This window comes from Streptomyces sp. bgisy130, from assembly GCF_057708345.1.
Genome location: NZ_JBYISA010000019.1, coordinates 56,637 through 112,671, shown reverse-complemented (window position 1 = coordinate 112,671; position 56,035 = coordinate 56,637). Strand labels below are relative to the sequence as shown.

Sequence of the window (56,035 nt, the reverse complement as noted above, 5' to 3'; positions counted from 1 at the left end):
TCGTTTCCGGTGAACGCGGCGATCAGGTCGTGGGCTGTGTAGTTGTCGGAGTCGAGCCCGTGGGCCTCGGCGCCTTCGAAAGTGACAGCCTCGGCGCTGCGGGTGAACATGGCCTGCTCGTACTCGGCGAGCGCGGCGTCGATGTCGTCGGGGCGCGCGGCAAGGGTCTTGCCGAGTTCGGCGCCATCGAGCATGGCCAGGTTGGCGCCTTCGCCGTTCGGGGCCGTGAGGTGGGCGGCGTCGCCGAGCAGGGTCACCCCCGGCACCCGGTCCCACCGGTGCCCGGTCGGCAGAGCGTGGAGGCGGCGCAGGACCGGCGCGATGTCGCCGTCTGTGATCAGCGCGGTGAGTTCCGGCGCCCAGCCGTCGAACTCCTCCGCGATCCGCGCGGTGGCCGCGGCGGGAGCGCCGATCCCGTAAGCCGGGACGATGCGGTGCTGGCGGCCGGCGCCCACCAGCTCCAATGTCCCGGCAGCCCCCGACAGCTCACCGACAGGTGACCTTCCACGGCCGACAACCGGCCGAAACCGGCCCGGTCCCTGTCCAACGATCTGTGCGTGCGGAGCCAGGCTGCCAAGGGATCGGCTTCGGTACGGTTCCGGGCATGTCTGCTCCCTGTGACAGCTACGACTCGACCCGTCATCCCGATCTCCTGGCGTGGCTGACCGAACGACAGACCGGCTTCGGACGCTGGGCCCACGAAGCCGGCGGCGTCGCCCTGTTCGACTACTCCAACGCCTCCCTGGACGCGCTGGAAGACCTGGTGAGGGAGGCGTACACCGAGACGGAGGAGATCACTCAGCAGCGCCGCAGCCTCTTCGTCCAAGGCGCCGTGTGGTACCTCGGCGAAGTCTTGTGCCGCCGCAAGGGGTGGGTTTGGAAGTTCGAGCCGGACTTCGACACAGGCGAAGTACCGCCGTTCTACGGCGAGACGGAAGCGCCGGGACTCCTGGACGCTCCCTGCGTGGGCGCGCCCGGGGCCGGTCCCGGTGAGCACTGGTACCCGCTGAACGCGCTGCGCCGCTTGTTCACCGAGGACGACGAGGTGGGCAATCCGGTTGATGAACGGCTCGTCGGGATGGTCGAAGGCTGGTACGACGACGAAGGCGATGAGGACGATGAGGACGATGAGGACGATGAGGACCAGGAAGGCGAGGAAGAGTACGAGGGCTGATGCACCAGTGAACCTGCCTCCTCCCCCGGCCCACCGGGCCCGTGGCGCCCTTGCAGGGCAGGGATGTTAAGGACACTGTGGTCGCACTAGGTCAGGTGGCCTGCGCGGTCGGCAGGTTCCGTCACACGGTTGGAGTGAGCGTGGCTTCCTTCGTACTGCCCCATGCCTTGCACGGCTCGGGATCGCACAAGGTCATCGCCGTGCACGGGTGGTTCGCCGACCGGTCGGCCTTCGACCCGGTCCGGCCGGATCTGGACCAGGACGCGTTCCAGTACGCGCTGGTCGACCTCCGTGGCTATGGCGAGGCGAAGGACGCGGCCGGGGCGTACACCACCGGTGAGGGGGCGGCCGATGTGCTGGCGCTCGCCAACCGGCTGGGCTGGGAGCGGTTCTCGGTGATCGGCCATTCGATGGGGGCGAGCGTCGTCCAGCGGGTGCTGGCCGCGGCGCCGCGCCGGGTGCGCCGGATGGTCGGCATCTCTCCGGTGCCCGCCTCCGGTCTGCCGCTGCCGCCGGAGCAGTGGGAGCTGTTCTCCTCCGCTGCCCACACCCCGGGGAACCGGCGGGCCATCCTCGACCTCACCACGGGCGGGCAGCGGCCCGCCGCCTGGCTGGACCGGATGGTGCGGCGGTCGCTGGAGTGCAGCGATCCGAAGGCGTTCCGTTCCTGGCTGGACTCCTGGTCCGGGGAGGGGTTCGTCGCGGAGGTCGAGGGGTCGGCGGTGCCCGCGCTGGCGGTGACCGGCACGCTGGATCCCGCGCTCAACGCGGAGCTGACCCGGCAGACCTGGCTGCGGTGGTACACCCGCAGTGAGCTGGTCGAGCTGCCCTCGGCAGGGCACTACGCCATGGACGAGACCCCGCTCGAACTGATCCGGGCCGTGGAGGACTTCCTGCGCGCCGACGATGACGGAGCGGCGGCGGGATGACCGTGTCCGCAGCCGACGCCGCGGACCGGGAGGTGCCGGACGTCTTCGATCCGCGCGGCTATGCCGACGGGCTGCCGCACGCGGCGTTTCGGCTCTTGCGCGACCGGTATCCGGTGGCCTGGCAGGAGGAGCCCGAGGTGCTCGGCTGGCCCGCCGGGCCGGGCTTCTGGGCCGTCACCCGCCACCAGGACGTGGTACGGGTCCTGAAGGACGCCCGCACCTTCTCCTCGCACCTGGGCGCCACCCAGATCCGCGATCCCGATCCTGCCGACCTGCCGTTCATTCGCCGCATGATGCTCAATCAGGATCCCCCGGACCACGGTCGGCTGCGCCGTTCGGTCAGCCGGGCCTTCACCCCTCGTCAGGTCGACCGCTTCGGCGCCGTCATCCGTGAACGGGCCCGTGCCCTGCTTTCGGAAGCGGTCGCCACGGCACGTGCCGGGGACGGGGTGGGTGACCTCGTCACCGCCGTCACCGATGACTTCGCGCTGCTCAACCTCGCGGATCTGCTCGGGGTGCCGGCCGCCGATCGCGGGCTGCTCCTGGACTGGACCCGGCGCGTCATCGGCTACCAGGACCCGGACGAGGCCGGCCCGGCCACCACAGGACCGGACGGGCGGCCCGCCAACCCGCGCTCCCCCGCGCTGCTCCAGGACATGTTCGGCTTCGCGCGGGAACTGGCCGCCCACAAGCGGCGGCATCCGGGCGACGATGTGATGACGGTGCTCGCCTCGGACCCGGAACTGGCCACGCCCGAGCTGGAGATGTTCTTCTTTCTGCTGACCATCGCGGGCAATGACACCGTGCGCAGCGCGGCCCCCGGCGGACTGCTGGCACTGGCCCACCACCCGGACGCCTACCGCCGGCTGCGCGCGGGCGCCGTGGGGATGGCGACAGCTGTGGAGGAGCTGCTGCGCTGGCATCCGCCGGTGCTCAGCTTCCGCCGTACCGCGGCCCATGACACCGACCTGGCCGGGCGCACCGTTCGCGCCGGAGACAAGGTGGTGGTCTTCCACGGTTCGGCGAATTACGACGAGCGGGTGTTCGCCGACCCGCACGGCCTGGACCTGGCCCGGTCCGCCAATCCCCATGTCTCTTTCGGCGACGGGCCGCATGTCTGCCTGGGCGCCCATCTCGCCCGGCTGCAATTGCGGGTGCTGTACGAGGAGACCTGCCGTCTGCTGCCCGCCCTGGCGGTCGCCGGTCCGCCGAAGCGGCTCGTGTCGAACTTCATCAACGGTCTGAAGTCGCTGCCGTTGCGGCTGGTGGACACTCCCGGCGAGGTGTAGGCCGGGAAGGGAGTCGGTGGTGTGGCTCCCTCGGCGGCTCCCCGGGCGTGGGGTGGCGCGATCCGTCAGCGCCTCATGGAGACCGTGACACCGACTTCGGGTGCCGGTTGCAGCAGGGCGGCTGTGAGGGGGTGTTGGGGGGCGGTGAGCAGTTGGGCGGCCGGGCCCTGTTCGATGAGGTGGCCGTCGTCGAGTACGGCGATGCGGGTGGCCAGGGTCGCGGTGTCGCGGTCATGGGTGATCAGGACCAGGGACAGGTCCGGGTGGGTCCGTACGAGGTCGGCGAGGAGCGTGCACAGGCTGCGGCGGGTGACGGCGTCCTGGCCGGAGGTGATCTCATCGCAGATCAGGACCCGGGGGCGGGCCAGCAGGGCGCGGGCCAGGGCGGCGCGCTGGAGTTCACCGCCGGAGAGCTCCGTGGGCCGGCGGCGTATGAGGTCGCCGGGCAGCCCCAGGGTGCTCAAGGTGCGCTCGGCCTCGGTGAGGGCTTCGGTCCGCGGGACCGCGCGCAGCCGGACGGCGGTGCGCGCCACCTGGTCGAGGACCGGGCGGTGTTCGTCGAAGGCGGCGCGGGCGTCCTGGAAGACGTACTGGACGGCGGCCAGTTGCTCGCGGGTGCGGTCGCGGAGGCTGCGGGGCAGCGCGACGCCGTCCAGCAGGATCTCCCCGTCGTAGCTGCGGTGGAGACCGGCGAGACAGCGGGCGAGGGTGGTCTTGCCGCTGCCGGAGCGGCCCACGACGGCCGAACAGCCGGGCGGGAGCAGCAGTTCGGGGGTGCGCAGGACGGTGGACCCGCCGTGGTGGGCGGTGAGGTTCCGCACCTGGAGCACCGCCTCGGCGGCGGCCGGGCGGGAGGGGGTGTCGTCGGCCGGTGTCTCCGCGTCCGTGCTCTGGACGAGTGGGCTCTCCGGCGGCTCGGTGGAGGCAGCGGGGGTGAGGAGTGCCCGGGTCCAGGAGTGCTGAGGGTGGCTCCAGAGCTGTTCCGGGGTGCCGGATTCGACGATGCGGCCGGTGCGCAGGACATGGACGTGGTCGGCCAGGGTGCGGACGACCTCCAAGTCGTGGCTCAGGAGCAGTACCGCGATGCCCTCCCGGGCCACCGCGGCCAGCTGCTCGGCGACCTGCTGCTTCGTCACAGCGTCCTGGCCGGTGGTCGGTTCGTCCGCAACGAGGATGCCGGCGCCGGTCAGCAGGGCCTGGGCCAGGACGACGCGCTGTTGTTGGCCGCCGGAGAGCTGGTGGGGGTAGCGGTGCAGCAGGGCTTCGCCGTCGTGGAGCCGGGCCTGTGCGAGGGCGCGCAGGATGCGGTGCCGGATCTCGGACCGGCGGGCGCGGCGGGGCAGATGGCGTACCTGGGTGCGCGCGATGTCCTGGAGGAGGGCGGCGACCGGCCGGGCGGGGTTGAGAACGGTGGCGGGGTGCTGCGGTACGTAGCCGACGAGGGTGTGCGGGACGCGGACCTCGCCGGTCACCCTGGCGCCGGGCGGGTACTCGTGCAGCAGGGCGAGCCCGGTGGTGGTCTTGCCGCTGCCGGAGGCGCCGATCAGGGCGGTGATTTGGCCGGGTGGCACCCGCAGACTCACTCCGCCGACGAGGGCCCGGCCGTCGATTTCGACGCGGAGGTCCTGGACCTCAGCGGCCTCGTTCAGATGCACGGGTTGCTCTTTTCGTCTCGTCCGGGCGCGCGGGGCGGGCCGTCGGTGGGCGGAGGGGCGGGGGTGCGGCCGGGCCTCGGTGCTCGGTCCTGCGGGGGCCCTTCGTCGCGACCGACCGGTGCGAGCCTCCGGCCACGACGGTCCCGCCCCGGCCTGCGGTCGCGTCCGGGCCTACGGTCGCGTCCGGGCGTGCGGTCCCGCCCCGGCCTACGGTCGCGCCGGGTCAGGGCGGCGTCGAAGAGCAGGTTGGTGCCCATGGTCAACGCCATGATCAGGACGGCGGGGAGCACGACGGCCCAGGGCTGGATGAACATGCCCGTCCGGTTGCGGTCGACCATCACCGCCCAGTCGGCGGCGTCCGGTTCGGCGCCGACGCCGAGGAAGGCGGCCGTGGCGACCAGGTAGAGCACACCGGTCAGCCGGACCCCGGCGTCGGCGGCGAGGGTGCGCAGGGCCGACCGGCCGACATAGCCGAGGGCCGTCCGCCACCAGGTCTCGCCCTGCATCCGCAGTGCCTCGACCGCGGGCCGGGCAGCCGCTTCGGCGGTGGCGGCCCGGACCGCTCGCACGGCGTCGGGGATGTTGACCAGTGCCACCAGCAGCGCCAGACCGCCGGCATCGGGCGTCAGGACCGCCGCCACCAGCAGCAGGAACAGCAGCGACGGCACGGCGAGCAGCACATCCAGCGGCCGCATCAGCAGCTCTTCCAGCCAACCGCGGTGGGTCAGCGCGGCAATGAGGCCCAGCGGGATCGCTACCGCGTAGGCCAGCGCGGTCGCCGCGAGGGCGGTCAGGAGCACCGGGCGGCCGCCGAGCAGTACCTGCCGCCAGACGTCCCGGCCGACGAAGTCGGTGCCGGCCCAGTGCCCGCCGCCGAGGGTGAAGGAGGCGGCCCGTGGTCCCGGCTCCCCGGCGAACAGCGGTCCGAGCAGGGCGAGCAGCAGCGGGACGGTGATGATCAGCAGGGCGAGGGTGAAGCGACGCGGGCCGGGGGCCGTACGGGGATTCATGCCGTCACCCCCGTTCGGGGCACCAGGCGGTAAGTGGCAAGGTCCGCGCCGAGGTTGAGGACGACGGCGGTGCAGCCGAAGACGACGGCCAGGCCCTGGATGACGGGGACATCGCGTTCCGCGACGGCATTCATCAGGACCGTTCCGAGTCCGGGGATCACGAAGAGGGCCTCCACGACGATGACACCGCACAGCAGCCAGTCGACCGTGCGGGCGAGCTGCTGGGCGGCGGGCGCAAGGGCGTTGGGGAGGGCATGCGCATAGCGAAGCCGCGCGCCGGGGATGCCGTAGCGGCGGGCCTGCGCGACGTACGGCGAGGCCAGCGCCTCGATCATGCCGGCGCGGACCAGCCGCGCCAGTGAACACACCGGCCGGGACAGCAGCACCACTACGGGCAGCACCAGCGCCGCGGGGTGGGCCAGCAGATCGTCGCCGTAGCCGACGGCGGTCGGTGGCAGCCAGCCCAGGCGCAGTGCGAAGGCCGTCACCAGCAGCACCCCGAAGGCGAACTCCGGTACCGCGTACACCCCCAGGGTCACCGAGCTGATGAGGCGGTCCACGAGCCGTCCTTCGTGGCGGGCGGCCAGTACGCCGAGGCCGCCGGCCAGCGGCACCAGCAGGAGCAGGGTGACCGCGGCGAGCAGCAGGGTCGGGCCGAAGCCGTCGGCGAGGTAGGAGCTGACCGGGCGGCCCGAGGCCAGCGAGGTGCCGAGGTCGCCGTGCAGCAGCCCGGCCGTCCAGGCCGCGAGGCGTTCGTGGGCGGGCCGGTCGAGGTGCAGGGTCTCCCGGATGGCCGCGATCCGCCCGGGGTCGGGCTGGTCACCGGCGAGCACCACCGCGGCGTCGCCGGGCAGCGCCTCGGTGAGGGCGAAGACGAGCAGTACGACGGCGGCGGTCTGTCCGGCACCGAGCAGCAGCCGCCGGACCAGCCACGACCGCAGACCGGTCACGCGAGCCACACCTTGTCGAAGCGGGCCCAGTCGAGCGTGTTGGCGGGGGCCCGGTGCGCCACGCCGCGGACCGTACGGGCGGTGCCCAGGATCCAGTCGGCGAAGCCCCAGACCAGGAAGCCGCCCTCGGCGTACAGCCGGCGCTGCATGCGGGTGTACACGGCGGCCCGGTCCTTCTTGTTCCTGGTGGACTGGGCCTGCTGGTAGAGCGCGTCGAAGTCCTTGTGGTGCCACTTGGTGGCGTTGGTGGTGGAGCCGGACAGCAGGCGCTGGGAGAAGTGCGATTCGATGGGCATCGCGCCGGAGCGGTAGCAGCACAGCGTTCCGGAGTCGAGGGTGTCCTGCCAGTAGCTGTCCTTGCTGCCCATCGCCACCTTCACCCGCACTCCGGCCTTGGCGGCCTGGTCGCGGAAGATGGCGGCGGACTCGGTGAACCCGGCGGCGACGGGCGAGGTGTCGAGGGTGACCCGCAGCCCGTCGGCGCCGGCCTTCTTCAGCAGGTGGCGGGCCCGGTCGAGGTCCTGCTCGCGCTGCGGCAGACCGTCGGCGTAGTACTCGTAGCCCTTGCCGAACAGGTCGTTGCCGATCTCGCCGGCGCCGGAGAGCGCGCCGTCGACCAGTTCCCTGCGGTCGGTGAGGAGGAAGAACGCCTCGCGTACCCGCTTGTCGTCGAACGGCGGGCGGTCGGTCTTCATCGCGAATGCCTGCATCGCGCTGTTGCGCAGCCGGACGATCTCGATCTGTCCCTTGCCCTCGTGGGCGCGGGCGGTCGTCGGGGTCAGCTCGTGGGCGTATTCGACCTGGCCGCCCAGGAGGGAGTTGAGGCGTGCGGACTCCTCGTTGGCGACCAGGAATTCCAGCTGGTCCAGGTAGGGCGCGCCGTCCCAGTAGTCGTCGTTGCGCCGGAAGACGGCGGAGCGTCCGGGCGTGAAGGAGACGAAGCGGAACGGGCCGCTGCCGACCGGCTTCGTGTCGAAGTCCGTCGCGCCGTCGGGGACGATAGAGGCGCCGAACGCGGCCAGGAGGTTGGGGAAATCGGCGGTCGGGCGCTTCAGTACGAACTCGACGGTGCGCGCGTCGGCGGCCCGGCTCGCCTTGAGGTCGAGGGGCTCCAGTGAGGCCTTGGCCCGGAACGCCTTCTTGGGGTCGGCGATACGCCGGAAGCTGTAGAGGACATCGCGGGCGGTGACCGGTTTGCCGTTGTGGAAGGTCGCCTTGCGCAGCCGCACCGTCCAGCGGTCCAGGGCGGCGTTCGGCTCCCAGGAGGCGGCCAGCCGCGGCTCGGCGGCGAGATCGGCGCCGAAGTCGGCGAGCTTGTCGAAGAGGGCCTTGGCGCGGGCGGCGTCGGCGAAGAGGTTGGCCAGATGCGGGTCGAGGGTCTCGCTCGCGCCGCCGCCCGCGAAGGCGGCGCGCAGCTTTCCGCCGCGCCGGGGCGTGCCGCCCCCCTCGGCGGCGCCCCCGCTGGGGCCCGTGCAGCCGGCGAGGGCGAGTGCGCCGAGGCCGGCCGCCCCGCCGGCCGCGGCGAGGAAGCCGCGGCGGCGCAGACCGGGGAGGCGTGGGTCGTGGACGGGGCCTTCGTACATGGCGGTTTCCTTGCTGTGCGCGGGTGGGTGGCGGAGGTCGGGCGGGCGTCAGTCGTGCCGGGTCAGCCGGGCGACGAGGTGCAGCCGGTCTCCGTCGGCGGATGTGCCGGGGGCGGCGCCCTCGTGCCAGGCCGGGTCGGTGCGCGGCCCCGGCCCGTCGTGCAGGTCGAGGACCTCGAAGCCGTGCGCGACGAGGGCGTACCGCAGCTCCTGGGGGAAGAGCAGTCGCCATGCGGAGCGCTGCGCATGGGGCGGGGAGCCGTCGGCGGCGGTCCAGATACGGGTGCGGCGCAGGAGTTGGGCGGCGCGGTCGACGGACAGCGTGGTGGTGGAGGTGTAGGTGGTGCCGCGCCAGGTGAAGTCGTGGACGGCCGGGGCGTCGAGCAGTTCCGTGCGGCCGAGGAAGAAGGCACCGTTGCGCATCTCGGCCACGAGCAGCCCGCCGGGGGTGAGGCCACGCCGGCAGGAGGTGAGGAAGCCGTCGAGTTCGGCGTTGGTGTGGCAGTAGAGCAGGGCGCTGTCCAGGCAGACGACGGCGTCGAAGGGGCCTTGGTGGAGGGCGAAGTCGCGCAGGTCGGCGTGGACGTAGTCCGGTCCGGGGTGATGGGTGCGAGCATGGGCCAGCATCGCGGCGGAGAGGTCCGCGCCGACGACAGTGCGACCCGCACGGTGCAGATACGCGGCGTCGCGTCCGGTGCCGCAGCCGAGGTCCAGCACGCGGCTGCCCGCGCGGTGCCGGCGCAGGCAGTCCTCGGCCCAGCGGCCGGCGAGCCGTTCGGTGTCGGGGAAGCGGGCCTCGTAGAGCTCCGGGTTGTCGGTCAGCAGGTTTTCGGGGTGCATGTCCGATTCCATGGTGTGGTCAGGTCTTTGCCGTCGTCGTGGGCGCGGCGGTGGCCGGGGCCGGGTCGGTGGCGTGCTCCGGCAGGCCGCGCAGCCGGTGCAGCCAGGCGACACCCGCCGCGGAGACCAGGCCGAAGGCCAGGCAGCACGCCCACGGCAGCCACTGCGTACGGGTGTGCTCGCCGGTGTCCATGGCCCAGCCGACGACGGTGTTGCCCAGCGCCGCAGCGATACCGGAGACCACGTAGAACAGTCCGAAGTAGGTGCCGGTGAGTTCGGCGCGGCCGAAGGCGGGGATCAGCTCCAGCACGAACGGCTGGGCGACCATGACGCCGAGGTAGAGCAGCAGCGCCCCGGCCAGTACGGGCAGTGCGCGCAGCACGGCGTCGCCCGGGCCGCCGGACGGCGCCCCCAGACCTGCGACGGCCATCGGCGGGACGAAGGCGAGCCCCATCAGGCCGAGGCCGGCACTGATCCACCGTGCCCGGTTCCCGCGCTCCTTCAGGGCGCGGGTGATCCGCATCTGGAGCGAGAGGTTGGCGACGGTGCCGATGAGGAAGACCAGACCGGCCGCGCCGTCCCAGCCGGTGGCCCGCCGGGCGCCGTCCGGCAGCAGCAGATACAGCTGGTTCTGCATGGTGAACATGCCGACCATGGCCAGGGCGAAGGCCAGGAAGACGCGGTTGCCGAGGACTTCGCGCCAGTCACCGAGGACGCTGTTGGTCGCGGGGGCGACCTCTGAGGCGGGCAGCACGACGGTCTGGGCGACGGTGAGCAGGGCGAAGATGGCGGCGGCGGTGAGCGCGGAAACCCGGAAGTCGACCAGCAGCAGGACGCTGCCGAGCAGTGGCCCGATCAGGGCGCCGGTGGTCGCGAAGACATTGAAGAGGGCGAACGCCTCGGCCTTGCGCGGGCCCGCCTCCTGTGCGAGGTAGGCCCGTACGGCGGGGTTGAACAGCGCGCCGGCCAGTCCGCTGAGCACGGAGGCGGCGATGAGGACGGTCAGGCCGTCGCCGAGCGCGAAGAGGCCGAAGCCGACGGTCCGCAGCGCGCAGCCGGCGATGATGACGCGGCGCGCGCCCAGCCGGTCGGAGGCCGAGCCGCCGATGAGGAACAGGCCCTGCTGGCTCAGGTTGCGGACGCCGAGGATGATGCCGACGACCGCGGCGGACATGCCCAGGTCTTCGCCGAGGTGCACCGCGAGGTACGGAATGAGCAGATAGAAGCCGGTGTTGACGCCGAGCTGATTGATCAGCAGCAGGCGGATGGCGAGCGGGAAGCGGCGCATCTCGTGCCAGGTCTTCACTGTGCCGCCTCCTCGTCAGGGGCCGGCACCGGCGCGTCCTGGCCGCCTGTCTCCCGGCCGGCCGGCTCCTCGCCCGGTGGTGCTGCGCCGTGGACCGGCCGTACGCCCAGGCCCGGTTCGCGTCCGGCGCGTACGGTGCCGTCGGTGCCGCCGATGCCGGTCCAGGGGTCGTGGGCGAGCAGCAAGTGGCCGTCCAGGTCCGTCCATCGGGCCCGGTCGGCGAGGTGGACGGCCGGGGCGAGACCGAGGGTGCTGGCGGTGAGACAGCCCAGCATCAGCGCGGTGCCGCTGTCGGCCAGCAGATCGGCGATGCGCAAAGCCGCGGTGACCCCACCGCACTTGGCGAGCTTGACGTTGATGCCGTGCACCCGCCCGGCCAGCCGCCGGGCGTCCTCCAAGCCGACCGCGTCCTCGTCGGCGATCACGGGCAGCGGCGAGCGCGCGGCGAGTGCGGCCAGCGCCTCCGGGTCGCCGGGGGCGAGCGGCTGCTCCACCGCCTCGATGCCGAGACCGGCGTAGCGGGGCAGCAGGGAGTCGGCCAGGGCCGGGCTCCAGGCGCCGTTGGGGTCGAGCAGCAGCCGGGCGTGCGGAGCGACGTTGCGTACCGCCAGGACGCGGTCGAGGTCGTCCTCGGGGTCCGGGGCACCGGCCTTGATCTTGAGGACGGAGAAGCCGCGGCGGGTCAGCCGGCGTGCCTGTTCCGCGGCCGCCCGGTACGAGGTGATGCCGATGGTGCGGGCGGTGGCGGCGTAGGGCGCTTCCGGCGCGCCGAGCAGCCGGTGCACGGGGACGCCGGCGCGTTTCCCGACCAGATCGAGCAGGGCGGACTCCACGGCCGCGGTCACCGCCGGGGGCGTGCCGGGCGCGGGCAGTGCGCCCGCGCGCAGGGCGTCGAGGGCGCTCTCGGGGGTGGCGCAGCGGGCGAGTTCCCGCCCTGCCTCGTGCAGCAGCCGGCCGAGGCGGGCGGCGTCCAGGCCGTAGTACGTGCTGGTGACGGCTTCTCCGTAGCCGCGGGTGCCGTGGTGCTCGACGGCGAGCCATACGGCGTCGCGGGCCGCCATCGTGGAGCGGGAGATCCGCAGCGGCTCGGTGAGTTCGAGTCGTACGGTGCGCTGGCTGACCTTCACGGGGCTTCTTCCCAGGTGGTGGGGCGGGAGTTGTGGTGCGTAGGGGCGGGCGGGCGTCCGCTGCCCGCGCCTGGGGGCACGAGCGGGTCGGTGACCGTCCCGCACCGGGTCCATCCGGTCGCCTCCGCGGCCGTCGGATGCGGGATCTCGACCGGGCGGGTGGCGGCGGTGGCCAGGTCCAGGCCGTGGGCGGCGGCGAAGTCGTCGTCGAAGACGCTGTTGAGGTAGCGCTGCGGGCCGTCGGGGAAGACGGTGGCGACGACGGTTCCGGGGTGCACCCGCGCGGCCCATGCGGAGACCAGGGCGACCGCGCCGGTGCTCCAGCCGCCGCTGACGAAGTTGCCGGTGGCGAGCCTGCGGCAGGCGTCGGCGGACTCGGCCGGGCCGACCCAGTGCACTTCGTCGAAGGCGTCATAGGCGACATTGCGGGGGTGGATGCTGCTGCCGAGGCCCCGCATCAGCCGGGCCCGGGCGGGCTGGCCGAAGATCGTCGAGCCGGTGGCGTCCACCCCGATCAGGCGCAGCCGCGGCCAGTGCCGGCGCAGCGGGCCGACCACGCCCGCGCTGTGGCCTCCGGTGCCGACGCTGCACACCAGGACGTCGAGGTGGTCGAGTTCGGCTGCCATCTCGGCGGCGAGGGAGGCGTAACCGGCGACATTATCGGGGTTGTTGTACTGGTCGGGCCAGTACGCGCCGGGCAACTCGGCGAGCAGCTGCCGCAGCCGGGCGAGCCGGGCAGCCTGCCAGCCGCCCTCGGCCGCCGGCCGGTCGACGAGTTCGAGCCGGACCCCGTGGGTCCGCAGCAGCCGACGCATGGCCGGCTCCAGCTCGGTGTCGCCGACCAGCACCACCGGATGGCCGAGTGCCTGGCCCGCGAAGGCCAGACCGATGCCGAGGGTGCCGGAGGTGGACTCCACGACGGGGGCGCCGGGCCGTAGTTGGCCCCCCTCGCGGGCGCCGAGCAGCATGGACACCGCGGCCCGTGCCTTCATGCCGCCCGCGCCGAGCCCTTCGAGCTTGGCCCAGAATCCGGGGTGCGGGCAGGGCAGGTCGGCGGTGATCCGGGCGAGCGGTGTGCGGCCGAGCAGGCCGAGGAGCTCGCGGTTACCGGTGGGATGCCGGACGGCCGTGGTCACCGGGCGGCTCCGGGTGCGTCGGCGCGATAGCGGTGGAGGGTGCCCGGCCCGCCGTCGAGCCAGAAGAACGGGTACGGCTCCGCACATACGGCGCTCACCCCGGAGCCGAGGAACCGCGGCAGCACCGCACTGCCCGTCTGGGCGAACATCACCAGCGGCTTGCCGTGGCGCAGGGCGTGCTCCCGCAGCGCTTCGAAGCTGCCGTTGCCGAGCGTCATCCCGGAGGCGAGCACCGCGTCACAGTGCGCCAACTCGGCGAGCGCATCGGTGCGGACCGGCTCGCCCCACTCCGTCGTGCCCCCCTTGAGATCGCAGGGCACATACGACAGCCCGCGCGCACGGAGCGCCTCCAGCAGCGAGTTGACCACGCCGACCACGAGCACCCGGGCGCCCGGCGCGGCGTCGACCAGCCCCACGACGGCCCGTGCCCTGGCCCGGGACTTCCGCAGGGACGACCCGGCCGGCAGCGACCAGGGCCGGGCGCCGTGCGCGGGGGTGTGCGGGAGTACGTGCATCAGATAGGTGTCGAGGGCGGCCACCCGCACCGGGCGCAGTTCGTGCGCCATCAGGCGGGCCAGGTCCGCGCCGACGCAGTCCTCGATCGCGGCGTCCGGCAGCTCACCGGGCTCCACCGCGCACGAGCCGACCGCGCCGGCCAGCCGCAGGCTCAGCACTTCGTTGCGGTAGCCGCCGCTGCGGCCCTCATGGCGTACGGCCTGCCGGGTGCTGAAGGCGACGGCGACCCGCTGGGTGCGCGGGTCGGGCCCGAAGTCACCGCCGAGGACACGGGCCACGAGCCCGTCGTACGAAGCGGCCGCGGCGGGCAGATGGGTGGTGGGCGTGGTCATCGGTTCACCACCCGCGGGCGCAGCCCGGACAGCACGGCGTCGACGCACCGGCGGGCGTCCGGGCCCTCGGCATCGCCGGCCATGACATGTCCCAGGTACTCGTTGTTGCTGCCGGCCGCCCGGACCGCCGTCCCGGGCTCGGCGAGCCGGAGTTCGAGCACTCCGGGCGCCGTGCGCGCGAGGTCCGCGCCGTCGATCTCCTCCAGTACCCCGGTGGCATCCGGAACGAGGAAGCCGATGGCGGCACTGCGCAGCCCGGTGTCACGTATACGCAGGTCAGGCCGCTTCCCCAGGGCCAGCTCCACCGCGGCGGCGGCGATGTCGACACCGGTGACATGGCGGATCAGTTCGGTGATGCGGTTGCCCGCGGGGCGGGGGTTGACCTCGATCAGACGCGGTCCGTCGGGCGTCAGCTTGAGCTCCGTGTGCGCCACGACGCCGTCGAGTCCGAGTGCCTCAATGGCCTGCCGGGCGGTCTCCCCGGCCGCTGCCGTATCGGCCGCCGGAAGCGCCGCGGGGAACATATGGCCGGTCTCGATGAAGGCCGGTGCCCCGCCGACGCTCTTGTCGGTCACCCCGACCACCTGGGTGCTCCCGTCGAACGTCACGGTCTCGACGCTGACTTCGGGACCGTGCAGCAGCTCTTCGAGGAGGACCACGGGCGCCCGGCGCTGGCCGCGGGCGTTGACGGGGAAGCCCTCGACGGCGCGGTAGGCGCGGACCAGCTCCGCCTCGTCGTCGACGCGCCGTACGAACATCCCCGCGCACAGGTCGACGGGCTTGAGCACCAGCGGATAGCCGATCTCCGCCGCGGCGGCGGCCGCCTCGGACCGGTCCGCGCAGACCGCGAAGCGCGGCCCGGGGAGCCCGGCGGCGGCGAGGGTGTGCCGGGTCGTGTCCTTGCGGCAGGCGTGCTCGACCGCCTCGGGCGCCGGGCCGGGCAGCCCGAGCCGGCCGGCGATCCGCGCGACGGCCGGGAGGTAGTAGTCGCAGGAGGTGATCACCCCGTCGAAGCCGAACGCGGCGTGCAGCCGCTCGGCGTACGGCAGCAGCGTGTCGAGGTCGTTGGTGTCGGCGGTCAGTACATGGCGGGCGCCGAGCAGCGGGTGAGCGGTGCCCTCGGGTGCGGAGCGCAGGTAGTGGTGCAGGTCGCGGGTGAGAAAGCTGAACTCGTGTCCGCCCTCCCGGATCGCCCGGGGGAGCAGCCTGCTCATCGCTCCGACCCAGCTCTCGACCATCAGCAGATGAGCCACGGTGTCCCTTCTTCGCAGCGTCGTACGGGCGTTGTTGCGGCGGTACTTGAGGAAGCGGCGGCCCCTTGGTGAGGGCCGCTCGCTTGACCGAGCCACACTGTAAACGATAATCATTTTCATCACCAACCTCTGCGGCACCCCGCCGCACTCCCGAATGCGAGACCAGTGATTCCTGCCGTACGCCGCACCGGCCTGCTGTGCGCCCTCACGGCCACCGCCGCCCTGCTCCCGGCCGCCCCCGCTCCCGCCGCTCCCCCACCACCGGCGCTCCGCTTCGGCGCCTGCCCGGACTCCATACCGACGCCGCCCGCGCCCGAGCAGGTGGAGTGCGGCCGGCTGCGCGTCCCCCTGGACCGCAGCCACCCGCACGGCAAGCACCTCGACATCGCGGTATCCCGTGTCCGCGCCACCGGCCCGGCCGCCGAGCGGCGGGGCGTCCTGCTGGTCAACCCGGGAGGGCCCGGCGGATCCGGCCTCCCCTACGCGGTGACCAAGCGCGCCAAACTGCCGGAGCAGGTGCGGCGTTCGTACGACGTGATCGGCTTCGACCCGCGCGGCACCGGTGCGAGCGCACCCGCGGACTGCGGTCCGATGGGCGGCCTCTTCGACAGCCCGGGGCCGGAACCGGTACCCGCGGGGCGGACGGCCGAGCGGGCCTACCTCGACGGACTGCGGCGGACCGCCGACGACTGCGCCCGGCACCTCAAGGACGCCCTGCCCCATCTGTCGACCACCGAGACCGCCCGGGACATGGACGCCCTGCGCGAGGCCCTCGGTGAGCGCCGGATCGGCTACCTCGGCGTCTCCTACGGCAGCTACCTCGGGGCCGCCTACGCCGCGCAATTCCCGCAGCGGGTGGGCCGGATGGTGCTGGACAGCGTCGTCGGCCCCGAGGAGTGGTACGACTTCGATCTTCTTCAGAGCCGGGCCATGGTGCGCCAACGGGCGGTGTTCTTCGCCTGGGCGGCCCGGCACCAGGAACGCTTCGGGCTCGGTGCCGACGCAGCGGCGGTACGGGCCGCGTACCAGCGGGTGCGGGACGGTCTCGCCGAGCGCCCCGTGGACGGCTTCGGCGCGGCGGAGTTCGACCGCGCCGTCTACCGAGCGCTGGGCCGCACCGAACGCTGGGCAGGTCTCGCCGACGGCCTGCGGACCTACCTGCGCGACGGCACCACCGGCCCGCTGCGCCCGGCAGAGCCCTTCGACGGCCCCGCGTCACGTACGTACGAAGCCGCCAACCGCACGGTCAAATGCGCGGACGGACCGGCGCCCTCACCTGCCCGCGTCCTCGCCGACATCCGGCGGCTGCGGCGCCTCGACCCGCAGCCGGTGCTGACCGGTATGGAGACCTCGGTGTGCGCGTACTGGCACCACCGGCCCGCGCACGGTACGCCGCTCGGCAGCCCCGCGGCGCCACCGGTCCTGCTGATCGCTTCCGAGCACGACCCCGTCACCCCCATCGAAGGCGCCCGGGCCCTACAGCGGCGACTGCCCGGCTCCCGTCTGGTCTCCCTCCACGACGACTACTCCCACGGGGTGTTCGCCAGCCGGGGCAACGGCTGTGTGGACGAGACGGCCGCGGCCTATCTGACCGACGGCACCGTGCCGCACGCCGATGTGCACTGCACGGGGCCCGGACTGCCCACGCCCTGAGCCGAGTTGCACGAGGGAGGATGGTGCCGGCCGCCCGGCCCGCACGACATCGGCCGGGCCGGCACCGTCCCCTCCTCGGCGTTCACCCGCCCCCGCCGTATGTCCGTAGGGAGTTGGCCCCTCAAGGGCACCCGCAATCGACCAAGCCCCGCACGCTCCGCGCGGCGCCGGAGCTACGGCCGGCGGCGAGGTTTGCCGCGCCGGCCGCCCTTGGGTCCGCCGGAACCGCCCGAACCACCCGAAGCGCTCCGGGAACCCTTGCCGCCCGACTTGCCCACCGGCTTGCCCGCCGCCTTGCCCCCTGGCTTGCCTCCTGCGGGCTTCCGCCGGGCGCCGCCCGCCTCGGGGCGCTTGCCCTTCGGCTGCGCCGGGGCCGGGGCCTGCGCGCGGCCCCGGGTGCTGTTCACGGTGCGCCCGCGGACGATGCCGATGAAGTCCTCCACCAGGTCGGTGGTCTCCTCCTGCGGCCACGACAGCGCGACACGCGACGCGGGGGCGTCCGAGAGCGGCCGGTAGGTGAGGTCCTTGCGGTGGTGCAGACGGGCGAGTGACTGCGGGACCACGAGGAGTCCCACCCCTGCCGCCACCAGCTCGATGGCGTCCGCCGTCGTGGCGGGACGCTCCTTCGCGGGCACTCCCGGCCGCCGCTCCCAGTCGAGGGTCTCGTCGAGCGGGTGCAGCACGATCTCCTCGGCCAGGTCCTCCGCGGCCACCTCGTCGACCGCCGTCACCAGGTGATCCTTCGGGACCACGACGACGGTCGTCTCGGTGTAGAGGGGAATCGCGGCGAGATCCGTCCCGTCGACCGGCAGCCGCAGGAAACCCGCGTCGGCGCCGCCGTCCCGCAACAGCGCACAGGCTTCGGTGGCGGGCACCGGGATCAGGGTCAGGGGGACGTCGGGCAGTCGCTCGTTCCAGATCCGCACCCATTTCGTGGGCGTCACTCCCGGGACATACGCGAGCCGGAACGACGGGGATGCTTCCGAGCTTGTCACGCCGCCAGGTTACCGGTCGTGGTCGGAGGTAGCGCACATGCTCGATACCCTTGACAGCATGAAGTCGCACCAGACCCCTCAGACGATGAAGCCCGCGACCGCGGCGAAGAAGCTGGGGGTGTACCTCGAGGCCACCCCCGCCGAATTCCAGGAGGGTGTCGTCTCGCGCACCGAGCTGAACACACTCCAGACCGATCCGCCCGAGTGGCTGGTGGAACTGCGCCGCAACGGCCCGCACCCCCGGCCGGTGGTCGCCGCCAAGCTCGGCGTCTCCATCTCCGGTCTCGCGCGTGGCGGTGTCACCGAAGCACTCACCACGGAGCAGATCGAGGCGCTGAAGAAGGAAAGCCCCGAGTGGCTGGAGCGGGAGCGCGCCACGCAGGCCGAGGTCCGTAAGGAAGCGGTCCGGATCAAGGAGAAGAACGCGGAGCGAGGCGAGTAGCCCCGTACCCCGCGCTCCTGATCTCTGCCCCGCAACGATGCCGAACGCGGGCGGGCGGGTACGAACCCGCCCGCCCCGTCTCGGTGGGCGGCGAACTCCACCGGTAGCCGGCCGTCACGACCGCGACACCCTCAGCGAGAACGGCTACTCGAACCGCGAGGCGTCGCCCGCCCCTCGTCGGACGATCTCGGCGCCGCCGCCGGAGAAGTCGATGACCGTGGTCGGCTCGGTGCCACAGTCGCCCGAGTCGATCACGGCGTCCACGACGTGGTCGAGTCGCTCCTTGATCTCCCACCCCTGCGTCATCGGCTCCTCCTCGTCGGGCAGGAGCAGGGTGCTGGAGAGCAGTGGCTCACCGAGGTCGGCGAGCAGCGCCTGGGTGACGACATGGTCCGGGATGCGGACGCCGACCGTCTTCTTCTTCGGATGCAGCAGCTGGCGCGGCACCTCCTTCGTCGCGGGAAGGATGAAGGTGTAGCTGCCGGGAGTGGCTGCCTTGATCGCGCGGAACACATCATTGTCGATGTGCACGAACTGCCCCAGCTGCGAGAAGTTCTGGCACACGAGGGTGAAGTGGTGCCGGTCGTCGAGGTTGCGGATCGACCTGATCCGGTCGATGCCGCTGCGACTGCCCAGCTGGCATCCCAGCGCGAAGCAGGAGTCCGTCGGGTATGCGATGAGCGCGCCGGAGCGGATGCTGTCGGCCACATTGCTGATGGTGCGCCGCTGAGGATTCTCGGGGTGTACGTCGAAATACTTCGCCATCCGTCGAGCCTACGTGATCAGGACTCCCGCACCCGGACGGCCGGAACGGCGACGCCGGCCGAAGGGAGCGGGGAGAGCGTCCCCGCGGCGCGACGGCAACCCCGCTCACCGGCCGAGCAGCAGCCGCGCGATCGCGAGCTGCTCCTGCTCCAGCTCGTCCTCCCCGTCCTCGATGTTCCACAGCAGGTTCTGCAAGGCCCGCCCCAGCGTCCATGCGACCGCCCGCTGCCGGTCGAGGCCCAGCACCTCGGTCATCAGGTCGAAGCGGTAGCGCACCTCGGACGGGTCGAAGTCATCGGCGAGCGCGGGCATCAGCTCGAAGCCCGGGTCGCCGGCCAGCGGCTTGGGGTCGATGGCGAGCCAGGGCTCCCGGTCCGCGGCAAGGATGTTGTCGTAGTGCAGATCCCAGTGGAGCAGCCGGTCACCGGGTTCATCGACGACCTCTCGCACGGCCGCCGCACAGCTCTTCAGGAGCGCCCGCTCGGCCGGGTCGGCGACCGCACGCACGGCGTCCGGCACCGTGTCGAGCATCTCCCGCGCGACGTCGCCCAGCTGCCGCAGACCGGCGGGTGCCGGCACGGCACAGAGCCTGGCCAGCAGCTCGGCGAGGATCCGGATGGCCTGGCGGGAGTCATCGAGGGTCGACAAGTGGCGCTTCTCATCGAGGCGTTCGAGCAGCAGCGTGTTGGTGCCCGCATCATGCTCCAGCAGCCGTACGACGCCCTCACCGTCCCAGACCCGCAGCGCGACCGGCTCCCCCGCACTCTCCTCGTCGAGCAACTGCATCTTCAGCGCCGCAGGCGTCCCGTCACTCCGCTCCACCGGCAGGACCAGCGCCGCCATCCCACACATCGAGGGCCCGGTCGGCTTCAGATCCCAACACTCCAGGAACTCCGCGGCCCGCCCCGGCAACGCGGCAATGAAGTCACGACCCGCCACACCGTTGATCCTGGTCTGGGTGGCAACGAGCTCTTCCGGGATGTCGATCACGCTGTCGATCCTAGGGACGCACCCAGGCCGGCGCATAGGGAATATTTGCCGTGCGGTGAGCGGTGAATCCCCTCCCCGGGCATGGACGAGCGGTCAGGTGGTGGCCAGCAGCAGGTCCTCTCCGCTGGACGGGCGCAGGCCGTCGGTGCGGTCGGCGAAGTAGCGCTCGGCGAGCGCCGGTCCCGGCACGTGCCGGGCGTCTTCGAAGCCGGCTTCGCGGGCCAGTGCCAGCATCTCGGGTGGGGTGTAGAAGCTGAGGAACGGCGTTCCGGATGCCTGTGCGCCCGCCTGGCTCGCCCGGAGGCCGGGGCGGTCGGCTTCGGCGACAAGTTCGGTCGGCAGCAGGAAGCTCATGGCGAGCGTCGAGCCGGGTGCGAGTCCGGCGATCTGGCGCAGGGTGGCCGCGGTGGCCTCTTTGGTGAGGTACATGGTGACCCCGGTGGAGACGATGACCGCCGGCCGGCCGGCATCGAACCCGGCCGCGGTCAGCTGCTCCAGCCAGTCCTCACTCGCCTCGAAGTCGACCGGCACCAGGTGCAGCCAGTCGGGGATGCCATATCCGAGTGCGGCCAGGCGGTGGCGCTTCCATGCCTGGGTGGCGGGCTGGTCGACCTCGAAGACCCGCAGTCGGGCGGCGACCTCCGGCCTGCGCTGGGCAAAGGTGTCCAGGCCGGCTCCCAGGATGACGTACTGGGTGATGCCGCGGTCTGCCTGCTCGGCCATCAGGTCCTCGATGAAACGAGCACGGGCCACCATGGCCGCCCGGAATCCCCTGGTGGCCTGCGGGTCCATGTCGGGGCGGCTGCGCCAGTCGGCGCCGGGGGCGGCCAGCTGGAGGCCGATCTCGTCCTTGAGCACATGCGGTGGCGGGTCGGCCTGAACGTGCAGTGCCCGCCAGAGGGCGGTCCGCAGCGCGGTGTTGTCCGGCGCCGCCTCGGTCTGCTCACCTGCCATGATGTCCCCTTCCCTTGCCTACGCGGTCAGTTGCCGGCGGGAGCTTGGAGGCTCCACAGTCGCCCGTCGGGGTCACGGACGGTCATCTCCTGGGTCCCGTAATGGGTTTCCTCGAACGGCGTGACCACCTCGACGGCAGGGTCGGGGCGGAACGCGGCCGCGTCCGGTACCTTCAGCACGATCTGCGTCTCGGGTTCCCGGTCCTGAGGGACCTCGGCGATGAAGACGTAGGGGCCGTCGCCATTGCGGAGCCGGCCGGAGTTGTGGTCGGTCGAGAACTCCAGCTCGTAGCCGAGCGACTGGAAGAACTTCGCCGCCTTGCCCCAGTTGTGGGTCGTCAGGAACACGGCCTCTATTCCTTCGGTCGCCATGTCAGGTCCCCTTCTCCGTCGATTGCCGTTGCCCGTCGGTGTCGTCGAGGTAGGCCCGCAGCGCGTCAGCGACCAGCGCCGACAGCGACATGCCCGACTCGATGGCGCGGTACTTGACCTGCTTGATCAGGCCGATCGGCAGGTAGACGTTGAACTGCTTGACTTCCTCATCACTCACGAGCGCGATGCTAGCATCCTAGCAAGCTAGATCGCGGGCCATGGCGTGGCGCGTGAACATCACCTACGTGGTGGCCGATCCCGAATCAATCCTGATGGGCGAGTACGCCCGGAGCCTCGGCGAACCCGAACTCCCGCACCGCGCGGCCTCCTCGGCCCGGGAACTGCTGGCGGTGGCCCGGGGCTTCGACGCCGAGGGGCTGCCCGGCCGCATGGTCATCCGGGTCACCGGTCAGCTGCCGACGTGTTACCTGAGCCTGGTCGATCCCGATGCGGAGACCGGGCGCTGTCGTACGGCACCGTATCTGCCGGGTGTCCGGCGGGCCGACTCGCCCGTCCTCGACATCGCCCATGCCGCCCAGCGCGAACTGTTCGCGCGCCACGTGACCTACGCGCGCGCCGTCCTGGCCGACAGCCGCCCCCTGGACACTCCCTAAGGGCTGCCCCTTACTGCTTCCAGCTCCTACGGCACCCTCAGCCGTGCGCGACGAGCAGGTGCCGGGGCCCGCGCAACACCGGGCTGCGCCGGTACGGCGGCGGGTCCTCGGCCAGGCGGGGTGTGTCGAGGTGGTGGAGGAGTTCGTTCAGGGCGATCTGGGCCTCCAGGCGGGCGAGCGGGGCGCCGAAGCAGCTGTGGATGCCGCTGCCGAAGCCGAGGTGCTGGATGTCCTCGCGGAGCGGGTCGAAGCGGTCGGGGTCAGGGAACCGTTCGGCGTCACGATTGCCGGAGGCGAGCATCAGGATCAGCGGGGCGCCCTTGGGGACGGTGAGCCCGGCGACCTCGATGTCGGCCAACGGGGTGCGCTGCGGAAGCATCTGCACGGGTGGCTCGTAGCGCAGCAGTTCCTCCACTGCCCGGGGCATCAGGGTCGGGTCGCTGCGCAGACGTGCCAGCTGGTCGGGGTGGCGCAGCAGGGTGAGGACACCGTTGGTGATCAGGTTGACCGTGGTCTCATGGCCGGCGATCAGCAGCAGCACGGAGGTGGTCATGATCTCGAGCGGGGTGAGCCGGCCGTCGGGGTCGTCGCCACCGGCGAACGTGGAGAGCATGTCGTCGGACGGATGATCGCGGCGCTTCTCGGCGAGGTCTCCCAGATACAGCGCCATCGTCTTACGGGCTTCCGCGGCGGCGCGTTGGCGCTCCGCGGGGTCCTCCTTGGGATTGGGGTCGATGCCGGCGACAATCGCGTCCGACCACTCGCGGAACTGCGGCTCGTCCTCGATCGGTACGCCCAGCAGGCGGCAGATCACGGTGACGGGGAGCGGGTAGGCGAAGTCGTCGACGATGTCGATCCGTTCCCTGCCCTCCAGGCCGCCCAGCAGGTCCTTGACGATGCGGGTGATTTCGCCGTGCATGGCATGGATCCGGCCGGGCGTGTGGGGCGGGCCGAAGGAGCGCATCGCCAGGCTCCGCAGCCGGTGGTGTTCGGGGTCGTCGAGCCCGATGAAGGCGGGCGGGAGTCCGGCGTCGCCGGCCTCGGTCTCGTCCGGTGCGGTGCGGTTGCGGCGGTCCGAACTGACCCGTGGATCGTGGAGCAACGCTTCGATTTCGTGGTAGGTCCCGACCAGGTAGCTGCCGTCCTCCTGCCGCGCCACCCGGTGCTCGCGGAGTTCGGCGTAGAGCGGATAGGGGTCGGCGCGGTGGGCGTAGTCGGTGATCTGTTGGAACAAGGTGTCCGCAGCCATGCGCGGGGCTCCTCATCGCTGTCGCTGTGGAGTGGCGGTGGTCTCAGCGGGCCGGTTGCACCACCGTCAGACGTCGGTCCGGCAGATGACCGGTGAGGGCGACGGTCGGACCGTGCGAAAGCAGCTTCGGGTCCGGTACGTCGGAGGGGACGGGGTCCGGGGACTCCATCTGGTCGGCGGCTCCCGGCGCGGGCGGGAACGGCGCGGCCGTCTCGATCAGCCGCTGGTAGTACTCCAGTGACCTGGCCTGATTCACGCTGACGGCCGCCGTGACCCGCCCCCGGTAGCCGTAGACGGCGACCAGCCGGGCGTCCTTCAGCGAGCCCTGTGCGATGACCACCTGGTCGGAGAACGTGGGCACACCCACCGACTTGATGTTGAGGCCGAACTGGCTGGACCAGAAGGCCGGTACGGTCAGATGCGGGAGTCTGCGCGGCCCCGGATTGACCATGTTGTGGGCCGCCACCTCCGCCTGCGCGACCGCGTTGCCCCAGTGTTCCAGGGAGAGCAGCTGGTACTCGAAGAGCGGGTGCGGGAACCGGGCGACATCACCGGCGGCGAAGATGTCGTCGGTGACGATTCCGTACATGTCGAAGGCGCGGCATCCGGCGTCGCAGGTCACCCCGCGCGGGCCCGCGGCCAGCCCCGATTCGGCCAGCCATTCGGTGTTGCGGACCGCGCCCAGGGCGACCACGGCGATGTCGGCGTCGATCCGGGTGTCGTCGGAGAACTGGGCGCCGGTGAGCCGGCCGTTGCCCTCCAGGGCGGTGACCGTCACTCCGCAGCGCAGGTCGACACCGTGCGCGCGCTGCAATTTGGCGGCGAGCGCGCCCAGGGTGCCGCCGAGCGCGCCGACGAGGGGCGCCGGTCCCCGCTCCGCGACCGTCACCGCCAGACCGCGCTCCCGGCAGGCGGAGGCGATTTCCGAACCGGTGAAGCCGGCACCGATGACCAGGACCCGCTGCGGCCCGGCGTCCAGGCGTTCCGCGAGGCGGCGGGCATCGTCGCTGGTGCGCAGGGTGAACACCCCGTCCAAAGCGGCCTCGGCGGGGTGGGGCCAGGGCCGGGCGCGGGTTCCGGTGGCGATCAGCAGCCGGTCGAAGGGCACTTCCGCGCCATCGGCGAGCAGGACCCGCTTCTCGATCGGATCGAGTCCGGTGGCACGCACGCCGAGCTTCCACTGCGCGTCCAGCTCACGGCGCTGCGGTAGCCCGGTGTGGCCCGCGGGAACCTTCCCGAGCAGTACCTGCTTGGACAGCGGGGGCCGGTCGTAGGGGGGCTGCGGTTCCTCCCCGACCAGGGTCAGCGGGCCGGTGAAACCCTCCTCGCGGAGCCTCTCGGCGGCCCGTAGCCCCGTGAGCGAGGCACCGACGATGACGATCCGGCCGTCGCGTGGTTCATCGCGCACCGGAGCCCGCCTCCTCGCCCATGACGATGGCCTGCACCGGGCACGCCACCGCGGCCCGGCGCACCTGTTCCAGTTGCCCGTCCGGCACGACCGGGTGGTACAGCAGGGATTCCTCACCATGCATCGCGAACACCTCGGGGGCGAGGAACGCGCACTGCGCATAGCCCTGACAGCGATTGAGATCTACGACGACGTTCAATCCGAGCCACTCCTCCCACCTCCCACCGCCACACCCGTCGTCTCCGTCCTACTACCGGTGAGGGCTCGACGCAGATGATGCTCGGCTGTTCGAGGGTTTACCCGGGGTGAGCAGAAGTGCGGGGCGGTGCGGGCGCTGGGCAGCCCCTGCACTCCCGGAATTCCCGTTCAATGCCACGACCACGACATCAGACGCGGCCCGGCCGAGTCCCTCCGGAGCTGTCAAAAGCAAGGGCTCGCCATGGGGAGTTCACTTCACACCCACAGGTCATCTGTCGTCACAGCCGCAGGTCAGCGGGGCCGAAGTCGCGGTCCCCTCCCCCGGCGGACGGCTGCCGGGGCACCGATGAGTTGACGTCGGAAAGCCTCAAAGGAGTGACTTACGGACAGAGTTCAGTGCGCCGGTGCACGGTCCACGCGGCTGCGGGCGAGTCCCGTATGGCTCATTCACTGCTCATTTCTTGACTGACACAAGACACTTGCACGGTCCCCGAACTCACCGTGAGAGTAAGCCGGTTGAGCCGTGGAACCCGTCCCGTACGCCAGGTTCCCCACGATAAGGAGGTCCAACTCTGGGTTAATTGCCGGGAGAGGTGAGTAACATCCAGCCAACCGTAGATCGACCAGGCGATAGAGAGCAGGCTGTGTCATGTCAGACTCGGAATTCGCTGTGCAGGTAGCTGCCAAACTGGAGAGCATCGCGAAGGAGATCGACGAGCTCCAGAAGCTCAGGGTGAAGCTGGAGGACCTCCAGAAGCACCTCGGAACCGGTGCCCGGAAGCCGGCCGTCGCACCACAGTCGGCCGAGCCCGAACCCGCGGTGACGAAACCGGCGACGGTCCCCCCGGCACGGCGGGCGCAGGCCACCGCGTCGAAGGACAAGCCGGCGGCGAAGGCCCCGGCCAAGGCGGCGAAGAGCGCAAGCGCGAAGAAGAAGCCGCGGAAGGCCAAGGCGGCCCGGTCCACCGCGGGACGGCGGAGTGCCACCCGCGCCGACCGCGTCCTCGGACTCCTTGACGAGCAGCCGCGCACGGTCGCGGAGATGACGAAGCTGCTGACGCAGGAGCATCCCGAGCAGGCCGCACCGGAGACCGCCGTACGCAACACCCTGGAGACCTCGCTGGTCGCCAAGGGCCTCGCACACCGCAGCAAGCAGGGCCGGACCGTCTTCTACTCGCGCCCCGCGGCCGGTGCCGAAGCCCAGGGCACCGATGCGGCCGCCGCCGAGAAGGAGGCCGCGTCCACCCCTGCCTGACGGGTATGCCGTCCGGTGCTCGGCGACGCCGTCGGCCCCTGCCTCGTGGTGGGCCCCGCCGACGGTGCGCCGAGCCGGACCCCGTCCCTGGACGAGGTCCCGGCAGGAACAGGCCGGCCGTGCCGCGGGGGCGGTCACCGCAGTCGGATTCACAGCGCGGTCGGATTCACACCGCAGTCGGATTCACAGCGCGGTCGTGCGATCGGCCCCCTCGCCTGTAGAGTCGGGGCGCCCTGGTCCACCACGGCGATCAAGGTCCCGAGCTGCGGAAACGCGGCCGAACGACCCGCACTCGCCGAGCCGGAACGAGCCGTCCGGCGGGCCCGCGCGTGGTCGCGTCCCGAGGGGCCGCGGGTTATCGCAGCCGCAGTCCGGACGCTGTCGGTGAGGGCAGTCGCAGCGGGTGAATCGGTTGAGTCTTGACGAACCGGCCTCGCCCGATCTTGACTGCCAGGGTCCCACCCTGCCAGGGCCCCCACCAGGGGTATTGGCCTACTCACCGAAGGTCACAAACATGACGGTTGACGTCTCCGCCGCCACTGATGAAGTCGGGCAGTTCCTGCTCGGCGACTCCTTTGCTTGTCTGGCCGGCCGTTCAGCATGGCGACAGGGTGGCATCACCCATCGCCACTACACATGGTTCGGTGATGACACCGCGGCCGAGCAGATGGCGGCGGATCTGGAGTCCTATGTGGCGGCGGTGGACTGGGCCGCGAAACCCTTCACGAGCTTCGTGGCCACCTTCTCGGGTCCGCTGAACGTGTCGGAGATCGAGTTCGAGCAGCTGCTGTGGCAGCAGCTCCAGGCGGTGCACGACCACGACAGCCGTTCGCACTCCTGGGCCGAGGGCTATGACCGCGACCCGTCGTCGGGTGCCTTCGCGTACAGCGTCGCCGGGCACCCGTTCTTCGTGATCGGGCTGCACGAGACCCACAGCCGCGTCGGCCGCCGCCCGCCGTTCCCGATGCTCGCCTTCAACTCTCACCACCAGTTCGACCGGATAAAGGCGGCCGGCCTCTGGGACCGGCTGGCCGAGAAGATCCGCAAGCAGGACATCGAGCTTCAGGGCAGCATCAATCCCAATCTCCTGGAGTACGAGAAGCTCTCCGAGGCCCGGCGCTACTCGGGCCGTCCCAAGCCGGCCGACTGGGCCTGTCCCTTCTCCGCCCGGGGCTGAGCCCGCCGGCCTCAGCCGGGAGTCGCGCGCTGTGACGCGTATCCGCCGCCTGCCCGGGTCCTCGCTCCTGGGCGGCGGCGCCACGAAGACGGGTCTTGTCGCCCTCGCCATCGGCGGGGGCTGAGCACCCTCACCAGCGGCCCGGAGGCCGTCAGGCGGTCCGGGCCTCCCCGGTGCCCAGCCGGGCGAGCCGGCGGTCGTGGAGGCGACTCAGGAGCAGCAGCGAGACGATCGCTCCGAGGAGGGCGCAGGCCATGTCCCACTGGGTGTCCCACTTGTCCCCCTGAGTGGCGAGAAACGCATCGGCCGCGGAGCCGCCGGCCAGCGCCGCCCACCACTCGGTCATCTCGAAGAACGCGCTGAAGGCCAGGCAGGCGCACACGGTCAGCGGGGCCAGCCAGCCGCTGCCGCGCAAGGGGGAGGTCCGGACCAGGAGTTCGCGGACCAGGATGGCCGGCACAAAGCCCTGCATGAGGTGGCCGAAGCGGTCGTAGGGGTTACGGGAGAGGTCCAGCGCGTCCTGAAGCCAGTGCCCCGCCGGGACCTCGGCGTAGGTGTAGTGGCCGCCGACGATCAGGACCAGGGCGTGCGCGCCGAGCAGACAGCACAGGAGCGGGCTGAGCGAAAACCGCTTCCACACCGCGACCAGTACCGGCACGCCGAGGATCACCCAGCAGGTCTCCATGAGCCAGGTGGCGCGGTCGTGCGGCCGAAGGCCCGAGAGGGCCAGGGCGAGGAGCACCGCCACGAGCAGAACCGGCGGCAGGATGCGAGGAGCGGTCGTCGCCTTCATGGATGAGCCTCGGAAATGTCGGATACGGGACCGCCTCAGCGTCATGGCCGACGCGGGGCGCTGTCATGAGTGGCTCTACTCAGATCCGTGCCGGTGCGCCGGAGCAGCGGGTGCGGTCGCTCCGGCCCGTCGTCCGCAGCACAGCGCGGTGTGGGCCGGGCTCCCCTGCTGCCCGGCCCACACCGTTTTCAGCTGTCCCGGATCAGTCCTCGTACTCAGCCGGCCGCCCGAGGGCTGCCGGACTGCTACTCCACCGCGTAGGACAGCTTGTAGTGGGCGTCGTCTTCGGTGAACTCCAGCACGCCGCTGCCGCGCCGGACGGTGTGCTCGCCGAGGAAGTCGTCGTCATCGCCGCCGTAGTCGGCCTCGTAGATCTGGATCAGGGCCTTGCCGGTGAAGTTGACGTACTCGTCGATGGTGTCCGTGTCGCCCGCATCCATCGAATGGAAGTTGACCACGACGCCATCGACCTTGATGACGACGTCGTCGTGGAAGGTCCAGTCCTCCTGCTCGATGCACTTGATCTTCTTCAGGTGAAGTGTGGGCATGCCGCTCCCCAGTTGTGTTGCGTCTGGCCGATGCGGACTCCACGTTCCCGCCTCCCCCTCAACGATCAATAAACGGCAGGCAGGAGGCAGGGGGAGCGAGCGGAGGAGCGGCGGGACGCGGCTCGGGAGCAGGAGGCGCCGGGCTCGTGCTCAGGACGCCGGGGCGGTCAGCGGTGCCGTCTCCGCCCCGTTTACCGACCGCTCGGGCCGCCGTGCCCGGTCCCGTTCCGCCCAGTGCACCACCGCGCCCATCGCCAGCGCGGTCACCAGGAACAGCGCCCCCAGCAGGAGCCAGCCCGGCACCCCCCACGTGACCAGCAGCGAGGTGAGCAGCAGGGGGCCCAGTGTGCGTGCTCGGGTGGCGGTGCGCAGTCCCGTCACCCTCCGGGCCGTACGGACCTGGAAGGCCATGACGCCAAGGGTGTTGAGGACGAACAGTGCCGAGACCAGCCGGCTCGGCGCGTCCGTACGCGCCACGATCCAGAGCGGGATGGCGAGGCTGAGCAGCGGCATCCGCAGCAGCAGGACCGCGTTGAGGAAGGTCAGCACGGCGTACGGACGGTCCCGCAGCACCGCGAACCGCGGCTCGCCGCCCGTACGGCCCGGGACCGGGGCCACCGCGGGCAGCAGGAGCAGCACCGCCGTGCAGATCAGGAATCCCACCGCGTCCAGGGCGAAGACCGCGAGGTAGGCCCCTTGGGTGTCGTACTGGAGGGCCAGCCCGCCGAGGGCCGCGCCTAGGGCCAGCCCGGCGTTGAGCGTCGACTGGAGGTGGGCCAATACGCCGGTACGGGCCGCGCGGTCCACCAGCCCCGCGAGCAGCGCCTGGCGGGCCGCGGCCAGTCCGCACTGCGCGGTGGCGTAGAGGCACCCGACGAGGAGGAACGGCACGAAGGAGCGGATGAACAGGAACGAGGCGACGGCGATGCTGGTGGCGAGGGCGAGCAGCACCGCGGTGCCACGCGGCCCCCGGCGGTCGGCGAGCGCGCCCAGCGGCACTCCCGCGACCGAACCGACCGCCCATGCCAGGGTCAGCCCCAGGCCGATCTGGGTGGGTGAGAGGCCGATGACCCGGGTGAAGTAGAGCGCCGAGCAGACGTAAAAGGCGCCGTCGCCGACCGAGTTGCTGAGCTGCGCCGCGGCCAGGACGCGTGGTGCGCCGGCCGGCAGCAGGATCCGTAGGGACACAGGTCTCCCGGGTACGACGGCCGGACGGCCGGCCTCTTCCATGACGCGTGGACGCAATGACGTTAATCAGCCGACGGGTTCGGGGGCAGGTCCACTTACGGCCCGTCGGAGTGGGCCAATTCGGCCCCTTGGCAGCACAACACCCCCCGCTTCCGGCCCGGGACGGCCGAACACGTAGTGACGTGCACATGGCGCGTATACGATCGACTGCCCCCTACGCGAAGGACTCCCCCACATGAAGAAGACTTCCGCGAAAGACACCTCCGCCCGCAAGGTCACCTGGCGCATGCTGCTCGCGCTGGGCGGTATGGCGGCGTTAGCCGTGCCGGGCGCGGGCCCGGCCGAGGCCGCATCGCGCACCGCGGCGGACGGCGGCCGTGCGGGCCGCTGTGTCATGGTGTATTTCGACCTCGGTGAGACCTTGGTGCACACGGCCGAGGACAAGAGCGTGCACTACTCGCCGGGCGCCGCCGCATATCTGCGCGCGCTGCGCGCCCGCCACATCCCCGTCGGCCTGATCACCAACGTGCCGCCCTCCTGGGGCTCCACCGACGCGGAGCGTGCGGCGGAGTTGAAGAAGGTGATCGACAAGGACTGGGTGGGCAGCCACCCGTTCGCCTGGTCGGACTTCGGCGACCGGATCTTCACCCCGCGGACCGAGGCGGAGCGGAAGCCCGCCCCCGCCCTCTGGAAACGCGCCAAAAAGGCCGCGGGTTCCTGCCGAGTCGTCTACGAGGCGGAGACGCCGGACGAGGTAGAGGTGGGCCGCTCCCTCGGATACTTCTCCTACCAGGTGGCCCGGCCCGGGTGGCCCGCCTATCTGCCGGTGCGGGTGATTGCCGCCCTCTCGCATCTGCCCTACGGGAGCGCGGGGGCGAACCCGGCTTCTCCTAAGGGGCGTTGAGGGGGCGCAGCCTGCGGGTCGGGCTCGTCGGCTGGCTCCTCGGCTGGTCCCGTCGGCTGGGCTCGCCGGTCACGCCGATCGGCGGGCCCGCCGGGCCGGCCGAGCCCGGCCCCCGCCCGGCCGGCGGTCACCCAGCCGTAGGCAGGCAGTAACCCTCCAGCCGGTCCGCCAGCTCAACCGGGCGGGAGAGCATCGGGAAATGCCCGCCCTCCATCTCGTCGGCCACCAGTCCCAGGCGCTCCGCCGCCACCGCGCGCAGGAACGGTGCCGGGAAGAGCCGGTCCTGACGGCACAACAGAAACCGGGTCGGCACCTCGGGCCAGGCCGCCATCGGCCATGGCCGCGCGGCGGGGGTGTCGGACTGCCGCCGCCACCGGACCGCTGCCTCGGCGGCCAGGTCCGGCGGCAGGTCCTGGAAGAACGGGTCCGCGGCGGACCCCGGCACCGCGGCCTCCGGCACCTCCTCCGCACCCGTACGGTGGCCCGCCCGCTGGGCCGCCCGCCCGGCCCGTCTGACCTGGGCGTCCGGGTGCTTCGTCGCCGCCCACCACTCCCGCGGCGCCTCCCCCGGCAACGGCACCATCGCCGCCAGCAGCACCAGCAGATCCACCGGCAGCCGCGCACAGACCAACGGCGCGGTGAACCCGGCGAACGAATGCGCCACGAGGACCAGCCGGTCACGCCCCGCAACAGCGGCGACAACGGCTTCCGCGTACTCCTCCAGCCCCGCCGCGTCGTCCTCGCACGGCAGATCCACACTCACCACCGCACGCCCCCGGGCCCGCAGCTCCGCCGCCAGCAGATGCCAGTGCCAGGAGTCGCACGCGGCACCGGGAATCAGCACAAAGGTCGCCGTCATGGTCCGCCTCCCGTCAGCCACCGGCGCCGGCCCGGGTACGGGTGGCCGTGCCGGTGGCGCGCCTCGCTGTCAGGACCGGCTCTTCCCTCCAGAACGCGTCCGCACCGCGTACGGAGTCCGGCGATATCGTCCGCGGGATCGACTCAGGCCGGCTGCGCGCCTCGGCAGATCGCGCACATGATGCGGCGGGCCATTTCCGGCAGCGTGCTCTGGCCGACGCCCTGTACGCGGACCACCGTCTGCGGGGCGGACTCGGCATGCTGGTGACACAGCGCGGCACCGCAGTTCCGGCAGATCGCCACCGCGGCGGTGGCGGCGTGGTCCGGCGCGCAGTCGTAGCAGTTCATTGGCACATTCCGATCTCGTGAGGCGGTCCGGCACGGCCCCCACGGCAATGTACGTCGCGGTGCGGGACGGAAGCCGGAAGCACATGCCGGGTCGGCGCGGGCTCACCTGGCCGCCCCACGGAAGACACCTCCACACCGCACGACGGAGGGGGCTGCACCAACCCGGCAGCAGCTCAGTCGACCGGCTCGTGCGGAACGGGCTGGTCGGTGCGGAACCCCGCGGCCTTCTGCCCGCCGGTCCGCCCGGTGCCGGCCTGGTCGGTGTCGGGAACCGTCTCGTCGGGCCCGTCGCTCTCGTCCTCCGACAGCTCCGGGTCCCATGGGTCGGGGACCGGGCTGGAAGCATCGGCCTGGTGGCTCGGCAGGTCATGGGGCAGTGGAGTGCGGTCCTCGCCGTTCGCATCATGACGGGTCATCAGTTGACGTCCCTCCTCCATGGGTACGGGTGACGTCCTGGCCCGGTACCCGGGTTCCGCCGCACCATGCTCGACGCCGACTGAGAGCCATACCACCCGCCCTCCGGATCGGGCACGTGACGGAAATCCGGGGGCACAGCCCCCAACTACCGCCCGGAATGCCATGTACCGAGGGGGGAAAACGTGGAAAAGGCGGCCCTCAGACGTGCAGCTCGGGCGGGAAACCGGTCCAGCGAAGTTCCGGTGGCAGGTGGCCCATGTCGTTGTAGAAGAGCACGGCCGCGGGGCGGTCCGGCGCGTAGCGGATGACGGTCAACGCGGCATTGGCATGGTTGAGCCCCATCCAGCGCCATGGGGGTGCGTCGAGTGCGGCCCGGACCAGCCAGCCGATAAGGAAATTGTGGGTGACGAGGAGTTCATGACGCGGCTCGCCCCCCTCAACCGGTCCGGTGAACCGAGCGAGGGCTTGCTGAGCCAACTCCGGGCCCTTTTCGCGTTCTTCCGCCGGGAACTGAGCCAGACGGTGAAGCATGCTGTCGGCTGATTCCGAGGGCAATTCCTTTCGCTGCGGCACGTAGGGAATGTAGTCACCCGCACATTCCGACGGGTACCGGGGAACGCCGTCGAGCCGGCCGCAGAGCAGCCGGGCAGTTTGCTCGGCTCGCGGGAGCGGCCCGTGCCAGCAGGCCGAGAGCGGGGCGCGCCGGAGCCGCTCACCGAGCAGTACGGCCTGGCGGCGGCCGTTCTCCGTCAGTGCGGTCTCGTCCGGGGACGCCTCACCGTGCCGCGCGAGATAGAGGTGGCGGGCAGCCGTTCCGGTCATGTGCGAGATCCTCCGCCGGCATTCGCGATCTTCGGGCGGCCGGAAGGACGCCGGCCGACGCCGCCCGGTTCCCCCGCGGCGCCCGCCTCTATCGGATTTCACAGCATCGTGACATCCGTCATATTGATTTCGGGCTCTTACTAAGCCCAATAGTAGAAAGCAGCCCGGCGACATAGGGGACTTGTCCGTCTTGAGCGGGGAATTTCTCGCACCGGGTCAGCCGCCCCGCGGCCCGCTCGACATCTTCGCCCACTCCTTCAGCACACACGTTCATCTGACGGGGCAACAGTGATGCCAAAAGCGTCGAAATGCGGACCAGCACGCCCGGACACCCATGGCAAGAGTCTTCGCGTACTACGAAGCGCAGTAGTACTGAGGTGCGTTGCCTTGCCCTACGGCGGCCCCAAGAATGACGAAATCGCAAGGCGTCTTCGCAGCTCAGGCGCGGGGATTGCACAGAGCCAGCCGCGCCAGGGACGCTCCGCAATTACCGAGTGAGGTCACGCATGAGTAAACACCGCAAGACGCGGCGCTACCGGCAGATAACGATTGCTGCTCTCGCCATAGGCGCCGTGGGCGTGCCCTCTGCCGCCATGGCCTGTTGGAACGAGCAAGGGAATACCGGCGGCCGGCAGCACGGCCAGTGGAAGAATGCCTCCTACGAACACCGGTGGTCGAAATCCCATCAGGGATCGAAGCCGGCCGCGAAGACCTCTCCGGCGCCCGCCGCGTCCCCGAGCGCTTCGAAGGCCACCACCACGGCATCCGGCGCCACGGCCCGCGTCGTGGAACTCGTCAACAGCGAGCGGCGCAAGGCCGGGTGCTCGCCGCTGACCGTGAACGCAAAGCTGACAAAGGCCGCCCAGGACCACAGCAAGGACATGGCGGACCATCGGAATATGTCGCACACCGGCTCCGATGGCTCGTCCCCGGAGGACCGGATCACTCGGGCCGGCTACAACTGGAGCTCGTACGGCGAGAACGTCGCCTACGGTTACTCCTCGCCCGAGAGCGTGATGAAGGGCTGGATGTCCAGCCCCGGCCACAAGCGCAACATCCTCGACTGCTCCTTCAAGGAGATCGGCGTCGGCCACGCACAGCCCGACGACTACTGGACGCAGGACTTCGGTACGGCGCGCTAGCAGGTATCGGCACGGATGCACATGAGGGTCCCCGACCGGTTTCCGGTCGGGGGCCTCGCGCTGCCCGGTGGAAGACGAGTTCACGACCGTCCTCCTCATCCCATTGCTCTCCGACCTCAACGAAGCCGAATCCCGAGATCGTGGCCAGGGATGCCACGTTGTCGGGGCTGATCGTCGCCCGCACAGTCGTGACGGCGGCTTCGGCCGCTGCCCGGCGGAGCAACTCGATCAGCGCGGATCGGGCATATCCCTGGCGACGGAAGTCGGGAGCGACGGAGTAGCCGATCTCGACCATGCCGACCTCATCAGGCGGTCCGTGGAACCCGGCATGTCCGACGACGAGACCGTTGTCGCCGACGACCGCTTGTCGCACCATCCACCGCGCCCGGCCGGGATCGGCGGCCATCTGGTCGAGCCGGAACCGCCATAGCCACCGTGCTCTGTCGGTCACGAAGTACTCGGTCAGTGAAACCCCGGCAATCCTGCTGGCTTCGGACAGGTCACCATCGAGCAAAGCGGACATCGCCCCGCCGGACAGCTCGACAAAACGTACGCACCTCGGGCTCAGCGTGAACGATCCCGCGTAATCGGCTTCATCAGTCACCTACGGATGCTCGCTGACCAACCCAAGGGGCGTCCAACGATTTCGACGCAGCCTCACAGCTACCCCGCGACGTCATCGACCACCAGGACCGACCCCACCCCGGTGAACCTTCCCGGTCACAGCGCTAGAGCAGATCCGTGGCCGAGTCCGCGAGCCGGCGTCGTGCCGCTCGGGCGGCGGGGAGGATCGCGGCCGTCGCGGCGATGATGACGGCGATGACGATGACCAGCAGAAGATTGCCGGGGGCGGGGCGCTGGGCGATGCCGCTCCCCCATCCGCTGGTGCGGCCCTGGAGGTCGATCAGCCACTGGGAGGCGAGGACGCCCAGGGTCGTACCGGCCAGCGCGGCGGCCAGCGTGATGAAGGCGGTGGCCGAGACGATGACGGCGGTGATCTGACGTGGCGTGAGGCCGACGGCCCGGAGGGCGAGCAGGTCACGGCTGCGGTCACGGACACCGGCGCCGACCGTCGTCGCCAGTTCCACCAGCCCGATCAGGGTCAGTACGGCGATCAGCCCGACGCTGACGGCACGGACCGCGGACAGCTGGTCGGCCGGGTTGGGGATCTCGCGCACCTCCAGGCGGCCGGCGGACGCCTTGGACAGGGCCTCCCGCACGGAGTCCGGGTCGGCGCCGTGACGAAGGACCAACTGGTAGAAATCCGGGCGGGGTGGGGCGGATGCTCCGGGCGCCGCGTCGTCGCTGACGCCGTCGCCTTCACGCAGTGTGTCCAGGGTGGTGGAGACGACCCGGCCGCCGTCGGCGGTCTCGATGCTGCGGCCCACGATGTGGAGGACATGCGGGCGGCCGGCGACGGTCATCCGGACCCAGTCGCCGACCCGCGCGTCCAGGAGATCGAGCAGGCCCTGTCCGGCGACCGCTTCGTCGGGACCGTGGGCGGCGCGCCCTTCCACGACGGCGCCGGGGTACGGCCGGGCGTCCGTGCCGAGCCCGCGCAGGGTAATTGTCCCGGTCTGGCCCGGTACGAGCGCTTGGACCTCGGCGCCCGGGTAGGCGGTCATCTCCCGCTGGGAGCTGAGGAGTTGGCGTAGCTCGCGGTCGCCCAGGGTGTCGGAGCGCGCGGTGAGGGCCGCGGGCAGTCCGACGTTCTCGGGGTGCGAGGTGAAGCGGTCCAGGGTGGTCCAGGCGCCCAGCGCGATGGTAATCAGCAGCAGCGGGACGGCCAGCCGCGCGACGGCCGCCGAGGAGCGCAGCGGACGGTGGAAGGCACCCCGCCAGCCGAGGACCAGCGCCGGCGGGACCCGGAGGCCGAGCGCCCGGCGGGTGAGCGCGGAGGCCCGGCCGCCGGCGACCGTGGCGGCGCGGGCGACGGGCACCGGAGACACCCGCCCGGCCCGCCACGCCGCCAGGCAGGTCGCCGCGCCGATGAAGGCCACCACACCGCCGGAGATCACCAACGTCAGCCAGGCGTGCCCGGGAAGCTGCCGCCACAGGGCGATCGCCTCCCCGATCCGCCCGGGGACCAGCGCGCCGACCACCTGGGTGAGCAGCGCCCCGAGGGCGACGCCCAGCAGCGCCAGGCCGAGGTGGAGGGCGACGAACATGCGGACCACCTGGCCGGGCGTGAAGCCGATGGCCTTGAGGATGGAGATGTCCCGCAGATGTCCGCGGATCCGGGTGCTGATGGCTCCGCCCACCGCGAGGGCGGCGGCGAGCAGCGCACCGAGTCCGAACAGCCCGAGCAGCCGTCCGAGCAGCTGGTTGTCACCGCCGGCCGCGGCCTTGGCCTGCCGCCAGGTGGAGACGCCGGTGATCTGGTCGGCGCCGAGCTGGGTGACCGCCCGCTGGACGACATAGTCGGTGTCCGCGGGGTCGCCGAGCTGTAGGCCGATGGTGCGTCCGCGCTGGTCACGGCCGGCGTCGGAGGCGTCGAGGGTGGCGGGGAGCACCCAGGCCACGCCCGGGGTCCCGCCCGCGCGGAAGGTGCCCTCGGCGGTGTCCGCGACGCCCACCACGCGCAGATGTGCCGCGAAGCCGCTCAGCACGATGGTGTCGCCCGGTTTGGCCCACATGGCGCGGGCCACCGAACTCTCCAGGACGATGCCCTTGGTGGCGCCGGCGCCCGCGTCGGTGTCCGCATCCAGCCAGCGGCCCGCGACGATCTGGGGTGCGGCGGTGGTGGGGCGCTTCGCCGCGCCGCGCAGTTCCAGGGTCGCCCTGGCGTCGCCGGGCTGGAGGCTCGCGATGGTGCGGACCGTACGGAAGGGGCCGGAGGTGGCCCGTACCTCGTCCAGGCCGGCGAGCGATCCGGCGGGGGCGCCGCCCTGGGTGTGGATCCATACGTGGGCGCCGGAGGACTGGGTGAAGGCCCGCTGCCAGGGGTCGGCCGCATAGGCGAACAGCGCGGTGGCCAGCAGCAGCGAGATGGTGATCCCGGCGGTGGCCAGCGCGGTGAGCACCGCCGCGGGGCGGTGTGCCGTCAGATGCGCCTGTGTCCAGCGCGCCGCTGCTCGCACGGGTTCAGCCCTTGAGCTTGAGTACGTCGGCCACACCGGCCGCGGGGCGCTTCGGGGTGTCGCCGAGGTGTGCGTCGTCGACGACCTGGCCGTCAAAAAAGCTGATCACCCGGTCCGCGGCGCTGGCCATCCTGGCGTCATGGGTGACCAGCAAGATCGTCTGGCCGCGCTGGTGGAAGCGGGCGAGCAGCCGCAGCACCTCCTTGGTGCCCTTGCTGTCGAGGCTGCCGGCGGGTTCGTCGGCCAGCAGCAGGCTGGGGGTGTTGACCAGGGCGCGGGCCAGGGCGACGCGCTGCTGTTCGCCGCCGGACAGCTCGCCGGGGGTGCTGTTCTCCTTGCCGGTCAGCCCCAGCTCGTCGAGCAGCTCGGCGCGGTCGGTACGGGCCTGCCGCGGGGACCGGCCGGCCAGCAGTGCGGGGAGTTCGACGTTGTCGGCGACGGAGAGGTTGGAGACGAGGTTGAAGAACTGGAAGACGACGCCGATGTGGTTGCGGCGCAGCACCGCCCAGCGTGCCTCGCTGTAGGCGTCGACCTGGCGGCCGTCGATCCAGAGGGAGCCGCTGTCGGGGCGGTCGAGGCCGCCGAGGAGATGCAGCAAGGTCGATTTGCCGGCTCCCGAGGGGCCGGTGAGGGCGACGAACTCTCCGCGTTCGATGCTGAGGTCGACGCCACGTACCGCGTGGACCGGGGCAGCGCCTTCGGGCCGGTGGGTCTTCACCAGTCCGGCTGCCCGGACTATCGGGCCGGACGGCTCGTCCCGGTTCATTCCAACTCCTCCTGACAGCGCTCCAGCCAGTCCAGATCCGCCTGGAGATGCAGCATCGCGCCCTCTATCAGCAGCTGTGCCACCCGGTTCTCCCGGTCCTCACCCGCCGCGAGTTTCGACAGGTCACGCATGGTGTTGAGGTAGTGGCGGCGTTGCTTGTTGATCAGGGCGATCTGATCCGCGGTCCCGGTGTGGGGGGCCAGGGCGAGCTTCATGAAGAATTCGTCCCGGACCCGTGGTTCGGCGGTCGGTTCCTCGAACCAGGCGTCCACCGTCTCGCGCCCCGCCGCGGTGATCCGGTAGATGCGCTTGTTCGGGCGGTCCGACTGCTCGACGTCCTCTCCCTCGATCAGGCCCGCCTTCTCCAGCCTGCCCAGGGTGACGTAGATCTGGCCGACGTTCGGCTGAGGGTATGCGGCGCCCAGGAGGTTCTCAAGGCCCTGTTTGAGTTCGTAACCGTGCGCGGGGCCGCTGACCAACAACGCCAGGAGTGGCAGCCGCACGCTCTCCCTCTCCCTCCCCGCACCGGGGCGTTCTGTCGGACAGCCCTAGTTGCCGGTCATCTGACCCCATACGGCTGTGAGCCGGGTCGCTGTCACATCTTCCTGCGGGATCTAGTATCCCGCATGGCTAACAGGTATACATGGGGCGGGCTGTCGGTCCAGTGTCCGTCGACGCCTGGTTCAAGGAGGAGCCCATGCGGTGGAAGCGTGCCGCAGGCCGGGCTCTGCTGGTCTGCGCTCTGCTGTTCGCGGGCCATGCGGGCGCCCGGGCCGGGGAGCCGGCGGGCGGTTCGGACGGGCGGGGCCCGATCACTCTGGTGACGGGCGGCGACCTCACGGGCTATCTGCGGGGTGTCCTCGACGGCTGGAACGCCCGGCATCCGCGCGAGAAGGTGACCCTGGTCGAGCTGCCGGACGCGGCCGACGAGGTGCGCGCGCAGATGGTCACCGAGCTGCGGGCGCACAGCGACCGCTTCGATGTGCTGAACATCGATGTGGCGTGGACGTCGGAGTTCGCGGCCGCGGGCTGGATCAAGCCCGTGGACGGTGCGCGGTTCCCGCTGAAGCGCTTCCTTCCTCCCGTGGTGGACACCGCCACCTTCCGGGGGCGGCTCTACGCGGTCCCTTATGTGACCAATGCCGGGCTGCTCTACTACCGCAGGGACGTGCTTGCCCGGGAGGGTGCGCGGCCTCCGCGCACCTGGGCCGAGTTGGCGCACCTGGCGAAGACGGTCGCGCCCAAGTACGGGCTCGACGGTTACGCGGGCCAGTTCCTGCCGTACGAGGGGCTGACCGCCAATGTCGTCGAGGCGGTGCAGTCGGCCGGCGGCACGGTGCTCGCGGGCGAGGGCTCGCGGGTGACGGTGGACTCCCCCGCGGCCCGTCGCGGTCTGTCGTTCCTGCTCGACGGGGTGCGCGAGGGCTGGATCCCGCGGCAGGCCCTGACGTACAAGGAAGAGGAGTCCCGCAAGGCGTTCCAGGAGGGCCGGCTGCTGTTCCTGCGGAACTGGCCGTACGCCTACGCGCTGGCCAATGCCCGGCCCTCCGAGGTGGCGGGGAAGGTCGGCGCGGTGCCGCTGCCGGGTCCCGACGGGCCGGGCTCCAGCGCGCTGGGCGGCTCCAATCTGGCGGTCAACACCCAGTCGCGGCACCAGAAGACGGCCACCGAGCTGATCTCCTATCTGACGACCGAGTCGGTCCAGCGCCGGGTGCTCACCAAGGGGGCGCTGCCACCGGTCTGGGCCGATCTGTACAAGGACCCGGAGCTGGTGCGGCGTTTCCCGTACCTTCCGACGCTCCAGCGGGCCGTGTTGGCGGCCAAGCCGCGGATCAAGAGCCCGCAGTACGACCAGGTGAGCCTGGCGGTGCAGGCGGTCATGCATGACGCGCTGCTGCACCGGCGGAGCACGGATGCCACCGTCGCGCGGCTGACGCGAGAGCTGACGGCCCTCGTCGGCCGCGGCTGATCTCGGAGCTCCTCCGCACCTTCCCCACCCCTGCTCTACTTACTTGTTAAGTACAGGCTGGATGGATAATTCCCCGCAAATTCGGGCATCTCGCAACGACTTTCGACCATTTCGTTGACACCGAAAAGACATGCCTACTTAACATGCATGCATAACAGCGATCGCAGCCGCACGGCATGCCCAGGCAAGAACGGGATCACGGCAGATGCTCATAGCCACGGCAGGGAACGGCTCCTCCGCCGACTCCACGCCCTCCCCCTCCCTCCCCGGTCCGGCCACCGGGGCCGCGTCCCCGAACACGGCACAGCGCTGGTGGCGCGACGCGGTGATCTACCAGGTCTATGTCCGCAGCTTCCTCGACAGCACCGGCGACGGCATCGGCGATCTGGCCGGTGTGCGGACGGGGTTGCCGTACCTCAAGAAGCTCGGGGTGGACGGCATCTGGCTCAGCCCCTTCTACCCCTCCCCCCAGCACGACCACGGCTACGACGTCGCGGACTACCGCGAGGTCGACCCCGTATACGGCGATCTCGCCGAGTTCGACCGCCTGGTGGCCGACGCCCACCGGCTGGGTCTGAAGGTGCTGCTGGACATCGTCCCCAACCACTGCTCCAGCGAGCACCCGTGGTTCCGCGCCGCCCTGGCGGACGGTCCGGACAGCGCGGCACGGTCGCTCTTCCACTTCGCCGACGGGCGCGGGGAGCACGGTGAACTGCCGCCCAACAACTGGCGGGCGATGTTCGGCGGCCCCGCCTGGTCCCGGGTCACGGAGGCGGCGGGCGGTGCGGGCCAGTGGTACCTGCACATGTTCACGCCCGAGCAGCCCGATCTGAACTGGCGCAACCCCGCCGTGCGCGCCGACTTCGACAGCGTGCTGCGCTTCTGGCTGGACCGTGGGGTCGACGGCTTCCGTATCGACGTGGCCGCCGGGCTGTTCAAGCACCCCGAACTGCCCGACTCCCCCGACCCGGCGGCCGACGAGCGGACCCGTGACTCGGTCAACCCGCTGGCCTGGAACCAGCCCGAGGTGCACCAGGTCTGGCGCGACTGGCGCGCCCTGTGCGAGGAGTACACCGCCCACGACGGCCGCGACCGGCTGCTGGTCGGTGAGGTTTCCGTACGCACTCCGAGCGAGCAGGCCGCCTACGTCCGGCCCGACGAGCTGCACCAGGCGTTCTTCTTCCACCTGCTGACCGCGCGCTGGGACGTCGACACCTTCCGCAAGGTCATCTCCGAGGCGCTCACCGATATCGCGGGCACCGGCTCCACGGTCACCTGGGTGCTCAACAACCACGACCAGGTCCGCACCGTCACCCGGTACGCGGCCGAGCCCGGGGGCGCCGGCCCGGCCGGGTCCGCGGGCGGGCTGGGCCCGGCGCGGGCCCGTGCCGCCGCGCTGCTGATGCTGGCGCTGCCCGGTGCGGCGTACATCTACCAGGGCGAGGAGCTGGGCCTGCCGGAGGTCGTCGACCTGCCCGACGAGGTCCTCACCGACCCGATCTACCACCGCACGGGCAGCCGCGAGAAGATCCGCGACGGCTGCCGGGTGCCGCTGCCCTGGTCCGGGCACGCCTCGCCGTTCGGCTTCACCAGCGGTACCGACGCGGCCCGGCCCTGGCTGCCGCAGCCCGAGTGGTTCGCCGATCACGCGACGGACCGGGCGCTGGCCGACACCCGTTCGTTCTGGCACCTGTACCGCGAGGGGCTGGCGCTGCGCCGCAGTCTTCCGCAGCTCGGCGAGGGCACCCTGCGCTGGCTGGACTCCCCGCCCCAGATCCTGGCGTTCGTCCGGGGTGACGGCCTGGTCTGCGCCGTCAACTTCGGCACCGATCCGGTGTCGGCCCCCGTAAGGGGCGTCCCCCTGCTGGCGAGCGGCGACTGCCCCGCGGGAACGCTCCCCGGCTCCACCGCCGCCTGGTGGATGGGCACCCCCGAGCCCCGATAGCCCCCGACAGCCCGACCTCCGTACGCCTCCCCACTCTTCCGCAGTTCTCCCGAAGGGAATCCCACGATGAGACGACCCGCAGTACGACACACCCGAGCCGCCCTGTCCGGCGCGGCCGTGCTCGGCCTGGCGCTCTCCGCCACCGCCTGCGGCGGCGGAGCCTCCGCCGGGGGCGGCAAGCAGGAACTGAGCGGTGAGAACATCACCGTCGCCGGTGTCTGGACCGGTGTGGAACAGCAGAACTTCAAGAAGGTCCTGGACGCGTTCTCCGAGAAGACCGGCGCGAAGGTCACCTTCTCCTCCACCGGCGACAACGTCTCCACGGTGATCGGCAGCCAGGTCGAGGGCGGCAACGCCCCCGATGTGGTGATGGTGCCTCAGGTCGGCGTGCTCCAGCAGTTCGCCAAGAAGGGCTGGCTGGCTCCCCTCTCGCCGGAGATCGCCGCCGAGGCCAAGAAGAACTTCGCGCAGGTGTGGAAGGACTACGGCACGGTCGACAAGACCTACTACGGCCTCTACTTCAAGGCCTCGCACAAGTCGACGGTCTGGTACAGCCCGGAGGCGTTCGCGCAGGCCGGGGTCAAGCCCGCGAAGACGTACCAGGAGCTGCTGAAGACCGGCCGTACGCTCTCCGACTCGGGCGTGCCGGGCTTCTCCGTCGCGGGCGAGGCCGGCTGGCCGCTCACCGACTGGTTCGAGAACATCTACCTCTCCCAGGCCGGGCAGGAGAACTACGACAAGCTCGCCGCCCACAAGATCCCGTGGACCGACCCCACCGTGGTCAAGGCGCTCACCACGCTGGGCAAGCTCTTCGGCGACAAGAGCCTGGTGGCCGGCGGCGGTTCGGGCGCCCTGCGCACCGACTTCCCCGAGTCCGTCCAGCAGGTCTTCGGCCCGGAGCCCGGCGCGGCCATGGTCTACGAGGGCGACTTCGTCAGCGCCCTGATCACCGATGAGCTGCACAAGCAGGTCGGCAAGGACGCCAAGTTCTTCCCCTTCCCCGCGGTCGACAAGGGCAAGGCGCCGGTGGTCAGCGGCGGTGACGCCGCCGTGGTGCTCAAGGCCGGAAAGCACAAGAAGGCCGCCATGGAACTGGTGAAGTACCTGGCCACGCCCGAGGCATCCGGTGTGTGGGCCAAGGCCGGCGGCTATATCTCGCCCAACAAGAAGGTGACCGCGGGCGCGTACCACGACGAGGTCACCCGCAAGGCCGCGCAGTCCCTGACCGACGCCGGGAACTCCGTGCGCTTCGACATGTCCGACCAGGCCCCCGCGGCCTTCGGCGGCACCCAGGGCGCGGGCGAATGGAAGCTGCTCCAGGACTTCCTGCGCGACCCCTCGGACCCCGAGGCCACGGCGCGCAAGCTCGAGGCCGCCGCTGCCAAGGCGTACGGAAAGTAAGGACCGAGGGCTCTATCCCATGCCTGTCACGACTCCCGCGGTGGCGCCCGCTTCGGCGCGCGCCACCGCGTCCCACCCCCCGGGCGGGGCGAGCGCCCCCGCGCGGCGCGCGGTCCGGCGCCGCCGGCGGATCGCCGCGGTGTTCCTGTTTCCCGCGCTGTTGCTGCTGGGCGCCCTCGTCGCGTACCCCATCGTGTTCTCGGTCATCCGCAGCTTGTACGACGCCTCGGGCGACACCTTCGTCGGCGCCGGCAACTACACCGCGATGTTCCAGGACCCCGCCACGCTCCGGGCCATCCGCAACAGTGCGATCTGGGTGGTCTTCGCCCCCGCGCTGCTGACCGGACTCGGCCTGGTCCTCGCGGTCCTGACCGAGAAGATCCGCTGGAAGACGGCGTTCAAGCTGCTGATGTTCATGCCCATGGCGATCTCCTTCCTCGCCGCCGGCATCATCTTCCGGCTCGCCTACGAGCAGGATCCGCAGCGCGGTGTGCTCAACGCGGTCACCGTCGGCATCCACGACAGCGTCCAGGGGAAGTCCACCTCCTTCCCGACCGCCAAGGTGCGTCTCGGCGACAAGCAGCTGACCAAGGCCCATGACGGCTCCTACCGGACGACGCACCGCACCGGCCCCGGCAACACCGTCAACCTCGGTCTGGTCGGGGTCGCGCCGAAGGACATGCCGTCCCGGGCGCGGCCCGCCGCACCGGCCGCCCACTCCCGGGCCGCCGACGGCGAACTGCGCGGTGTGGTCTACCTCGACTTCACCCCCGGCGGTGGCGGCAAGCCCGGAAGGGTGGACCGCGGCGAACGCGGGCTGCCCGCGCTCTCGGTCGAGGCGGTCGACTCGCACGGCAAGGTGGTGGCCACGGCGACCACCGCACCGGACGGCTCCTACCGCCTGGCCCATCTGGCCCCGGGCTCCTACACCGTCCAGCTCCCGGCGAAGGACTTCGCCCCGCCGTACGAGGGCATCTCCTGGCTCGGTCCGGCCCTCATCACGCCCGCCATCATCGGCGCCTACATGTGGATCTGGACCGGCTTCGCGCTCGTCCTCATCGGCGCCGGGCTCTCCTCCATGCCGCGGGACGTCCTGGAGGCGGCCCGGATGGACGGCGCCAATGAATGGCAGGTCTTCCGCCGGATCACCGTTCCATTGCTCGGGCCGGTGCTGGGCGTGGTGTTCGTGACGATGGTGATCAATGTGATGAAGGTCTTCGACCTCGTCTACATCATCGCCCCCGGTCCCGTACAGCAGGACGCCAATGTCCTGGCCCTACAGATGTGGCTGGTCTCCTTCGGCGGCGGCAACAACCAGGGACTCGGCAGCGCCCTCGGCGTGCTGCTGCTCCTCCTGGTGGTCCCGGCCATGGCCCTCAACATCCGACGTTTCCGCAGGAGCCAGTCATGACCACCGCTCAAGGAACCGCGGCCGCCCGCAGGAAGGCGGCCGCACGACCGGCGAAGTGGCTCAGCCGCGGCGTGATCCAGGTGTTCCTGCTCATCGTCGGTCTGATCTGGCTCACCCCCGCCGCCGGACTCTTCCTCTCCTCGCTGCGTACGGAGGAGGCGAACGCGAGCAGCGGCTGGTGGACCGCGCTCACCACACCCGGCCAGCTGTCGCTCGGCAACTACACATCGCTGCTGAAGGATTCCGGCATCGTCCAGGCCTTCTGGAACACGGTGCTGATCTCGGTGCCCACCACCGTGGCCGTCGTGGCGATCGCCGCGCTGGCCGGATACGCCTTCGCCTGGATGGACTTCCCGGGCCGGGACTGGATCTTCCTGGTGGTGGTCGCCATGCTCGTGGTGCCGGTCCAGATCGGACTGCTGCCGGTGGCCAAGCTGTTCGGTGCGCTGGGGCTGTTCGGCTCGATCCCCGGCGTGGTGCTTTTCCACACCGCCTACGGTCTGCCGTTCGCCATCTTCCTGCTGCGGAATTACTTCGCGGAAATCCCCAAGGAGATGCTGGAGGCCGCCCGGATGGACGGCGGCGGGGAATGGCGGATCTTCTCCCAGCTGGTGCTGCCGCTGGGCCGGCCCGCCATCGCCAGCCTGGCCATCTTCCAGTTCCTGTGGGTCTGGAACGACATGCTGGTCGCCCTGCTCTTCGCCGACAACGAGTCACAGCCGCTGACCGTGGCCCTCCAGTCGCAGATGAGGCAGTTCGGCAGCAACATCGGGGTCCTGGCCCCCGGTGCATTTCTGTCCTTGATCGTGCCGCTGATCGTGTTCTTCGCGTTCCAACGGCATTTCGTTCAGGGCATCATGGCCGGTTCGGTCAAGTAACCGGTCCGGTCACCTGGCCGGTCAGGTGGACCGGCCCAGGAGGGGACGGCGCGCGACACGTATCAGCATCGTGTCGCGCGCCGGGCCGTTTTGCGACGTGTACGGCGAGCCAGCCGGCGGATGGCGGCTCCGACCCGGATGTGCCGTCCGGGGGTGCCGCTTTATTCGCTCGTCACCGGTACGGCTCCGGGCTAGGTTGGCGCGATGTCCGAACTGCGCACCGAGCGCCTGCTGCTCCGCCCGTGGCGGGAGTCCGATCTCGGCCCCTGGGCCGCGATGAACGCCGATTCCGAGGTCCGGGCGCACTTCCCCGAGGTGCTCACGCCTGAGCAGAGCGCGGCATCCGTCGTCGAATTCCAGGCCGATCTCACCGGCCGCGGCTGGGGATGGTGGGCGCTCGAAGTGCGCGCCACCGGGGAGTTCACGAACGTGCTGTACCGGCTCGCCGCCGGAGACCGGCGGGCCGCCGAGCGGGCGTGAGACCGGCCGGCCCACGCCGTCAGGGAAGCGACGGAGCCGGGGAGCCGGCTCCGGCCAGTGTCTCCAACCCGGCCGGCAGTGACCCGCTGTGGATCACGCCGAGTCGTTGGGTCGCCCGGGTGAGCGCGACATACAGATCGCTGGCACCGAGTTCCGCCGGTTCCACCACCATCACGGAGTCGAATTCCAGTCCCTTGGCCTGCCGCGGGCCGAGCAGCACCACCGGACGGGTCAGGTCCGGGGAGGGTCCGGCGGAGGCGTCCGGGAGGGCGGCGGCCAGGGCCGCGTGGTGGGCGAGCGGGGCGATCACCGCGAGGCGGCTGTCCTGGTGGCTCTCCCGTGCGACCGCCTCGGCGGCCACCCGCGCGAGGTCGTCCGTACGGTGCGCCCACGGGCGTACCCCGGTGGAGCGGATCGAGCGCGGCGGCATGAAGGAGGGATCGGCGGACCGGGGCACCTGCGCCGCGACCTCCATGATCTCGGTCGGCGTGCGGTAGTTGACGCCGAGCCTGACGTGGTCCCAGCGGTCGCCCACGTACGGCGCGAGGATCGCCTCCCAGGAGCCACAGCCGCCGGGCTCGGCGGTCTGCGCCGGATCGCCGACCAGCGTCATCGAACGGGTCGGGCAACGGCGCATCAGCAACCGCCACATCATCGCCGACAGTTCCTGTGCCTCGTCCACGATGATGTGGCCGAACGCCCAGGTCCGGTCGGCCGCGGCGCGTTCGGCGGCGCTGCGGTGGTCGGCCTCTTCGTGCCGGTCGGCGAGCAGCTCCGCGTCCACCAGGTCGTGTGCGGCGAGCACCTCCGACTCCTCGTCGTCGCGGTCCTCGAACTCCTGGGTGCGGGAGCCGTAGGAGAGGTCGAGCACGCCCTGGGCGTAGTCGATCAGCTCCTGGCGCTCCGCCTCGGCGGCGGCACGGGCCGCCGAGGTGTCCTCGCCGAGGAGTTCGGCCGCCTCGTCCAGCAGCGGCACGTCCGCCGGGGTCCACTCCCCGTCCACCCGCCGGATGGCGTCCGCCTCGGCGTCCGGGAGGTGAACGGGCTCGGCGAGGAAGTCGGCGACCAGCTGTTCAGGGGTGAACTCGGGCCACAACTCATCGATGGCAGCGTGCACTTCGGAGCTGGTGGCGATCGCCTTGCCCAGCTGGGCGATGTCGTCCGGGCCGAGGAAATTCGGCCCGCCGAAGGGGTCCGCACCGATCCGGTCGACCAGTTGCGCGGTGAGCGCGTCGATGACGCGGAAGGCGAAGTGCGGGCGGGCGAGATTGTGCGGCAGCCCGGTCTCCCGTGCCCGGCGCCGCGCCTCCTGTGCCATCTGCGCGTCCAGCCGCAGTTCGCCGTCCTCGTGGTCGATCACGATCGCGGAGCCGGGCAGGGCCTGCCGGTCGCGGACGGCCGCGGCGAGCGCGTCGGCCATCGCCGCCCGGCCCTTGACCTCGGCGGCTTCGGGGGTGTCGGTTCCGGTCGCGGTGACCCCGGGGAAGAGTTCGCCGGGCGTGGCGAGCAGCACTCCGGTCTCGCCGAGCGAGGGCAGCACCTCCGCGATATAGCTGAGGAACGCCGGGTTCGGCCCGACGATCAGCACGGCCCGCCGGGCCAGCTGTTCACGGTGCGCATAGAGCAGATAGGCCGCGCGGTGCAGGGCGACGACGGTCTTGCCGGTGCCGGGGCCGCCCTCCACGACGAGGATGCCGTGGTGCGGGGCGCGGATGATGGCGTCCTGCTCGGCCTGGATGGTCTGCACGATGTCGTGCATCCGCCCGGTGCGCGCCGCGTCCAGTGCGGCCAGCAGGACCGTGTCGCCGTCGGTGCCCTCGTGCCCGGTCCGTACGGCGTCGCCGAGGTCCATGATCTCGTCATGCAGCCCGGTGACCCGCCGGCCCTCGGTCGTGATGTGCCGCCGGCGGCGCAGCCCCATCGGGGTGTGCCCGGTGGCGAGGTAGAACGGGCGGGCGACCTCGGCCCGCCAGTCGATGACGAGCGGGGTACGGTCCGGGTCGTCGCGCCGGATGCCGATCCGGCCGATGTGGTGATCGCGGCCGTCGCGGAATGCCAGCCGACCGAAACACAGGCCATTCTCCCCGGCGTTGAAGGCGGCCAGCAGACCGGACTGTTCGGCCACCAGGACATTGCGCTCCAGCCGCATCTGGGCGTGGTTGCCCTCCGGCGACTGAACGGCGGTGTGCACCGCCGTCTCCGCCAGGTCCCGTAGTTCGGTGAGACGGTCATAGAGCAGATCGATGAATTCCTGCTCGTGCTGCCATTCCTCGTTTGACAATTCAGCCCCGCTCGGCTATAGTTCGGTATGTAGGGTGAGTTTGTGATGCGAATTTGCAAAACACAGAAGCCCTCAATATACCCAGAGAAATACCCCGGCCGTCAACTCGGTCCGGGGTATTTCTTTTTGTCCGGCAGGAGCTCCCCACGGGAGCCGCCGGTGTCAGCTCCGGCTTTTCAGCGCAGCGACACCGGACGGCCCTTGGTGGTGCCCCGGATCACCAGGTGTGGGCGACATCCACGATCAGCTCGTGACCGGACTGCTGCACCCGGAACGGCAGCTTGGCGCGCACGCCCAGACCGACCTGGGTCTGCCCCTCGAAGCTCGCCCCGAACTTGGTGTCCTTGAACGTGCGGTATCCGGCGAGCTTGACCCCCGGCAGCGGCTTGCCGGCCGTCCCGGCATAGGTCTGCTTACCGGTCGCCGGGTCATGGCTGGGCGCGGACACAAAGATCTGAAGGATGGCGCCGCCGTTGACCGGTATCTTCTCGCCCGAGCCGTCCTGGTGGAACGCGTCGACATACCCGACGTGGTAGCCGACCTTGCCGGTCGCTCCGCCGATGTCGAAGACCATGCGGTCATAGCAGGCGTTCCGGCTGGTCTTGACGTTCTTCAGCGGCGCCGCGTTCGCGTCCGTGGCGGACTTGTTGCCACTGCCCCAGACGGTCGAACAGGCCGTGGCCGGGGCGGCTTCGGCCACCGGGCCGGTCGCGGCCCCGGCCACCCCGGCCGTGCCCGCCACCCCGACGCCCGCCAGCACAAACGCCGCGGCCACTGTCCCCAACCGTCGCATCACTTACCTCCTGAGAAGAGCCTGTGTACAGATGCGTGCGGTAGGACGGGCGCGGGGGCGAAGACGTTGTGCGCCGGTCGGCATTTGGCCGACGAAGAAGCCATGTTGTCGCGAAAGCGGAGGTACTGGCACCGGACCGGGCGCCCGTCGGCCGCGGGAGCGTCGGTGCCGCCCCGCCCCGGAGTCCGTCAGACGTCGACCACGTCAACGGTCACCCCGCCGCGACGCAGTGCGGTCAACTCCTCGGCCGGGGTGCCGCGATCGGTGACGACCCGGTCGTAGTTGCCGATGTCCCCGTACGCGTGCGTCGCGGTCTTGCCGAACTTGCTGTGGTCCACCAGGAGCAGCGACCGCTGCGCGCACTCCAGCATGGCCTCCTTGATCTCGGCGTACTCACGGATCGGGTGGAAGAGACGGCCGTCGAACACGGACACCGCCGACATCACCGTGAGGTCGGCGCGGATCCGGCCGAGGCCGCGCAGGACGTCCGGGCCGACACAGGAGCCGAATTCGCCGCGGTAGCGACCGCCCAGCAGCGTCACGTCGGTGCCCGGCGCCTCGTCGAACAGCCGGGCCACACCGAGGGAGTTGGTGACCACGGTGACCGCTTCGGTCCGGGCGATCCGGGCCGTCAGCGGAAAGACCGTGGTCGAATCGTCCAGCACGACGGTGCTGCCGGGCCGGATCTCGTCGGCGACGGCGGCGCACAGCGCCTCCTTCACCGGGTGATTGACGCCGATACGGAAGCGGGTGGCGGTCTCCATGGTGAGGCTCGGGAAGGGCGCGGCCCGGCCGCGTTCCTTGCGCAGCAGCCGGCGTTCGGCGAGCTGGTCCAGATCGCGGTGCATGGTCGCGAGGCTGACCCCGAAGTGTCTGGCCAGTTCGTCGATGCGGACTTCGCCGTGTGCGACGACATGGGCCAGTACGTCCTGCCGTCGCCGGTCGACCTCGGCCAGCGACGACCGTGTGGAAGCCATCGGGGCCGCCCCTTTCCGGTCGGACAGCGGCAGCGGCTACCGCTGCGGGTAGATGACGGCCTTCACGGCGCTCGCATCGTGGGTGGCGACGGTCAGTGCGCTCGCGGCCTCGGCAAGACCGTAACCGTGCGAGACCAGCGAGTCGAGCCGGACCGCACCCGACGCCACCAGGGCCGTCACGGTGGGCCAGGTGTGGGCGTAGCGGAAGGTGCCGGTCAGTTCCAGTTCGTGATGCTGCACCCGGCTCAGCGGGAGCGGGATCTCGTCCCCGCCCATCCCGACGAGGACCACCCGGCCGCAAAGATCCGCTCCCTTGGAGAGCCCATGAGCAGCAGCTCCGTCCGCCGCCCGCCGATACGGACACCGCACACCGGCCCCGCATCGACCGGCCGCAGTCGCGCCCGCTTCGCCCGCCTGGGTATACCTCCCGCCCTGACCTGGGGTTTCGTCGGAGTGCTGCTGTTCATGACGGGTGACGGGGTGGAGACCGGCTTCTTCTCGAAGTACCTGGCCGACCAAGGGCTGGCCAAGGCCGATGCGGCGGTGGTCATCACCGTCTACGGGATCACGGTCGCCATCGGCGCCTGGCTCTCGGGAGCACTGTCCGACCTGTGGGGACCACGGCGGGTGATGACCGCCGGCTTCGCCATCTGGCTCGTCTTCCAGGTGCTCCTGCTGACCGTGGCGCTGCCGACGATGCACTATCCGCTGCTGCTCCTCCTGTACGGGCTGCGTGGCTTCGGCTACCCCTTGTTCGCCTACGGCTTCCTGGTGTGGGTCACCGCGGCGACCCCACCGCGGCGGCTGGGAACGGCGGTCGGCTGGTACTGGTTCGCCTTCACCGGCGGGCTGCCGACCCTCGGCTCACTGGTCGCCAGCGCCACGATCCCGCTGGCCAGCTCCTACCGGACGCTGTGGATCGCGCTCGGCCTGGTGGCAGTCGGCGGTCTGCTCGCCCTGCTGCTGGTGCGGGAGCCCACCGGCCGGTCCGGTCTCGCCCCGGAGGGCGGAAATCCGCTGACGACGCTCGCGGGCAGCGTCTCGATCATGCGGCGGCGCCCGCGGGTGGCCGTCGGCGCCGCGGTGCGGGTCTTCAGCACCGGCTCCCAGTTCGGCTTCCTGGTCTGTCTGCCGTTCTTCTTCACCGAGACGGTCGGCTTCAGCACCTCGGCCTGGCTGCGGCTGCTCAGCGTGATGTTCGCCGCGAACATCTTCGCCAACCTGTTCTTCGGAGCCGTCGGCGACCGGCTCGGATGGCAGCGCACCATGACCTGGTTCGGCGCCGTGGCCTGCGCGCTGACCTGTCTGGCGCTGTACTACGTCCCGGTCCTGGCCGGCCCGCACTTCATCGCCTGCGCGATCGCCGCCGCCCTCTACGGCATCGCCCTCGCCGGCTACGTACCGATCTCGGCGCTGGTCCCCGCACTGGCACCGCGCCACAAGGGCCAGGCCATGTCGGCGCTCAATCTGGGGGCCGGCGCGAGCACCTTCGCCGGACCGGCCGTCGTCGCCGTCGCCCTGGGGCCGGTCGGCGTGCAGGGCATCGCCTGGATCTTCGCCCTGCTGCATCTCGCCACCGCGGTCGCGATCCGATTCCTCGAACCCGACCCGGAGTTCACCGCGCCTACCACCGAACCGTCCCCCGCGACGGCGGTCGACGACACGGGGGTTCCCGCGGGCCGTTGCTGACGGGCCTCGCCGCTTCGCTCGCCGACCGGCCGGGCACGTACGGGCGGGCCGGTCGGCCGCGGCCCGTACGTCCGGGGATCGGCGAGCGCCGGCGATCCGGTCAACTCACGCTGTCTCCCGGGCAGTTCGGCAGCGCCGGTGGCATGGCGTGGATCCCTGCCGAGTGCAGCGGGCGGAAGTAGTGGGTGAGCGCCCAGACGCCGATGCGGCTGCCGGCGCGGCATCCGTCGACGTCCGCGGTGCGGAAGTGGATCCCGGCCCAGACACGGGCGTTGATCATGTCCTCGTTGAGCTGGTCGGCCTCGTCATAGTGGCGGGTGGTGCCGGTGATCTCGGAGGGGATGTTGAGGTCGAGGTGGGTGGTACCGAGGATGCCGGTCAGGGTCCGGGTCACGGCGCCGGCGACCGTGGTGTGGCCGCTCAGGTAGTCGGGGTGCGGTGGTGTGACGAGCAGCGGCTGCCATTGCGGGTCGGCGTCGGTCGCGGGGTTGCCGTCGGTGTCGGCCAGCTGGATGGCGGTGATCGGGCGCCAGAATCCGTAGTGGAGTTTGGCGTCCCATGCGGTGACGACGGCGTCGGTTGCCGACATGTTCGCCGCGGCGAACAGCCGTGCCGTCTCCGCGATGTCCAGATGGTGCCGGGCCGTGTGGTCCCGGAACGCCGCCTGGAACTGCGCCGCCAGATTGCCCCCGAAGAACAGGGCGGTGCCGGTCTGCTGCGGCGTGCGGGTCGAACCGGTCTTCGCCCCCAACGTCTTCACCTCGTTCACATCCTGGGCGTAGCGGGCCGAGGACAGCGCGGGCGGCCCGCCGGGACGGAACTGGGCCGGGGAGGTGAGCAGCAGGGGGCGCAACACGGCGAGCCAGGGGTCGATGAAGGGCTGATGGGCCGGCGGGGTGGGCCGCCAGACACCGGGCGCGGGCGCCGCGGTGAACTCCACCGGTGTGAACCGGCCGTCGTCTTCGCGCAGCGCGATGAGGTGGCCGGCGGCGCGCTCCCCGAAGGCCACGCCCTGCCGCTTCGCCGGGCCGTCGGGGATCTTCGCGAGCGAATCGGCGTACGCGGCATCGAGCGGGGCCTGGGAGGCCGGGAAGTAGGTGAGCAGTACGCGATGTGCGGCGGTCACGGCGGCCGCCTCGGGCGAGGCCGTGACGGGGCCGCGCGCCCGCCACTTGTACGGGGCGTAGGTGCGCTGGATGCCGACCACGGCGTTGTAGACGGCGGCCGAGACGAACCCGTGCCAGATGACGACCTGTCCGGAGGGGCGGGTGGGTCCGAGGTTGGCGCTGATGGTGTCGGTGGCGATGACGTTCCAGTCGCGGATCGCCGCGGGGTCCGCGGCCGGCGACCGGTGGCTGCCGGCGGTGGCCGTGGGGCCCGTCACGGCCGTGAGGGCGAGGACGAGCAGTGCGGTGACCGCGCCGATGACTGCTCGTCTGACCGAACGAGAAGTATCCATAACCGACTTAACCGCCGAACGGGTGGCGGGTCACGCCTCGGCACCGCCTAGTGCGCGTACGCCCGCGCACGGAGGTGCCGCTCCTGGGCACAGGCGGCGCGGGCCCACGTCGTCCAGGGCGCATCGCGGTGCGCGGTGCGCCCGTGGCCGTTCCGCCGCGGCTCAGCCTGCCGCTTGTGCGGCGGCGCGCTCGCGGGCGGCCGCGGCGCGCACCGGGTCACCGAGCTGCTCCGCCAGTCGGGCCTTGGCCGACCAGTTGTACGGGCAGACCGGGCGCAGGTGGATACGTTCGCTGAGCAGCGTCCGGGCCAGCTCCGTACGGCGGGCGCGGAGGGCGGCCTCCACGAGGGTCCGCTGGATCGCGTCCCGTTGGGCGTGGCTGCCGCCGAACCGGTGCAGCCGGTGGCGGACGGGCAGCAGCAGATCGGTGGCCCGGCCGTAGTCGTGCTGTCCGTAGGCGATCAGGGCGCGGCAGACGGGCAGTCCGATCTCGGCCGTCATGGCGTGGTTCGACCCGCTGGGCTCCGCCGCCACCCAGTGTTCCCGGTCCTCGACCAGGCGCTGCGCCTGGGCGACCCGTCCCGCTCCCACATAGGCCATCACCGCGTGTGCGTCGTTGAAGGCGTAATGGGGGCCGTCGTGCCGGCTCTCCCAGGCGTCGGCGAGCCGGGCCCACCGCGCGCTCTGTTCGTCATCCGCCAGATACAGCCGCCACAACAGGGCGGCGGCATCGAGCAGTTCCATCGCCACCCCCGCCGACCCGTCGTGGTGCAGCGCCGCGTCATAGATCTCCAGTACCCGGGCGGTGTCGCCGGCCTCCAGGGTGAAGAGGGCGTAGTGCCACCAGTTGTGGACCGTGAGCAGGCTGCCCTGTGACCAGTCGCCGGTCCGGGCGTCGAGGAAGCGGATGCCGTCCGTGAAGCGCCCGCGCATCTCGTAGGTGTGCACCACGCCGTGGATCCCCCACACATCGCCCGGATGCCGCTCCAGGGCCGCCAGGCCGACCTCCTCGGCACGTTCGTAATGGCCCGACTCCTCCAGGCCGAACGCGTACATGCCGAGCAGCGGACCGTGGTGGGGGTCGTCCTCGTCCCAGGCGTCCAGGGCGCCGCCGACGCGGTCCCGCAGGCGCGCGGCGTCCCCGGTGAGGAAGTCGTGCTGATGACCGGCGAAAAGGGCCAGCGCATCGCGCGGACAGGCGATGGTGAGGTCGTCGAGGATCCGGCCGGCGCCGTGCAGATCGCCGTCCAGCCAGGCCGTCGCGGCCGCGAGATGCATCCGCTCGCGCGGTGTCACACCGGCCGTGTCCAGACCGGCGCGGAAGCGGGCGAAGCTGTCGCGTGCCGCGGCCGCGTCCTTCTCCTCGGTACCCAGGACGCCCAGATACGCGGCCAGCGTCTGCCCCATCACCGACCGCGGCGCGGCGGCCAGTACCGACTGTGCGGCCTCCGCGACCCGGGGCCGGAAGAACAGCAGGTCGTCCAGGGCCTGTTCGTAAGGGGCCAGGGCCTCGGGGCCGGTGTCACTCATCAGATGTCCGTGGCGGTCCGCTGTCATGGTGGCTCCTGCGGGCTGAGTGCGGGTCACCCATCCTTACCCGCTTGGCGACCGGAGCCACGGCGGAAACGTCCGGTTCATCTGGGAAGACGCTGCGGGAAACACGTGCTGCCTAATGTCCCTGCCGTGGGCGCCGGTCGGACGCGCCGTGCACGGCGCCCATCGCCCGTCGGCGCGCGTGCCCACGCCTCACCAAGCTCCCGCTCCGCCACTGCCGTCGGACGGGATACGGACGCGCCCCTGGCGTGGGCGAGGCAGGGCACCACATTCCCCTTGCACCTTCAGGAGGTCCGGCATGAATGTCGAGCCACATGTGACTGTCCCTGACAGCGGTCCGCGGCCCCCGCGCGCTGAGGCGCCCGCCGAGGCCCCCGCGCCCGCCGAGGCCGCCGCGCCCGCCGACAGAGCGGCGAACGAGACCCTGGAGGACTACACCCTCCGCTTCGCCCCGCGCAGTTACCGCCGGTGGACGCCGATGGTGGTGGCGACGACGGCGCTCGGCGGCATCGCGTATATGGCCGACTTCTCCATCGGTGCGGGCATCGGGCTCACCCATGGCACCGGGAACGCGCTGGCCGCGATCCTCGTCGCCGCGGTGGTCATCTTCGTCACGGGCTTCCCGCTCGCCTACTACGGGGCGCGCTACAACATCGACCTTGACCTGATCACCAGGGGCTCCGGCTTCGGCTACTACGGCTCGGTGCTGACGAGCGTCATCTTCGCCAGCTTCACCTTCATCTTCTTCGCCCTCGAAGGCTCGATCATGGCCCAGGGCCTGAAGCTGGGCTTCGGTCTGCCGCTGTGGCTGGGCTATGTGATCTCGACGCTCATGGTGATCCCGCTGGTCATCTACGGGATGAAGGCACTCAGCAAGCTCCAGGTCTGGACGACCCCGGTCTGGCTGCTGCTGATGGTGGGCCCGCTGGTGTACCTGGTCGCCACCGACCCCGGTACGGTGCACACCTTCCTCTCGTATACGGGCGCGCAGGGCGGTGGTGGCGTCAATACGGCCTCGGTGCTGCTGGGCGCGGGCGTGTGTCTGTCGCTGATCGCGCAGATCGGTGAGCAGATCGACTATCTGCGATTCATGCCGCCCAAGACCGAGCGGAACAAGCGCACCTGGTGGACGGCCGTGGTGATGGCCGGCCCCGGGTGGGT

At 71.2% G+C, this 56,035-nt stretch carries 52 protein-coding genes and 3 pseudogenes (2 of these 55 only partly in view); 18 read left to right on the top strand and 37 right to left on the bottom strand.

Going from position 1 to position 56,035, the window contains the following annotated elements:
• Nucleotides 1–401 (bottom strand): annotated as a pseudogene (locus tag AC3EUV_RS23690) (FAD-dependent oxidoreductase) (its annotated part extends 13 nt beyond the left edge of the window); the annotation flags it as partial.
• A 203-nt stretch (nt 402–604) separates the two neighbouring features.
• Between AC3EUV_RS23690 and AC3EUV_RS23685 the strand changes: the two are divergent.
• From AC3EUV_RS23685 to AC3EUV_RS23675, 3 genes are all read left to right on the top strand, one after another.
• Nucleotides 605–1,174 carry a hypothetical protein gene (locus AC3EUV_RS23685; RefSeq protein ID WP_435603842.1) on the top strand — a complete coding sequence of 190 codons (570 nt, stop codon included), beginning with the start codon at nt 605–607 and terminating at the stop codon, nt 1,172–1,174.
• 140 nt (nt 1,175–1,314) lie between these two features.
• Nucleotides 1,315–2,103, top strand: coding sequence for an alpha/beta fold hydrolase (locus AC3EUV_RS23680; RefSeq protein ID WP_435603841.1), 789 nt, complete (start codon nt 1,315–1,317; stop codon nt 2,101–2,103).
• Nucleotides 2,100–3,392, top strand: a complete 1,293-nt coding sequence (locus AC3EUV_RS23675) for a cytochrome P450 (protein WP_435603840.1) — start codon at nt 2,100–2,102, stop codon at nt 3,390–3,392. Before AC3EUV_RS23680 ends, AC3EUV_RS23675 begins: the two co-directional genes overlap by 4 nt.
• A 65-nt stretch (nt 3,393–3,457) precedes the next feature.
• Here the strand turns inward: AC3EUV_RS23675 and AC3EUV_RS23670 are convergent, their stop codons facing one another.
• From AC3EUV_RS23670 to AC3EUV_RS23625, 10 genes and pseudogenes are all read right to left on the bottom strand, one after another.
• Nucleotides 3,458–5,047 (bottom strand): ABC transporter ATP-binding protein, encoded by a 1,590-nt coding sequence (locus tag AC3EUV_RS23670; RefSeq protein ID WP_435603839.1) that lies wholly within the window; start codon nt 5,045–5,047, stop codon nt 3,458–3,460.
• A gap of 167 nt (nt 5,048–5,214) precedes the next feature.
• A pseudogene (locus AC3EUV_RS23665) lies at nt 5,215–6,057 on the bottom strand (ABC transporter permease subunit); the annotation flags it as partial.
• Nucleotides 6,054–7,007: an ABC transporter permease gene (locus AC3EUV_RS23660; RefSeq protein WP_432142498.1), complete on the bottom strand. Its 954-nt coding sequence runs from the start codon at nt 7,005–7,007 to the stop codon at nt 6,054–6,056. The gene AC3EUV_RS23660 and the pseudogene AC3EUV_RS23665, both read right to left, overlap by 4 nt.
• Nucleotides 7,004–8,590 carry an ABC transporter substrate-binding protein gene (locus AC3EUV_RS23655; protein WP_435603838.1) on the bottom strand — a complete coding sequence of 529 codons (1,587 nt, stop codon included), beginning with the start codon at nt 8,588–8,590 and terminating at the stop codon, nt 7,004–7,006. Before AC3EUV_RS23655 ends, AC3EUV_RS23660 begins: the two co-directional genes overlap by 4 nt.
• A 48-nt stretch (nt 8,591–8,638) precedes the next feature.
• Nucleotides 8,639–9,430: a class I SAM-dependent DNA methyltransferase gene (locus AC3EUV_RS23650; protein ID WP_432142496.1), complete on the bottom strand. Its 792-nt coding sequence runs from the start codon at nt 9,428–9,430 to the stop codon at nt 8,639–8,641.
• A gap of 19 nt (nt 9,431–9,449) precedes the next feature.
• On the bottom strand, nt 9,450–10,736 hold the full coding sequence (locus AC3EUV_RS23645) for an MFS transporter (protein WP_432142495.1): 1,287 nt from the start codon (nt 10,734–10,736) through the stop codon (nt 9,450–9,452).
• A complete protein-coding gene (locus tag AC3EUV_RS23640) occupies nt 10,733–11,863 on the bottom strand; it encodes a mandelate racemase/muconate lactonizing enzyme family protein (RefSeq protein ID WP_432142494.1) in 1,131 nt (376 codons plus the stop codon). The genes AC3EUV_RS23645 and AC3EUV_RS23640 overlap by 4 nt, the downstream gene beginning before the upstream one ends.
• Nucleotides 11,860–12,999 carry a PLP-dependent cysteine synthase family protein gene (locus AC3EUV_RS23635; protein WP_435603837.1) on the bottom strand — a complete coding sequence of 380 codons (1,140 nt, stop codon included), beginning with the start codon at nt 12,997–12,999 and terminating at the stop codon, nt 11,860–11,862. Before AC3EUV_RS23635 ends, AC3EUV_RS23640 begins: the two co-directional genes overlap by 4 nt.
• Nucleotides 12,996–13,847, bottom strand: coding sequence for a Rossmann-like domain-containing protein (locus AC3EUV_RS23630; protein ID WP_435603836.1), 852 nt, complete (start codon nt 13,845–13,847; stop codon nt 12,996–12,998). Before AC3EUV_RS23630 ends, AC3EUV_RS23635 begins: the two co-directional genes overlap by 4 nt.
• Entirely contained in the window at nt 13,844–15,100 is a 1,257-nt protein-coding gene (locus AC3EUV_RS23625) for an ATP-grasp domain-containing protein (protein ID WP_435603863.1), read from the bottom strand. Before AC3EUV_RS23625 ends, AC3EUV_RS23630 begins: the two co-directional genes overlap by 4 nt.
• Before the next feature lie 165 nt (nt 15,101–15,265).
• Between AC3EUV_RS23625 and AC3EUV_RS23620 the strand changes: the two genes are divergently transcribed.
• The gene (locus tag AC3EUV_RS23620) at nt 15,266–16,753 is read left to right on the top strand and encodes an alpha/beta hydrolase (RefSeq protein WP_435603835.1); all 1,488 of its coding nucleotides are present in this window, start codon (nt 15,266–15,268) and stop codon (nt 16,751–16,753) included.
• Nucleotides 16,754–16,926: 173 nt separating this feature from the next.
• Here the strand turns inward: AC3EUV_RS23620 and AC3EUV_RS23615 are convergent, their stop codons facing one another.
• Complete coding sequence (locus AC3EUV_RS23615; RefSeq protein ID WP_435603834.1) at nt 16,927–17,748, bottom strand: LysR family substrate-binding domain-containing protein; 822 nt, start codon at nt 17,746–17,748, stop codon at nt 16,927–16,929.
• Between the two features lie 58 nt (nt 17,749–17,806).
• On the opposite strand from AC3EUV_RS23615, the gene AC3EUV_RS23610 reads away from it, so the two are divergent.
• Complete coding sequence (locus AC3EUV_RS23610) at nt 17,807–18,190, top strand: DUF5997 family protein (protein WP_432142489.1); 384 nt, start codon at nt 17,807–17,809, stop codon at nt 18,188–18,190.
• A 144-nt stretch (nt 18,191–18,334) separates the two neighbouring features.
• On the opposite strand, the gene AC3EUV_RS23605 is transcribed toward AC3EUV_RS23610, so the two are convergent.
• The 5 genes from AC3EUV_RS23605 to AC3EUV_RS23585 form a co-directional block, all read right to left on the bottom strand.
• Entirely contained in the window at nt 18,335–18,955 is a 621-nt protein-coding gene (locus AC3EUV_RS23605) for an L-threonylcarbamoyladenylate synthase (RefSeq protein WP_387233521.1), read from the bottom strand.
• A 105-nt stretch (nt 18,956–19,060) separates the two neighbouring features.
• Nucleotides 19,061–19,981, bottom strand: coding sequence for an aminoglycoside phosphotransferase family protein (locus AC3EUV_RS23600; protein WP_435603833.1), 921 nt, complete (start codon nt 19,979–19,981; stop codon nt 19,061–19,063).
• A gap of 57 nt (nt 19,982–20,038) precedes the next feature.
• Nucleotides 20,039–20,899, bottom strand: a complete 861-nt coding sequence (locus tag AC3EUV_RS23595) for a class I SAM-dependent methyltransferase (protein WP_435603832.1) — start codon at nt 20,897–20,899, stop codon at nt 20,039–20,041.
• Between the two features lie 26 nt (nt 20,900–20,925).
• Nucleotides 20,926–21,270 (bottom strand): VOC family protein, encoded by a 345-nt coding sequence (locus tag AC3EUV_RS23590; protein WP_432142486.1) that lies wholly within the window; start codon nt 21,268–21,270, stop codon nt 20,926–20,928.
• Nucleotide 21,271: 1 nt separating this feature from the next.
• On the bottom strand, nt 21,272–21,448 hold the full coding sequence (locus tag AC3EUV_RS23585) for a ribbon-helix-helix domain-containing protein (RefSeq protein WP_435603831.1): 177 nt from the start codon (nt 21,446–21,448) through the stop codon (nt 21,272–21,274).
• Between the two features lie 40 nt (nt 21,449–21,488).
• Here AC3EUV_RS23585 and AC3EUV_RS23580 point away from each other — a divergent pair, with 40 nt between their 5' ends.
• A complete protein-coding gene (locus tag AC3EUV_RS23580) occupies nt 21,489–21,884 on the top strand; it encodes a hypothetical protein (RefSeq protein WP_435603830.1) in 396 nt (131 codons plus the stop codon).
• Nucleotides 21,885–21,921: 37 nt separating this feature from the next.
• On the opposite strand, the gene AC3EUV_RS23575 is transcribed toward AC3EUV_RS23580, so the two are convergent.
• From AC3EUV_RS23575 to AC3EUV_RS23565, 3 genes are read right to left on the bottom strand one after another with little or no spacing between them, the layout of a single operon-like run.
• On the bottom strand, nt 21,922–23,133 hold the full coding sequence (locus AC3EUV_RS23575; protein ID WP_435603829.1) for a cytochrome P450: 1,212 nt from the start codon (nt 23,131–23,133) through the stop codon (nt 21,922–21,924).
• 43 nt (nt 23,134–23,176) lie between these two features.
• Complete coding sequence (locus AC3EUV_RS23570) at nt 23,177–24,541, bottom strand: NAD(P)/FAD-dependent oxidoreductase (RefSeq protein WP_435603828.1); 1,365 nt, start codon at nt 24,539–24,541, stop codon at nt 23,177–23,179.
• Nucleotides 24,531–24,740: a ferredoxin gene (locus tag AC3EUV_RS23565; RefSeq protein WP_432142482.1), complete on the bottom strand. Its 210-nt coding sequence runs from the start codon at nt 24,738–24,740 to the stop codon at nt 24,531–24,533. Before AC3EUV_RS23565 ends, AC3EUV_RS23570 begins: the two co-directional genes overlap by 11 nt.
• A gap of 648 nt (nt 24,741–25,388) precedes the next feature.
• Between AC3EUV_RS23565 and AC3EUV_RS23560 the strand changes: the two genes are divergently transcribed.
• Nucleotides 25,389–25,994 carry a hypothetical protein gene (locus AC3EUV_RS23560; protein WP_435603827.1) on the top strand — a complete coding sequence of 202 codons (606 nt, stop codon included), beginning with the start codon at nt 25,389–25,391 and terminating at the stop codon, nt 25,992–25,994.
• A 514-nt stretch (nt 25,995–26,508) separates the two neighbouring features.
• Nucleotides 26,509–27,171 carry a guanitoxin biosynthesis heme-dependent pre-guanitoxin N-hydroxylase GntA gene (gene gntA, locus AC3EUV_RS23555; protein ID WP_432142480.1) on the top strand — a complete coding sequence of 221 codons (663 nt, stop codon included), beginning with the start codon at nt 26,509–26,511 and terminating at the stop codon, nt 27,169–27,171.
• A 151-nt stretch (nt 27,172–27,322) separates the two neighbouring features.
• Here the strand turns inward: gntA and AC3EUV_RS23550 are convergent, their stop codons facing one another.
• The 3 genes from AC3EUV_RS23550 to AC3EUV_RS23540 form a co-directional block, all read right to left on the bottom strand.
• Nucleotides 27,323–27,964 (bottom strand): DUF2238 domain-containing protein, encoded by a 642-nt coding sequence (locus AC3EUV_RS23550; RefSeq protein ID WP_435603826.1) that lies wholly within the window; start codon nt 27,962–27,964, stop codon nt 27,323–27,325.
• A 245-nt stretch (nt 27,965–28,209) separates the two neighbouring features.
• On the bottom strand, nt 28,210–28,512 hold the full coding sequence (locus AC3EUV_RS23545) for a hypothetical protein (RefSeq protein ID WP_432142478.1): 303 nt from the start codon (nt 28,510–28,512) through the stop codon (nt 28,210–28,212).
• 150 nt (nt 28,513–28,662) lie between these two features.
• Nucleotides 28,663–29,700: an MFS transporter gene (locus AC3EUV_RS23540; protein WP_435603825.1), complete on the bottom strand. Its 1,038-nt coding sequence runs from the start codon at nt 29,698–29,700 to the stop codon at nt 28,663–28,665.
• 235 nt (nt 29,701–29,935) lie between these two features.
• On the opposite strand from AC3EUV_RS23540, the gene AC3EUV_RS23535 reads away from it, so the two are divergent.
• A complete protein-coding gene (locus AC3EUV_RS23535; protein WP_435603824.1) occupies nt 29,936–30,604 on the top strand; it encodes a hypothetical protein in 669 nt (222 codons plus the stop codon).
• A 127-nt stretch (nt 30,605–30,731) separates the two neighbouring features.
• On the opposite strand, the gene AC3EUV_RS23530 is transcribed toward AC3EUV_RS23535, so the two are convergent.
• From AC3EUV_RS23530 to AC3EUV_RS23515, 4 genes are all read right to left on the bottom strand, one after another.
• A complete protein-coding gene (locus tag AC3EUV_RS23530) occupies nt 30,732–31,463 on the bottom strand; it encodes an alpha/beta hydrolase (protein WP_435603823.1) in 732 nt (243 codons plus the stop codon).
• A 143-nt stretch (nt 31,464–31,606) separates the two neighbouring features.
• A complete protein-coding gene (locus tag AC3EUV_RS23525) occupies nt 31,607–31,810 on the bottom strand; it encodes a DUF2180 family protein (RefSeq protein WP_435603822.1) in 204 nt (67 codons plus the stop codon).
• Nucleotides 31,811–31,983: 173 nt separating this feature from the next.
• Nucleotides 31,984–32,226, bottom strand: a complete 243-nt coding sequence (locus AC3EUV_RS23520) for a hypothetical protein (protein ID WP_432142473.1) — start codon at nt 32,224–32,226, stop codon at nt 31,984–31,986.
• 199 nt (nt 32,227–32,425) lie between these two features.
• On the bottom strand, nt 32,426–33,049 hold the full coding sequence (locus AC3EUV_RS23515; protein WP_435603821.1) for a histidine phosphatase family protein: 624 nt from the start codon (nt 33,047–33,049) through the stop codon (nt 32,426–32,428).
• Nucleotides 33,050–33,555: 506 nt separating this feature from the next.
• Here AC3EUV_RS23515 and AC3EUV_RS23510 point away from each other — a divergent pair.
• Entirely contained in the window at nt 33,556–34,191 is a 636-nt protein-coding gene (locus AC3EUV_RS23510) for a CAP domain-containing protein (RefSeq protein ID WP_435603820.1), read from the top strand.
• Here the strand turns inward: AC3EUV_RS23510 and AC3EUV_RS23505 are convergent.
• The 4 genes from AC3EUV_RS23505 to AC3EUV_RS23490 all read right to left on the bottom strand — a co-directional run bounded on the left by AC3EUV_RS23505 (nt 34,121) and on the right by AC3EUV_RS23490 (nt 38,540).
• Entirely contained in the window at nt 34,121–34,597 is a 477-nt protein-coding gene (locus AC3EUV_RS23505; protein ID WP_432142567.1) for a GNAT family N-acetyltransferase, read from the bottom strand. The two genes, AC3EUV_RS23510 and AC3EUV_RS23505, sit on opposite strands and share 71 nt — an antisense overlap.
• 322 nt (nt 34,598–34,919) lie before the next feature.
• The gene (locus tag AC3EUV_RS23500; RefSeq protein ID WP_435603819.1) at nt 34,920–37,271 is read right to left on the bottom strand and encodes an ABC transporter permease; all 2,352 of its coding nucleotides are present in this window, start codon (nt 37,269–37,271) and stop codon (nt 34,920–34,922) included.
• 4 nt (nt 37,272–37,275) lie between these two features.
• Nucleotides 37,276–38,037 (bottom strand): ABC transporter ATP-binding protein, encoded by a 762-nt coding sequence (locus AC3EUV_RS23495; RefSeq protein WP_432142469.1) that lies wholly within the window; start codon nt 38,035–38,037, stop codon nt 37,276–37,278.
• Nucleotides 38,034–38,540: a PadR family transcriptional regulator gene (locus AC3EUV_RS23490; RefSeq protein WP_042153336.1), complete on the bottom strand. Its 507-nt coding sequence runs from the start codon at nt 38,538–38,540 to the stop codon at nt 38,034–38,036. Before AC3EUV_RS23490 ends, AC3EUV_RS23495 begins: the two co-directional genes overlap by 4 nt.
• A gap of 194 nt (nt 38,541–38,734) precedes the next feature.
• Here AC3EUV_RS23490 and AC3EUV_RS23485 point away from each other — a divergent pair, with 194 nt between their 5' ends.
• The 6 genes and pseudogenes from AC3EUV_RS23485 to AC3EUV_RS23460 form a co-directional block, all read left to right on the top strand.
• Nucleotides 38,735–40,006, top strand: a complete 1,272-nt coding sequence (locus AC3EUV_RS23485; RefSeq protein WP_432142468.1) for an ABC transporter substrate-binding protein — start codon at nt 38,735–38,737, stop codon at nt 40,004–40,006.
• Between the two features lie 205 nt (nt 40,007–40,211).
• Nucleotides 40,212–41,951: a glycoside hydrolase family 13 protein gene (locus AC3EUV_RS23480; RefSeq protein WP_435603818.1), complete on the top strand. Its 1,740-nt coding sequence runs from the start codon at nt 40,212–40,214 to the stop codon at nt 41,949–41,951.
• A gap of 66 nt (nt 41,952–42,017) precedes the next feature.
• The gene (locus AC3EUV_RS23475) at nt 42,018–43,352 is read left to right on the top strand and encodes an ABC transporter substrate-binding protein (RefSeq protein ID WP_432142466.1); all 1,335 of its coding nucleotides are present in this window, start codon (nt 42,018–42,020) and stop codon (nt 43,350–43,352) included.
• Between the two features lie 19 nt (nt 43,353–43,371).
• Nucleotides 43,372–44,763: an ABC transporter permease gene (locus AC3EUV_RS23470; protein WP_432142465.1), complete on the top strand. Its 1,392-nt coding sequence runs from the start codon at nt 43,372–43,374 to the stop codon at nt 44,761–44,763.
• A complete protein-coding gene (locus AC3EUV_RS23465) occupies nt 44,760–45,641 on the top strand; it encodes a carbohydrate ABC transporter permease (protein WP_432142464.1) in 882 nt (293 codons plus the stop codon). The genes AC3EUV_RS23470 and AC3EUV_RS23465 overlap by 4 nt, the downstream gene beginning before the upstream one ends.
• A gap of 204 nt (nt 45,642–45,845) precedes the next feature.
• A pseudogene (locus AC3EUV_RS23460) lies at nt 45,846–46,064 on the top strand (GNAT family N-acetyltransferase); the annotation flags it as partial.
• Nucleotides 46,065–46,140: 76 nt separating this feature from the next.
• On the opposite strand, the gene AC3EUV_RS23455 reads toward AC3EUV_RS23460, so the two are convergent.
• The 4 genes from AC3EUV_RS23455 to AC3EUV_RS23440 form a co-directional block, all read right to left on the bottom strand.
• Nucleotides 46,141–48,402: a HelD family protein gene (locus AC3EUV_RS23455; RefSeq protein ID WP_432142463.1), complete on the bottom strand. Its 2,262-nt coding sequence runs from the start codon at nt 48,400–48,402 to the stop codon at nt 46,141–46,143.
• Nucleotides 48,403–48,619: 217 nt separating this feature from the next.
• Nucleotides 48,620–49,195 carry an AMIN-like domain-containing (lipo)protein gene (locus tag AC3EUV_RS23450; RefSeq protein WP_432142462.1) on the bottom strand — a complete coding sequence of 192 codons (576 nt, stop codon included), beginning with the start codon at nt 49,193–49,195 and terminating at the stop codon, nt 48,620–48,622.
• Between the two features lie 188 nt (nt 49,196–49,383).
• A complete protein-coding gene (locus AC3EUV_RS23445; protein WP_435603817.1) occupies nt 49,384–50,172 on the bottom strand; it encodes a DeoR/GlpR family DNA-binding transcription regulator in 789 nt (262 codons plus the stop codon).
• 36 nt (nt 50,173–50,208) lie between these two features.
• Nucleotides 50,209–50,463: an MDR/zinc-dependent alcohol dehydrogenase-like family protein gene (locus AC3EUV_RS23440; protein ID WP_435603816.1), complete on the bottom strand. Its 255-nt coding sequence runs from the start codon at nt 50,461–50,463 to the stop codon at nt 50,209–50,211.
• Nucleotides 50,464–50,496: 33 nt separating this feature from the next.
• On the opposite strand from AC3EUV_RS23440, the gene AC3EUV_RS23435 reads away from it, so the two are divergent.
• Nucleotides 50,497–51,861 (top strand): MFS transporter, encoded by a 1,365-nt coding sequence (locus AC3EUV_RS23435; protein WP_435603815.1) that lies wholly within the window; start codon nt 50,497–50,499, stop codon nt 51,859–51,861.
• Nucleotides 51,862–51,961: 100 nt separating this feature from the next.
• Here the strand turns inward: AC3EUV_RS23435 and AC3EUV_RS23430 are convergent, their stop codons facing one another.
• Together AC3EUV_RS23430 and AC3EUV_RS23425 are read right to left on the bottom strand one after the other, a co-directional pair.
• On the bottom strand, nt 51,962–53,320 hold the full coding sequence (locus AC3EUV_RS23430) for a vanadium-dependent haloperoxidase (RefSeq protein ID WP_432142459.1): 1,359 nt from the start codon (nt 53,318–53,320) through the stop codon (nt 51,962–51,964).
• A gap of 162 nt (nt 53,321–53,482) precedes the next feature.
• A complete protein-coding gene (locus AC3EUV_RS23425; protein WP_432142458.1) occupies nt 53,483–54,877 on the bottom strand; it encodes a tetratricopeptide repeat protein in 1,395 nt (464 codons plus the stop codon).
• 295 nt (nt 54,878–55,172) lie between these two features.
• Here AC3EUV_RS23425 and AC3EUV_RS23420 point away from each other — a divergent pair, with 295 nt between their 5' ends.
• Nucleotides 55,173–56,035, top strand: the 5' portion of a protein-coding gene (locus tag AC3EUV_RS23420) for a purine-cytosine permease family protein (protein ID WP_435603814.1). It continues 841 nt past the right edge of the window; the window shows 863 of its 1,704 coding nt (coding positions 1–863); its start codon is at nt 55,173–55,175; the stop codon falls past the right edge of the window.

Coding starts and splice junctions, on each gene's coding strand:
- AC3EUV_RS23685 (WP_435603842.1), top strand. CDS start 605: ATGTCTGCTCCCTGTGACAGCTACGACTCGACCCGTCATCCCGATCTC.
- AC3EUV_RS23675 (WP_435603840.1), top strand. CDS start 2,100: ATGACCGTGTCCGCAGCCGACGCCGCGGACCGGGAGGTGCCGGACGTC.
- AC3EUV_RS23655 (WP_435603838.1), bottom strand. CDS start 8,590: ATGTACGAAGGCCCCGTCCACGACCCACGCCTCCCCGGTCTGCGCCGC.
- AC3EUV_RS23650 (WP_432142496.1), bottom strand. CDS start 9,430: ATGCACCCCGAAAACCTGCTGACCGACAACCCGGAGCTCTACGAGGCC.
- AC3EUV_RS23630 (WP_435603836.1), bottom strand. CDS start 13,847: ATGACCACGCCCACCACCCATCTGCCCGCCGCGGCCGCTTCGTACGAC.
- AC3EUV_RS23610 (WP_432142489.1), top strand. CDS start 17,807: ATGAAGTCGCACCAGACCCCTCAGACGATGAAGCCCGCGACCGCGGCG.
- AC3EUV_RS23605 (WP_387233521.1), bottom strand. CDS start 18,955: ATGGCGAAGTATTTCGACGTACACCCCGAGAATCCTCAGCGGCGCACC.
- AC3EUV_RS23600 (WP_435603833.1), bottom strand. CDS start 19,981: ATGCGCCGGCCTGGGTGCGTCCCTAGGATCGACAGCGTGATCGACATC.
- AC3EUV_RS23595 (WP_435603832.1), bottom strand. CDS start 20,899: ATGGCAGGTGAGCAGACCGAGGCGGCGCCGGACAACACCGCGCTGCGG.
- AC3EUV_RS23590 (WP_432142486.1), bottom strand. CDS start 21,270: ATGGCGACCGAAGGAATAGAGGCCGTGTTCCTGACGACCCACAACTGG.
- AC3EUV_RS23580 (WP_435603830.1), top strand. CDS start 21,489: ATGGCGTGGCGCGTGAACATCACCTACGTGGTGGCCGATCCCGAATCA.
- AC3EUV_RS23575 (WP_435603829.1), bottom strand. CDS start 23,133: ATGGCTGCGGACACCTTGTTCCAACAGATCACCGACTACGCCCACCGC.
- AC3EUV_RS23560 (WP_435603827.1), top strand. CDS start 25,389: ATGTCAGACTCGGAATTCGCTGTGCAGGTAGCTGCCAAACTGGAGAGC.
- gntA (WP_432142480.1), top strand. CDS start 26,509: ATGACGGTTGACGTCTCCGCCGCCACTGATGAAGTCGGGCAGTTCCTG.
- AC3EUV_RS23550 (WP_435603826.1), bottom strand. CDS start 27,964: ATGAAGGCGACGACCGCTCCTCGCATCCTGCCGCCGGTTCTGCTCGTG.
- AC3EUV_RS23545 (WP_432142478.1), bottom strand. CDS start 28,512: ATGCCCACACTTCACCTGAAGAAGATCAAGTGCATCGAGCAGGAGGAC.
- AC3EUV_RS23535 (WP_435603824.1), top strand. CDS start 29,936: ATGAAGAAGACTTCCGCGAAAGACACCTCCGCCCGCAAGGTCACCTGG.
- AC3EUV_RS23530 (WP_435603823.1), bottom strand. CDS start 31,463: ATGACGGCGACCTTTGTGCTGATTCCCGGTGCCGCGTGCGACTCCTGG.
- AC3EUV_RS23525 (WP_435603822.1), bottom strand. CDS start 31,810: ATGAACTGCTACGACTGCGCGCCGGACCACGCCGCCACCGCCGCGGTG.
- AC3EUV_RS23520 (WP_432142473.1), bottom strand. CDS start 32,226: ATGACCCGTCATGATGCGAACGGCGAGGACCGCACTCCACTGCCCCAT.
- AC3EUV_RS23515 (WP_435603821.1), bottom strand. CDS start 33,049: ATGACCGGAACGGCTGCCCGCCACCTCTATCTCGCGCGGCACGGTGAG.
- AC3EUV_RS23510 (WP_435603820.1), top strand. CDS start 33,556: ATGAGTAAACACCGCAAGACGCGGCGCTACCGGCAGATAACGATTGCT.
- AC3EUV_RS23505 (WP_432142567.1), bottom strand. CDS start 34,597: ATGGCCGCCGATCCCGGCCGGGCGCGGTGGATGGTGCGACAAGCGGTC.
- AC3EUV_RS23495 (WP_432142469.1), bottom strand. CDS start 38,037: ATGAACCGGGACGAGCCGTCCGGCCCGATAGTCCGGGCAGCCGGACTG.
- AC3EUV_RS23485 (WP_432142468.1), top strand. CDS start 38,735: ATGCGGTGGAAGCGTGCCGCAGGCCGGGCTCTGCTGGTCTGCGCTCTG.
- AC3EUV_RS23480 (WP_435603818.1), top strand. CDS start 40,212: ATGCTCATAGCCACGGCAGGGAACGGCTCCTCCGCCGACTCCACGCCC.
- AC3EUV_RS23475 (WP_432142466.1), top strand. CDS start 42,018: ATGAGACGACCCGCAGTACGACACACCCGAGCCGCCCTGTCCGGCGCG.
- AC3EUV_RS23470 (WP_432142465.1), top strand. CDS start 43,372: ATGCCTGTCACGACTCCCGCGGTGGCGCCCGCTTCGGCGCGCGCCACC.
- AC3EUV_RS23465 (WP_432142464.1), top strand. CDS start 44,760: ATGACCACCGCTCAAGGAACCGCGGCCGCCCGCAGGAAGGCGGCCGCA.
- AC3EUV_RS23450 (WP_432142462.1), bottom strand. CDS start 49,195: ATGCGACGGTTGGGGACAGTGGCCGCGGCGTTTGTGCTGGCGGGCGTC.
- AC3EUV_RS23445 (WP_435603817.1), bottom strand. CDS start 50,172: ATGGCTTCCACACGGTCGTCGCTGGCCGAGGTCGACCGGCGACGGCAG.
- AC3EUV_RS23435 (WP_435603815.1), top strand. CDS start 50,497: ATGAGCAGCAGCTCCGTCCGCCGCCCGCCGATACGGACACCGCACACC.
- AC3EUV_RS23430 (WP_432142459.1), bottom strand. CDS start 53,320: ATGGATACTTCTCGTTCGGTCAGACGAGCAGTCATCGGCGCGGTCACC.
- AC3EUV_RS23425 (WP_432142458.1), bottom strand. CDS start 54,877: ATGACAGCGGACCGCCACGGACATCTGATGAGTGACACCGGCCCCGAG.